Here is a 56,883-nt window from a genome sequence, read left to right on the forward strand (position 1 = left end):
CGAGGCGGCACACGCGTCGGCCTTCCTGCGGCTGGCCGAGGAAGCCGACCCGTTGCTGCGCACCGCCGACCAGCTGCGCTGGCTCGACCGGCTCGACGCGGAGTACGACAACCTCGTCGCCGCGCTGCGGTGGTCGACGGACGCGGACCTGCCCACGGCGTTGCGGCTGACGGCCGCGCTGGCCACGTACTGGTGGATGCGCGGCCGGCGCTACGAGGGCGCGATGCTGTCGCTGGAGGTCGTGAAGCGCTGCGGCCCGGTGGCTCCCGAGGGGTACGAGGAGCAGTTCCTCATGTGCGTGCTCAACGCGATGTCCGGCGCCCCGGGCCACGACGCGACGCTGCCGTATCAGTCCACAGTGGAGCGTTATGCGCTCGATGTCGCCTGGGCGCCAAGGCATCCGACACTGAGCCTGCTACTGGGCGTGGTGATCGGCCCGCCCGCCGACGAGGAGACGCTCTTCACCCGCAGCAGCATCATGGCCGGTGGCGACCCGTGGAGCAGCGCACTCGTGCCGATGGGCTCCGGCCTGCGCGCGATGCTGACCGGCGACCTCGACGAGGCCGAGACGAAGCTGCGCGAGGGCGAGTCCCGCTACCGTGCCCTCGGCGAACGCTGGGGCCTGTCGATGTCGCTCGACCACCTGTCGCAGCTGCTCACCTGGCGCGGCCGCTGGGACGAGGCCATGGCCGCCATGACCGAGTCCATGGACCTCATGCAGCAACTCGGCGCGGCCGACGACTACGCCGACCTGCTCTGCCGCCGCGCCGACAGCCGCGCCCTCCGCGGCGACGTCACCGGCGCCCGCGAGGACTACTCACGCGTGATCTCGCTGGCCCGGCGCTCGGGCATGCCGGAGACGCGCGCTTCGGGCTACGTCGGCCTGGCGGCTCTGGCCCGCCGCGACGGGGACTTGGCGGGGGCCCGTTCGCTGGCGGAGCGCGCGTTGGCCGAGTGCACCAGCGGCTCCTTCTCGGTCGCCGCCGTCCGCGGCGCGGCAACCATCGCGCTGGGCTGGGTCTCCGTCGCGTCGGGCCACGCCTCGGAAGCCCGCGCCCTCATGCGCGAAGCCGTGGAGGCGGCGCACCAGTGGCAGGACAGCACCGTGCTGGCCTCGGCCCTGGAGTGCGTCGCGGGCGCGGCGTTGCTGGACGGCCACGCCGAGGAAGCCGCCCTGCTGCTCGGCGCCGCCGTCGCCGCCCGCGGCACGGAAGTCGCGGGCCAACCGGACGTCGCCGAAGTGGCCGACCGGGCCCGCGCATTGCTGGGCACGGACTACGACCGGTACTACGCCAGCGGCCGGGAGCTTCCGGTGCAGAAAGCATTGACGGCGGCGGGGATCGCTCCTTAACCCCTTGCTGACCTGCACTGTCAGCCATGGTGCGTCGTTCGTGCGTGAGTCGTCAGTGGGGCTCGGCAGCGTGAGGGCCAGGAGCGAACCACGGAGGCCCACCATGACCATCACCGCCGCATCGACCGCGCCGGCGAGAACGCTGACGCCAATGCGCAAAGCCGCCATCATCGGTGTCTGCGTGCTCGTGCAGATACTCACGGCCGTCGACCTGACGGTGCTGCACCTGGCGATCCCGGCGTTGTCCGAGTCGCTGCGGCCGACGACCACGCAGGCGCTCTGGATCGCCGACGGGTACGGGTTCGCGTTGGCCGGGCTGCTGATCACGGCGGGCAACGTCGGGGACCGCATCGGGCGGAAGAAGCTGTTGCTCGCCGGCGCGGCCGTGTTCGGGCTGGTGTCGGTGGCCACCGCGTACGCGCCTAGTGCCGAGTTGCTGATCGGGCTGCGGATTCTGCTCGGCGCGAGCGCGGCGACGCTGATGCCGTCGACGCTGTCGATCCTTCGCAACACCTTCACCGGCAAGGAACGCACGGCGGCGATCGGTGTGTCGAGCGGGCTGACGATCCTCGGGTTCGGCCTCGGCCCGCTCATCGGCGGCGCGCTGCTGAGCCACTTCTGGTGGGGTTCGGTGTTCCTGATCAACGTGCCGGTGGTGATCGTGCTGATCGCGGTCGGGATCTTCGTGCTGCCGGAGTCGCGCAACCCCGCGCCCGGGCGGCTGGACGGCGTCAGTGTCGCGCTGTCGCTCGTCGGCATCCTCGGCGTGGTCTACACCATCAAGGAGATCGCGTACGAAGGCCTGAACCACTGGGACGTCTACGCGGCGGCGATCCTCGGCGTCGGCAGCCTGCTCGTGTTCGTGCTGCGCCAGCCGCGGCTGCCCGAGCCGCTGATGGACCTGCGGCTGTTCCGCAACCGCGCCTTCTCCGCGACGGTCGTGACCACCGTGCTCGCCATGTTCGCACAGCTGGCGGTGAGCGTGATCTCCACGCAGTACTTCCAGCTCGTCAACGGGTGGTCGCCCCTGAAGTCGGGGCTGGCGGGCCTGCCGGGCATGGGCGGCGCGCTGATCGGCGGCACGCTCGGCGCCGTGCTGATCAAGTCGCTCGGCCGGGCCGGCACGGTCACGCTCGGCTGCCTGGCCTCCGCGATCGGGTTCGCCCTCTACAGCCGCACGGACGTCGGCACGGCGTATCCGTACCTAGTGGTGACGATGGTGGTCTTCGGCATCGGTCTCGCGCTGATCCTCACCGTCGCGACGGACACCGTGCTCGGTGTCGTCCCGAAGCACCGCGCCGGCGCCGCGTCGGCCATCTCCGAGACGGCCACGGAGCTCGGCGGCGCGCTGGGCATCGCGGTGCTCGGCAGCGTGCTCGGCTCGCTGTACCGCCAGGGCCTGCCCGCGGACGTCCCGGCGCCGGCCCGCGAGACGCTGGCCGGCGCGGCGCAGATGTCCGCGCAGCTCCCGGCCGGTCCCGGGGCGCAGCTGCTGCACACAGCGCAGCACGCATTCATCGGCGGCCTGCAGGTCACGATGCTCGGCGCCGCGGGCCTGATGGTGCTGGTCGCGGGCGTGGCGTGGTTCGCGCTGCGCGGGGTGCCGAAGGTGCTGGACGAGGCCGAATAGACCACGCTCCGGTCCGCGGTGGGCGGAGGTCCACTTCGGACCGGAGTTCGTCAACGGGTCACCTGATCCGTGAAAAACCGCACTTCAGACCACTTGGGGCTACGCAAGCGACGCCCAGGTCGCGTAGCCTTTCCGTCCGTGCGTAACGTCGTGGTGATCGGTGGCGGAATCGTCGGCCTGGCCGTGGCCTGGGAGCTCTCCCGGCGGGGGCAGGACGTCACGGTGCTCGAGAAGGAGAGCCGCTGGGCGGCGCACCAGACGGGGCACAACTCCAACGTGGTGCACGCCGGCCTCTACTACAAGCCGGGCTCGTTCAAGGCGCGGATGTCCGTGGCCGGCAATCGGTCCATTGTGGACTTCGCCCGGCAGTACGGCGTGCCCGTGGAGGTGTGCGGGAAGCTCGTGGTGGCCACGAGCGAGTCGGAGCTGCCGGCCCTGAACACCCTCGCCGAGCGCGCCGAGGCCAACGGCGTGCCGGCCAAGAAGGTCACCCCCGCCGAGGCGCGCGAGTACGAGCCCGAGGTGGCGTGCGTCGGCGCGCTGCGCGTGGAGTCGACGGGCATCATCGACTTCCCGGCCGTCTGCGCCGCGCTCGTGCGCCTGCTCGACGAGGCCGACGCGGACCTGCGGCTCGACACCGAGGTCCTCGGCATCCGCCCCGGCGCCCACGGCGGGGTGGAGGTCGCCACCGCCACGGAGGTCATCCACGCCGACGCGCTCGTGAACTGCGCGGGCCTGCAGTCCGACCGCGTGGCCGAGCTGGCCGGCGTCACCCCGAGCGCGCGCATCGTGCCCTTCCGCGGCGAGTACTACGAGCTCAAGCCCGAGCGTCGCCACCTCGTGCGCGGCCTCATCTACCCCGTGCCCGACCCAACGCTGCCGTTCCTCGGCGTGCACCTCACGCGGATGCTCGACGGCAGCGTGCACGCCGGCCCCAACGCCGTGCTCGCGCTGCGCCGCGAGGGCTACCGCTGGGCCGACGTGTCGGTGAAGGACCTCGCCGACGTCGCCCGCTTCCCCGGCGCGTGGCGGCTGGCGCGCAAGTACGCGTTTCCGACGGGGCTGGAAGAGGTGCTGCGCTCGTTCTCCAAGAAGCGCTTCGCCGCCAGCCTCGCCCGGCTCGTGCCCGCCGTGACGGAGGACGACATCGTCCGCCACGGCTCCGGCGTGCGGGCCCAGGCGCTGCGTCCCGACGGCTCGCTCGTCGACGACTTCCTCATCGAGACCGCACGCGACCAGGTTCACGTGCTCAACGCCCCGAGCCCCGCGGCGACGAGCGCGCTGGAGATCGCGAAGCACATCGCCGACCAGGTAGCCGCCTGAGCTGCGCGAACAAGTTCGCGGAAAGTTTTTGGGATTTCCGTGAACCGTCCGGCCCCCTCGTTCCGTGTGTTGGCCGCACGCGGAAGATCACGCTGGAGGTCCCGGAAGCCATGAACCACAACGCCTCGCACTTCGGTGAGCCGGCCACGACGTTCCTGAAGCCGAACAGCGGCCAGGGCCCGGCGGACCTGGGCCGCGTGGTTCAGGCGGTGGCCCGCCCCGGTTCGGCCCGGCCGCTGCGGGTCGACGTGGCCGGCGGTGGCCCGGTCGGGCTGATCTTCGCGTGCACGCTGCGCTCGATGCTGGGCGACAAGGTCAAGATCCGCGTGTTCGACCGCCGCTGGATGCGGCGTGACGGCCGCATCGCCTGGCAGGGCACGGCGGAGGGCAACAACCGTCGCGAGCAGGTCGTCACGCTGCAGAGCAACGTGTGGGGCCAGCTGCCGATGCTCGTGCGGCGCCGCCTGTTCACCCCCGGCAACTACTCGGAGATGTGGCCCCTCGGCCCCGACTCCCCCACGCACCGCGGCCGCCCGCGCAACATCAAGGTCCGCTGGATCGAAGACTGCCTGCTGGAGATGGCGCAGGACTTCTACGGCATCGAGCTCATCCCCGAGCCGTACGCGCAGCCGAAGACCTGGGACGGCCTCGACGTGCTCGCCATCTGCGACGGCGCGCGCTCGAAGACTCGGGAAGACCTCAAGGACGCGTTCGGCCCTTCGAGCCGCGACCTCTACTCCGTGGGCGGGGAGCCGCTCGACGAGACCGTGCTCGGCATCCGCATCAAGGGGAAGGTGCCCGACGAGCACACCGTGCCGCTCACCGTGTGCCAGAACCGCTTCCTGTTCAACTCGCTCGGCGGCGGCTTCATCAACATGCGCCTCACCGCCGAGGAGGCCTCGGAAGTCCTGGCCTACGGCGAGAACGGCCCGGTTCCGTGCATCGGCAAGTTCGGGTGCACCATGCGCCCGGACGGCGACAAGTTCGTGTGCGACCGCCACCGCTCGGTGTTCAAGCCGTCGGTGGACAAGCTGTCGTTCCTGTGGCCGCGCATCGCCGACGGGGTGAAGTTCTTCGGCGCGACGATGGCCGACATCGTGGGCATCACGTCGTTCAAGCTGGGCATGAAGCAGAACCCGAAGTTCACCGCGCAGCTCGCACCGTCCACGTACGCGTTCCTGCTCGGCGACGCGGCCAACTCGCTGCACTTCTGGCCGGGCCGCGGCCTCAACACCGGCGTGAAGAGTGTGCAGTCGCTCGCCGCGAACCTCGCGTCGCGCTGGGCCGGGCGGGCGTTCCGCGCCGCCGACTTCGCGCCGCACGAGGGCCTGATGCAGCAGCTGCAGTACCGCGAGAAGTCGCGCGCCTGGACGACGATGCTGATCCCCGACGAGAACGGCCTGCCGCGCGGCATCGAGGACCGGATCCGCGCCGGCCTGACCAGCAAGGAAGACCGCCAGGCGCTGGCCGACACGCTGTACAAGCGGCTGCTGGCCGTGAAGTCCCGGCTGGAGGGCCGCATGGGCGCCCTGGCCGACGACGCCTGGTACCGCTCGCGCATCAACTCGCTCGACGTGAAGACGCTGGGCGTGATGGTCGAGTCCGGCGCCTGGATCACCCGCGAGATCGGCGGCGACGAAGTGGCGGTGAACATCGAGGTGGCGCCTACCGACACCAACGCCTCGGAGCCGACGCGCCGCGCCCCGTCGCCCCAGCGGCCGGCCCGCTCCGCGTCGCGCAACATCCCCGCGTCACGCAACATCCCGGTGGCGCGCACCGCCCCGGCCGGGCCGCGCCGCCCCGCCGGCGTGTCCTGACACGACAGTCCACTCAGGACGGTCAGGCCGGGAGGTTCCCCGACACCAGGGGAACTCCCGCCTTGACCGCGTCGCACGCCTTCGAGGGGTCGTCGAGGTACCCGGACACGATCTGGATCGACGACGTCGGAGTGACGGCCAGCCCGGCGCCGCAGTTGACGCCGCCGGAGTCGTTGAAGTTGGCGAAGATCGACCAGTGGTGACCGTTGGCGTCGATGGTCGAGACCGGCGGCACGTCCATGCCGGGCCACTGCGTCATCGGCAGGTCGGGGCCGAGCCACACCTCGAAGGCCTTCTGGCCGCGGTCGCCGTCGGTGTCGTCCCACAGGCAGAACACCGCGTTGGGCACGACGCTGGAGCTCTGCTTCTCGCCCTGCGGCGCCACGTGCAACGACGCGGCCTGGTCGGGCTTCAGCAGCGTGCACGGGTCCAGGCCCACCAGCGGCCCACTCGGCGGCGCCGCACTGCTCGGCGCCGTCGGCGTGATCTGCGGCGCGGGCTGCCCGCCCGGCAGGTGCGCGGCAACCTGCGGCACCGCCTGCTTCGCCGCGTCACACGCCTTGGTCTCGTCCGGGTTGGACACGCTCACGAACGCATACGACTTCGGGCCGAGCGTGGTGTAGAGGTCGCAGCTGCCAGGGATGAACGAGCCGTAGCGCGTCCACTGGAACCCACCGGACGCGAAGGGCGGCGCCTTCACGACGGCACCCTGGAGGTAGTCGTCCAGCGGCTGGTCCACCGACCAACCGACGGTGAGGATGGTCAGCGCCGCACTGTCGTCCTTGCTGTTCCACAGGCACATCGCGGGCGTGCGCAGCTTCTCGCTCGCCGCCTGCCCCTTGCCGGGCCCCCGATAGCCCAGCGCGTCGGCCTGCTGCTGGTCGACCAGCGAACACGCGTCCACAACCTGCTGCACCGGCCCCTGCCCCGGCACCGGCCCCGCGACGCCCCCGACCCGCACCGTGCACCCGGCCACCACCACGGCCACCCCGGCCACGGCCACGGCCACGGCCGCCCGGACTCCCCTGAACCCCATCGGCGTTTCCTCCTCGCGCCCGAACCCTAGCGGCCGCACCGGGCTCGCACCGGCTATCCGGAGAAACGGCAACGGCCGGGACCCCGCAGGGTCCCGGCCGCGTAAAACACGCCGATCAGCGCTTCTTCAGCGGCTCCAGCACCTCGCGCCCGCCGACGAAGGGGCGCAGGGCTTCGGGCACGCGCACCGAGCCGTCGGCCTGCTGGTGGTTCTCCATGATCGCGACGATCCAGCGCGTGGTGGCCAGCGTGCCGTTGAGGGTGGCGGCGATCTGGGGCTTGCCGTTGTCGTCGCGGTAGCGCACGGACAGGCGGCGGGCCTGGAAGGTGGTGCAGTTGGACGTGGACGTCAGCTCGCGGTAGGTCTCCTGCGTGGGCACCCAGGCCTCGCAGTCGAACTTGCGGTGGGCGGACGTGCCGAGGTCGCCCGTGGCCGTGTCGATGACGCGGTAGGGCACCTCGATCTTGGCGAGCATCTGCTCTTCCCAGCCGAGCAGGCGCTCGTGTTCGGCCTCGGCCTCGGCGGGCGTCGTGTAGACGAACATCTCGACCTTGTCGAACTGGTGCACGCGGATGATGCCGCGGGTGTCCTTGCCGTACGAGCCGGCCTCGCGGCGGTAGCACGACGACCAGCCGGCGTAGCGGCGCGCGCCGTCGCCGAGCTCGAGGATCTCGTCGGCGTGGAAGCCCGCCAGCGGGACCTCGGAGGTGCCCACCAGGTACAGGTCGTCGTCGCGCAGGCGGTAGACCTCCGACGCGTGGGCGCCGAGGAAACCGGTACCGGCCATGATCTCCGGACGCACGAGCGAGGGCGTGATCATCGGCGTGAAGCCGTTTTCCAGCGCCTGCGCGATGGCCATGTTGAGCAGCCCGAGCTGCAGCTGCGCGCCGACGCCGGACAGGAAGTAGAACCGCGAGCCCGACACCTTGGCGCCGCGCTCCATGTCGACGGCGCCGAGGCCCTCCATGAGGTCCAGGTGGTCGCGCGGCTCGAAGTCGAACTTCGTGGGTTCGCCGACGGTCTTGAGCACGGTGAAGTCGTCTTCGCCGCCGACGGGCGCGTCGGGGTGCACGAGGTTCGGCACGGTGCGGAAGAGCTGGTCGAACTCCTCCGACGCCTCCGTCTGCTCGACCTCGGCGGCCTTGACCTGCGCGGACAGCTCCTTGGCGCGCGCGAGCAACGAGGCCTTCTCCTCGGGAGCGGCCTTCGGGACGAGCTTGCTCACGGACTTCTGCTCGGCCCGCAGCTTGTCGGCGTTGGCGATCGCGGAGCGGCGGCGGGAGTCGAAGCCGAGCAGCTTGTCGACCACTCCTTCGTCCTCACCACGGGCACGCTGCGACGCGCGCACGGCTTCCGGGTCTTCGCGCAGAGTCCTGGGGTCAATCACGGAAGAAAGGGTAGTCGCAGGCCAGCAGGCCCCTCGACGCGGTTTGCCCTTCGTCGTCCACGGACAAACTGTGCGGCCCTCGTCGCAGGACGGAGCAGTCTGATCGTTGTCGCCCGTTTCCGGCGCTGCCCATACTCCGAAGAGGCCGAGACGGATGGAGAACGACATGACCGACGAGCTGCTCGCCCGGCACCGGGCGGTGTTGCCGTCCTGGATGGCGCTGTTCTACGACGAGCCGATCGAGATCGTCCACGCGCAGGACCGGCGGGTGACCGACTCCAACGGGCGCACGTACCTCGACTTCTTCGCCGGCGTGCTCACCAACTCCATGGGCTACGACGTCGCCGAGATCAGCGACGCCGTGCGCAAGCAGCTCGACACCGGCGTGCTGCACACGTCCACGCTGTACCTGATCCGTGCGCAGGTGGAGCTCGCCGAGCGGATCGCCGCGCTGTCGGGCATCCCGGACGCGAAGGTCTTCTTCACCAACTCCGGCAGCGAGGCCAACGACACCGCGCTGATGCTCGCCACGCAGTTCCGCGGCAGCAACCAGGTCCTGGCGATGCGCAACTCGTACCACGGCCGTTCCTTCGGCACGATCGCCATCACGGGCAACCGCGGCTGGTCCGCTTCGTCGCTTTCGCCGGTGAAGGTCAACTACGTGCACGGCGGCTACCGCTACCGCAGCCCGTTCCGCGACCTGTCGGACGCCGCGTACATCGACGCCTGCGTGGCCGACCTCGTCGACATCCTCGAGACGGCCACCTCCGGCGACGTCGCCTGCCTGGTCGCCGAGCCGATCCAGGGCGTCGGCGGCTTCAGCCTGCCGCCGGACGGCCTGTTCAAGGCCATGAAGGAGGTGCTGGATTCCTACGGGATCCTGTTCGTCTCCGACGAGGTCCAGACCGGCTGGGGCCGCACGGGCTCGCACTTCTGGGGCATCCAGTCCCACGACGTCGTGCCCGACCTCATGACCTTCGCGAAGGGCCTCGGCAACGGCCTGGCCATCGGCGGCGTCGTCGGCCGCGGCGACGTCGTGGACGCCATCAACGCCCAGTCCATCTCGACCTTCGGCGGCAACCCCGTCGCCATGGCCGGCGCGACGGCCGTGCTGGACTACATCAAGGACCACGACCTGCAGGCCAACTGTGCGGCCCGCGGCTCCCAGCTGCTGTCCGGCTTGCGCGCCACCTCGAACCCGCTGATCGGCGAGGTCCGCGGCAAGGGCCTGATGGTCGGCATCGAACTCGTCCAGCCCGGCACCACCACCCCACACCCGGCGGCCGCCAAGCAGATGCTGGAGGAAACCCGCGCCCGCGGCCTCCTCATCGGCAAGGGCGGCCTGCACAACAACGTCCTGCGCCTGGGCCCCCCGATGACCCTGACGGAAGCCGAGGCCCAGGAAGGCCTGGGCATCCTGGTGGACGCACTGGCGGCCACCCACGCCGCCTTGTCGTGACCCAAGCACCCCAATGTGGCGTTCGTTGCGCTCAACGCACCGAACGCCGCATTGGGTGCGCTCAACGCAACCAATGCCGCATTGGGGTGTTCCGGCTCAGCCGCGCACGAAGCGCGCGACCTGTTCCGCCAGTTCCTCACCCGCGTCTTCCTGCAGGAAGTGCCCCGCTCCCGCGATCACCGGGTGCGTGCGGCCGGCCGCGCCCGGCATCGTGCGCTGCAGGATCGGTCCCATCGCGCCCGTGATCGGGTCGCCGTCGGAGAACGCGACGAGGAACGGCAAGTCCAGCGAGGACAACGTCTTCCACGCCGCCCGGTTGGCGTCCGAAGCCGGGTTGTCCGGCCGGTACGGCACCAGGCCCGGCATGGCCCGCGGGCCGGCCTTGTACATCTCGTTCGGGAACGGCGCGTCGTAAGCCGCGCGGACCTCGGAGGACAACACAGACCGGCAACCGGACTGGATGAACCGCCCGATGTCCAGCACCTGCGCGTTCTCCACGGCCGCACGGAACTGGTGCCACACCTCAGGCATGTCCTGATCACCCGTCGGCAGCCCGGTGTTCGCCGCGACAACGCCGGCGAACCGCGAAGGGTTCTCCGCCACCAGGCGCAGCCCGATCAGCCCGCCCCAGTCCTGGCCGACCAAGGTCACGTCACGCAGGTCCAGCGCGTCGAAGGCGAAGCCCCGCATCCACGACACGTGCCGCGCATACGTGTGGTCCACGATGTCGCCCGGCTTGTCCGACCGGCCGAACCCCACAAGATCCGGCGCGATCGCGCGCAGGCCCGCGGAAGCGAGCACCGGCAGCATCTTGCGGTACAGGTACGACCAGCTCGGCTCGCCGTGCAGGAGCAGCACGGGCGGTCCGTCGGCGGGGCCGGCCTCGACGTAGCCGACTCTGATCAGGCCGCCGTCGGGGTCGGCGAGCTCCGCGTACTGCGGCTCGTAGGGGAACTCGGGCAGGTCCGCAAACCGGTCTTCCGGCGTCCTGAGCAGTCGCACGGTTCCACGCTAGTAGGAACGGGACCGCAAAGCAGCACTCAGGAAATGCCGACCGCGACCACGAGGCCCAGCGCCAGGTGCGCGGCGGCGACGACGATGCTCGCCGGCGCGAACTTCTCGCTCTCGATCGTGGAGCCGACGTCGATGCGGGTGGCCCACTCGAGCAGCCGCACGGCGATCACCTGGACGATGATGCCGAGCAGGCCGTAGACCAGCGACGTGATCAGGCCCTCGGTGAGGTCGCTCGCCGAGTTGAAGATCGCGACGACCACGATGAACGCCATCGACAGCAGCCCGGATGCGGTCACGATCACCGCGTTGGGCAGGCCGCGGTGCACGAGCTGTGAGAGCTTGCCCGGGGTCGTCCAGTCGATCGCCCAGAAGCCGGCGAACATCAAAAGCAGGCCGACGACGCCGTACAACAGGATCGCGCCGATCCCGCGCAGCAGGTCGGAGCCGAACGTGTCGGACAGCGCAAGGGTCGTGGTCACAGCGGTCTCCCAGAACGATCAGTGCTAACCGTGCAGATCAGGCGGGGAGGTTGTATCACGACTCGGGGATGCGGTGCGGGACGAACGCGGCACCGTCGTCGGTGACCAGCCCGCTCGTCTCGCGGATCCCCAGCCCGGCGGACGAGTCCCCGACGATCCACGCGCCGAGCGCCGGCCGGTAGCCGTCGAACTCGGGCAGCGGGTCGAACGCCTGGTAGACGTAGCCCTCGGCGCCGTAGACGCCGTCGGTCTGGGTCTCGTAGCCGGTGGCCACGATCTGCACGTTGGCGCCCTCGCGGCCCAGCTTCGGCTTGCGCACGTACTCCGTGAGCAGGCCCGGGTCGTCGGTGAACGCGGGCAGCAGGTTCGGGTGCCCGGGGTAGTTCTCCCACAACACGGCCAGCAGCGCCTTGTTCGACAGCAGCATCTTCCACAGCGGCTCGACCCACAGCGTGCGCGGCATCGTCTCCACGGCGAAGCGGCCGAACTCCTCGTCGACCACCCATTCCCACGGGTAGAGCTTCACGACCGTGGACATCTGCGCTTCTTCGAGGTCCACGAAGCGCTTGAGCACCGGGTCCCAGCCGATCTCCTCGATCGAGAGCCCCACGGTGTCGAGCCCGGCCTCCGCGGCCGTCTCCTGCAGGTACGCGGTGGTCACGTGGTCCTCACCGGAAGGATCGGCCGAGGACCAGGTGAAGTGCAGCTCGTTGGACGGCAGCTTGTCGCCGATCTCGCGCCAGCGCTCGACGAGCTTCTCGTGGATGGAGTTCCACTGGTCGTCGTTCTCGAAGACGGTCGTCTTCCAGTGCCACTGCAGCACCGACGCCTCGAGCAGCGTGGTGGGCGTGTCCGCGTTGTACTCCAGCAGCTTGGCCGGCGACTTGCCGTCGTAGCGCAGGTCGAAGCGGCCGTAGACGTGCGGGTCCTGTCGCTTCCACGACTCGGCGATGTGCGGCCACACCCACTCCGGGATGCCGAACCGCCGATAGCCCTCGGTGGTCACGACGTTGTCCACGGCCTCCAGGCACATGGAGTGCAGCAGCTCGACGTCGGCTTCGAGCGAGAGGACCTCGTCCATGTCGAAGACGTAGTGCACCGACTCGTCCCAGTACGGGCGGGCCTTGCCCGAGCCGTCGCGCGCCGGGGTGCCGTAGACGAGGCCCTGGTCCTCGACGATCCGCTGCCAGTCCCGCCGCGGCTCGCTCCGGTCCCGATACACCTACGAGCCCCCGCTCTTGCCGGTGCCGCCCGTGCCGCCGGACGTGCCCGTCTTGCCACTGATTCCGAAACCACCGCGTTGCACCGATTTGCCCGACTTCGTCGAGACGTTTGTGTTCCCCGACGGCGCGGTGAAGGTGCCGCCGGCAACGCGCTGGCCGATGGTGCCGGTGCCGCCGTAGTTGTAGCGGTAGCTGTTGAAGCCACCGCCCACGAGCGGGATGATCCAGAAGCCGCCGCTCTGGTAGCCGTGCTGGCTGGTGACGTAGCTCTCGTCGCAGAACTGGTCGTTCTGGATCACGCCGTTGGCGTCCGTGCACACGGCGGTCTCGTTGGTCGGCTTGGCGACCGTGTAGAACGTCGCGACCAGGCCGGCCAGGCCGACGGTGACACCGCTGCCGATGAGGATCTTGCGCTTGGTCGCGGCCTTCTGGTCGGCCTTGCGCGCGGCTTCGGCGGCCTCGGCCTCCTCGCGTTCCTGGTCCGCGATCGCCTGCCGGCGGGCGCGCTGCTCGGCGAGCGAGGGCTCCCTCGGCGTGGTGCTCTCGTTCTGGAACCGCATGGATCCGCGCGGAGTCGGCTCCGTTGGCGGCTCTTGGGGTGGCTGGGCCCCGTTGCTGTCGTCCTGCGTCATCTGCGCTCCGTAATCCCCCGGCACCGCGAAGTCTCTTCCCACACTAACGACCCGGGACGCGCACGGCTCGTGCGGCGCGGGCATCATGGGTATCGATGTCTCCCGACGCCGAGCGGTTCCACTCGCCACTGCAGACCCTGACCACCCGCGTGGTGATGGCCGGGGTGTTCCTGGGTGCCGTGATCGCACTGGGGCTGTCCGTCGCGTTCTCGTGGACGGACTCCTTCGCGGGTGGCGCCGGTGGCGGTGAAGGCAAGCTGTCGGCCGCGGCCCAGGAGGCGTTCCAGTCGCCGCCGGGCAGCTGCCTGACCTGGAGCGCACCGGACGCGTCCGACGTGCGCAAGGTCCCCTGCACCCAGTCGCACCTGTTCGAGGTGACGGGCCTGGCAGACGTCGGCGCGCAGTACAACGCCGAGGCGCCGTTCCCGAACCTCGACCAGTGGCAGCAGATCGCGCAGACGAAGTGCAACGCCGACGTGACGCCGTACCTCGGGCACCCGCTCGACCCGTACGGCAAGCTCACCACGAACCTGCTGCGCCCCAGCGCCGACCAGTGGGCCGACGGCGACCGCCAGCTCCGCTGCGGCCTGCAGTGGGCCGGCCCCGGCGGCGCCCTGCAGCCCACCACCGGCCCGGCGAAGACGCAGGACCAGTCGGCGGTCTGGGCGCCCGGCACCTGCCTCGCTCTCGTGGGCAAGGGCGTGGGCGACCCGATCGACTGCAGCCGCCCCCACTCGTACGAGATCATCGCGACGCTCGACCTGGCCACCCAGTTCAAGGACGGCTACCCGGACCAGGACAAGCAGGACAAGTGGCTCGACACCGAATGCCACAAGGCCGCCGACGACTACACCGGCAAGGCCGACCTCAGCGCCAAGAAACTCATCCTCGGCTGGGACCTGCGCGAGCAGGAAAGCTGGGACGCCGGCTCCACCAAGGTCAACTGCAAGGTCGCCGCCCCCCTCGGCGACAACAGCGGCTTCGTCGCCGTCACCGGCAGCGTCAAGGACAACGCCGGCCAGCCCGACGCCGCCGGCCCACCCTCCGACAACGGCGGCGGCCAGAGCAGCGCCCCACCCACCAGCACCGGGTCCCGCTGACATGCCGGTCGAAATGACCCGCGCGCGCTTCGAGGAGCTCGTGTCCGAGGCCCTGGACCAGGTCCCACCCCAGTTCGCCGAGGCGGTGGACAACGTGGTCGTCCTGGTCGAGGAGTTCAACGACGAGTCCCCCACCATCCTGGGCCTCTACCACGGCGTCGCCCTCACCCGCCGCACCACGAACTACGCCGGCGTCCTGCCCGACCGCATCTCCATCTACCGCCGCCCCATCCTGTGGATGTGCTCCACCGAGGCCGAGGTCGTCGACCAGGTCCTCATCACCGTCATGCACGAACTGGGCCACTACTTCGGCCTGGACGACGACCGCCTCCACGAACTCGGCTGGGGCTGACCCCCGCACCCAACGCGGCATTCGTTGCGCTCAACGCACCCAACGCCACATTGGGGCGCTCCTTGCCCCACTCACCCCCGGCCGCCTACCCAAACCGAGCGCACCACTCACCCCACGCGGCCCTTGCCCCCACTCACCCGCCACCCGGCACCCCAACCCAACCCCCCCACACACACCTCCCCGAACCCTTCCCCCACCCAGCCCCCCGATTCTTTTCCCACAACACGGTAGGGATCGGCTTGTCAAGGCACGCTTTCCCGCCTTGACAAGCCGATCCCTACCGTCGTGACAATCAAAAATCGGGGTTCCCGCCACCCCCACCCCCGGCAATGGTGCGCTCCGCGCGCCGAGCCGACACCAACCCGACAGCAACCCACCAGCACCCGCCACCCACCCCAGATGACGAATCAGCTTCAACCCCCGAACTACTCCATCGAGAGCAGTGCCCACCGACGATTTTGGTGCTGAAATAGCACATCACCCGGCCGGCGGGAGGACGTGAATGACCGCACTCGACACCCCACCCCTGCCGGACGACGACCGCCGGACTCCCCAAGTCGACAAAGCCGAGACCGCCGACCCCCAGGACACCCCGGCACCACCCGGAAACTCCCGAAGACCCCTAGTCCTGGCCGCCACCGCAGGATTCACCATCGGAATCCTGATCACCGGCCTCCTCTGGGGCCTCTCCGGCCAACGCGGCGGCGCCAACGTCGACGCAGCAGCCGCCTGCGACGCCTTCGCCCGCGCCGGCCACCTCCCCGACACGACCAGCGGCTACGACCCCGCCGCCTTCACCCGCCTGTCCGACGACTCCGCCCACCGCATCACCGCGGCCTACGAACTCGCCCAGGCCGCAGCCGCCTTCGACGGCCAGTACCAGCCCCTGGCCCAAAGCCTCGCCGGCGTCAACGGAATGGTCCTGTCCGGCCGCTTCGACAGCCGATCCGGACAGGACGACATCATCCGCATCCAGCAACTCTGCGCGAGAGGCTAGGAACTCAGGCCCGCCGCACCGTCTTCACCGCGAGCTGGTTGCCGGGCAGCTTGTCCCCGGCACACCCCGTCCCCGGGTCGGGCAGGAACTTCGACGCCGTCTCCTGCGGCAGGTACACCCGCAGGCCCTTCACCGCCGTCGGCTTGCACACCGCCGGGTCGAAGTTCGCGACCTGCGCGAACTGCACGTCCGCGGCCGCCGACTGACCAGGCTGCAGCTTGATCGCGTCACCCTTCGTTCCCTCGCGGAAAGCGGACAGGCCGACCTGGTGCCCGTCGTCGCCGGTCACGTAGGAGACGCCGGGGAAGCCCTGGATCGTGCAGGACTTGCCGCTGGAGTTCTTGATCAGGATCGGCCGGTAGACCGAGCCCGCGCCCGCGTCGCCCTGGCCGAGGGAGAGCGTGACGTCGCCGGCCTTGCACAGGCCGTTGTCCACCGGTCGGCCGGACGCCGGCGTGCTGTCCGAAGAGGACTCGGACGAGCTGGCCGTGGGCGCCGGTGACGTGTCGGACGTGCTGGCCGAGGTGTCGGAACTCGGCGTGTTGCTCGCGGTCGGCGTGGTTCCGCTACCACAAGCCGACAACAGCAGGGCGCCGGACGCGCCCAACGCAGCAAGAAAGACCAAGGGAATCCGTGGTTTTGTCGTGCTTACCATTTCACTTGCCTCCCCGTGCTGGGTAACCACCGTTCAGTGGACGTGCGACCTCCGCACCGGGTTGCGCCGGCATCGTGAACTCTTCACCAGACGGAAGGCGATCATGACGGGCTTTTCTCACCAGGCATGGCAACACACGGTGAAACTACAACACGCCATGTCGGTCCACCCGTTCAACGAAGAGCTCGCGACCGGCACTTTGTCGCGCGAGCGATTCCAGTTCTACCTGGTCCAGGACGCGCGTTACCTCGTCGGCTTCGGCCGCGCGCTGGCGGCCGCGGCGGCCAAGGCACCGGAGGTCGACGACGTCGCCTTCCTCGCCGGAGCCGCGCGTGACGCCATCGTGATCGAGCGCGAGATGCACGAGAGCTACTTCAAGTGGTTCCGGCTCTCGGAGACCGATCTGGCCGACATCGAGACGTCGCCGACGTGTGTCGCGTACTCGTCGTTCCTGCTGGCCACGGCCCACACGGGCAGCTACGGCGAGCTCCTCGCGGCGCTGCTGCCGTGCTTCTGGGTGTACCAGAGCGTGGGCGCCGGGATCCTCGCGCGACAGTCGCCCGAAACCGACAATCCGTACCGGCCGTGGATCGACACGTACGCGGGCGACGAGTTCGAAGCGACCGTCCGCACGGGCCGCGACGCCCTCGACCGCGCCGCCGACGCCGCGGGCGAGGCGACGCGCGAAAAAATGCTCGCCGCTTTCACCCGGGCGTGTGAGTACGAGTGGATGTTCTGGGACAGCGCCTACCGCCAGGAAGGCTGGCCTGTGTTTTCTGCCTAGGCTCCGCCTAGGCGCGCGAGATCGCCTCAAGCCAACCTCTTCCCTCCCAATGTGCCCGGCCCGGGGGGCCAGACACATCGTGAGGGAAGAGATCGGCGCGATCTCGCCTCGTGGTTGCTATAGGGGCGTATCGACCCACGTCAGGCAGCGCCAGCCGTCAGGCTGGGCCTCCAGCTCGACAACGCCCGTGTTCGGGATCAACGCGCTGCTCGCCAGGTCGGCGGGGACGTTCGGCGCCAGGAACTCCGCGCCGAGCCGGATCGCGCCACCGTGGCTGACCAGGACGACGATGCCGTCCGGGTCGGTCTGTTCGTGCTTCGCTCGCAGGTCGTCAGCGGCGCCGACCATGCGGGCCCGCACCTGGGCGCCCGACTCGCCGCCGGGGATGGCGGCGTCGAGGTCGCCCTCGGTCCAGCGCTTGGCCGTCTCGAGGTAGGTCCGGATCGACTCGGCGTCGGTGGCGCCTTCGAGGTCGCCCGCGTCCACCTCCTTCACGCCCTCGATCACCTGCACCTCGAGGCCGAGCACCTCGGCCAGCGGCGCGGCCGTCTGCTGCGCGCGCGTGGCCTGCGACGCGTACACGGCCACGATCGGCTCCGCGGCGAGCCGGCCCGCGAGCGCCTTCGCCTGCTCGTGCCCCAGCTCGGTGAGCGGCGGGCCGGGCAGCGCGGTGTCGAGCGCGCCCCTCACGTTGCCGTCGGTCTGGCCGTGGCGGACGAGGAACAGTCTCACGCACCTTCTCCCTTCAACACGGCGTCGACCCAGGCTTGGGCGTCGACGAAGTCCTGGTTGCCCGCGCCGGGCTCGACCGTGGCGGCGACGTCGTCGGCCCGCGGGTGCGAGCCGAGGAACCGCAGGTGGCAGCGGCGGCGCAGCGCGGCCATCGCGGAAACGATCCGCGGCTCGGCGACGTGGCCCTCGAAGTCGATGAAGAAGCGGTACTCGCCGAAGTTGTTGCGGGTCGGGCGGGCGTCGAGGCGCGTGAGGTTGATGCCGCGGCTCGCGAGCTCGGCGAGCAGCTCGGCCAGCGTCCCGGTGCGGTTCACCGCCGCCGCGACGATCGACGTGCGGTCGGCGCCCGTCGGCTCGGGCAGTTCACCGGGGCGGCGGACCAGCAGGAAGCGCGTCTGCGCGTCGGGCACGTCGGCGACGCCCGTGGCCAGCTCCTCCAGCGCGTAGTGCTCGATGGCGACCGGGGCGGACACGGCGGCGTCGTAGGTGCCCTCGACCACGCCGACGGCGGCCGACGCCGTGGACGAGGACGCCACCACGGTCGCGCCGGGCAGGTTCGCCTCGAGCCACTCCCGCACCTGCGCGAGCGCGTGCGGGTGGCTCGCGACGGTGCGGATCTCGCCGCCGCCAGGACGCGTCAGGACGCTGAAGTGGATGGGCAAGATGGTCTCCGCGACGGCGACCAGGGGGTCTCCGTCGCTGAGGCCGTCGAGCGTCGTCGGCACGACGCCCTCCACGGAGTTCTCGATCGGTACGCACGCCGCGTCGGCCGCGCCTTCGCGCACGGCCGTGAGCGCCAGCCGGACGGTCTCGTAGGGGGTCAGGTCCTCGCCCGGCGCGAGCGCACGGGCGGCCTGTTCGGTGAACGTGCCCTGAGGGCCGAAATACGCGATCCGCAACACGACCGCCAGGCTACTTACAACACACGTGTCGGTTTTCACTCGGACAGCCGGTACGCCAACCGGTTACGCCGGGTGGCTTTTTTTGCCATGCTTGAACCGTGACCGCCGAATCGGGCACACACACCGGGCGCGAGGACATCGGCCCGCCGGTTTCGTCCCGGACGCCGGAACTCGTGTTGTGCGCCGTCGATGAACCGCTCGCCGCCGCGTGGACCCACGCCCTCGGCCGCCTCGAAACCGAGGCCGCCGCGGTCCGGGTGCACCGTGGTTCGGTGCTGGACGTCGTCGCCCAGGCCGTGGTGAGCCCCGCCAACTCCTACGGCTGGATGCGCGGCGGGATCGACGCCGTCTACGCGCGCGCGTTCCCGGGTGTGGAGCAGAGCGTGCGCAGCGCGGTCTTGGCTTCGTACGGCGGAGAGCTGCCCATCGGCGAGGCCGTGATCGTGCCCACGGGCGAGGCCGAGCCGGCGTGGTTGATCAGCGCGCCGACCATGCGCGAGCCCGGCGAACGGCTGCCCGCGGACACCGTGCACCCGTACCTCGCGGCGCGCGCGGTGTTCCTGCAGTGGCAGCACGGGATGCTCGAGGAAGGGCCGGTGCGCGAGGTCGTGGACACCATCGCGATGCCCGGCTTGGGCACCGGCGTCGGCGGCGTCGACCCGGCCACGTGCGCGCGCCAGGTGACCGCGGCGTGGGAGGAAGTTTTCGGCCGCCGCCGTAACCCTCGGTGATCGCGCTGGGCAACGGTTCAGACCGCGTGCAGCACATCACAGCGCGTTCACGCGCGGTAGGCCCTACCGTTGATGGAGCGTTACTCGCAAGGTAGTGCCCAGTACGGAGCCAGCGCAGGCGACGGCCGAGGAGTGTGCGATGCCACGGGTCCGTGAACTCAGTCCCTACGTCGAGCTTCACCGGGAACAGTGGCGGGAGCTGCGCAGCTCGACCCCACTGCCCCTCACCGCCGATGAGCTGGTCCGGCTGCGGGGTCTCGGCGAGCAGATCGACCTGGCCGAGGTGGCCGACGTCTACCTGCCGCTGTCGAGGCTCATCAACCTGCAGGTCAAAGCGCGGCAACAGCTGTACGAGGCCACGACCACGTTCCTCGGCGAAGAGTGCGTGAGCACGAAGGTGCCGTACGTGATCGGCGTCGCCGGCAGCGTCGCGGTCGGCAAGTCGACCACGGCCCGCATCCTGCGCACGCTGCTCGCCCGCTGGCCCGACCACCCGCGCGTGGACCTCGTGACCACCGACGGGTTCCTGTACTCCCGCGACGAGCTCACCCGCCGCGGCATCATGCACCGCAAGGGCTTCCCGGAGAGCTACGACCGGCGCGCCCTGCTGCGCTTCGTCACCGAGGTGAAGTCCGGCGCCGAACGCGTATCCGCGCCCGTGTACTCGCACCTCGCGTACGACATCCTGCCCGGCCAGGAACAGGTCGTGGAGCGCCCGGACATCCTCATCATCGAGGGCCTGAACGTCCTGCAGCCCGGCCCCCGCCTGACCGTCTCGGACCTCTTCGACTTCTCCATCTACGTCGACGCGCACACCGACGACATCGAACGCTGGTACGTCGAGCGCTTCCTGAAGCTCCGCCACACCGCCTTCTCCGACCCGGCTTCGCACTTCCACCACTTCGCCGGCCTGGACGACGACGAAGCCCGCGAGGAAGCGCGCCACCTGTGGAGCACCATCAACGAACCGAACCTCATGGAGAACATCAAACCGACCCGCCCGCGCGCCACCCTCGTGCTGCGCAAGGACGCCGACCACTCCATCAACCGCGTGCGCCTGCGCAAGCTCTGACGGCGTCGTTCGACCGCTCTGTCACCCACATAGCCCTCTCCAGCCCCACTTCCTCACCCTCCGCCCTCCGACCTCGGCCGATCGGCCAGTTCGGAGGGCGGCTTCGTAACCAGTTGGCCGATACCGGGCGAGCGTCGTGAAAGCGACCCTGAACAGAAGGGAAATTCGCATCTGACCTGGGAAGGAGGCCCCCGGTGTTCTCAATCGTCCTCACGTGGGTCGGCGCAGTACTCGGACTGGCCCTCTTCGTCGCCATGGCCGCCAGCACCTTCCTGGTCGACCTGGACGAAGCCATGCGCGAACGCCGCCGCAAGGCCGCCACCGCAGCCGCCGCCGTCCCCGCAGTCCCAGGCCAAACCCCAACGGCATAAACGACAAAGCCCCAGCCACACCGGCCGGGGCTTTCTTTTTTGTTTTTTAGCCACCCACACAACCGCACCAGTTCACACACTCACCAGTGCACCCAGACCCACCCCTGCACCTCGATCCCCGCCTTCCACGCGGTCTGGACTATTTGTCAAGGCACGCTTTCCCGCCTTGACAAATAGTCCAGACCGTAGTGACACTAAAAAATCGGGGTGCCGCTCCGCTATTCCCAGCGCAATGATCCGCGCCAGCGGATCGAGCCGCCTGCGATCACTCCACCGCAGTCAACGCCTCCCGATACCCTTCCAAATCATAATCCAACCGATCCTCATCATCCTCAGCCTCTTCCAGCTGCCCCTCCAGCACAGCCACCAACTCCCCCAAAACCTCTTCCCTCGTCAACCCCTTCTCGATCAGCTTCTGAGCCGCCACCCAAACCTCTTCCGGCGAGTCGTCCCAAAGCTGATCCACCACCGACGTCTCCAACGCCAGCCTCAACCCATCCGCGCCATCGAACTCATCATTGGCCAGCGATTCGTGATACTCCGGATGCCCACCGATAACCAGCATCCGCCGCTGCTCCGGATCCGACGGATCCAAATCCGTCAACTCCTCATCCCCGATCACCGTGGACAACTCCGGCACCGCGAACCGTCGCCGCTCCACAACCCCCAAAACCTCTTCAGCGGACTCCGTCCCATCCAGATAATCCGAAACCTCATCCTCTTCGGATTCATCTTCATCGGACAAATACTCCGCCAGGTACTCCTTCACGTCCTCCACGAGAGCAGCCGAAGCAACCTCCGACAACCCATTCCGCGCCGCCGCCCACGAAGCCCACGCCAACACCACCGGCGGCACGAGATCCTCGTCCTCGACCTCGTAGTCCCCACCCAGCAACGACTCCAGGAACCGCGCCAGCTTCTCCGGTCCGACCCGCAACGGATCCGCTGGCTCCGTCCGGCACGCGTGGTCCACCAGCAGCCGCGCCACCGACCGCGCCGCCTCGACGTCCGCGAACGACACCTCCCCGAGGAACTCGTCCACCACCGCGTCGCGTCGCGAATCCGGCCATTCCTCCACCCCACGAGCAGCCGACGGCTCCGGCAACGCCCGTAACCACGCCATCGCCACCGCGTGGAACCGCGTGTAGTCCTCACCGACGTCGGGCTCGTCCATGCCATCCGTCGCGGCGATGCCGTCGAGCAGCAGGCGGTGCGCGTCGGCCGGGTCGACCTTCTCGAGGACCACGAGCTCACCGTCGTCCGCGATCTGCGTGCGCATCTCCGCGAGGACCTCGTGCGGCTCGTCGATCACCACGAGGTCGCGGACGCGGCCGAGCTCGGTGAAGTCGAGCAGCGCCAGCAGGCCGAGCGTCGCGTCGCCGCGGGAGAACGTGCAGAGCAGCGAGGACTCGTCGCCGTAGACGTCGCCGGTCCGCCAGATCTCACCGACCGTGACGCGGCCGACCTCACCGGCCCACTCGGGCTCGGGGATGCCGCGCGAGAGCACGACGGCGAGGGCGTCGGCGGCGGCCGTACGCTCCTCGTCTGTCTCGGCCAGCACCTTCAGCGCGGCCAGCAGCGCTGCGGCGCCGGGCGTGATCTTGCGCTGCGCGAACGCGATGAGCTCCAGGCCCAGCTGCTCGCCGCCCTCGGGCTCGCCCTCGATCGTGAGGTCCCACCACTGCCCGAGCACCTCGGAGGCGAGGAGCTCGACGTCGAACGGACCGGGCTCCACCGCGACGGTGGAGAAGTCCCGGAGGACGTCCTTGAACAGGCCGTTCACGCTCGGCGTGGCGGGCTGGGGGGTCTTCTTGCGGGCGCGGCTCACCGGACTCATGCGGAACATCGTTGCATCGCTGGTGCGCGCGTGAATCCGCGGGACGCGCGGCCGCGGTGGCCCCGGGCGCGGTATCCGCCGCCGGCCAGGGAGCCGGCTGCGAAGAGGGACCACCGCGACGTCGCGGAAAAGAGCTACGTGCGAGGTGTTTCAGCTGGTCAACGAGCCGGACGCCGGAAGGTTACGCGGTTTCGGCAACGCGATCCGCGCCGCGCGCACTTCCGCGATCAGCCGCGTCTTGCGCCGGTGAACACTCACCAGGTCGGCCAGGTACCCGATGAACTCTTCCGCCGTGCCGGCGCGTTTGTGCAGCGTGCGCAGCTTCTTCAGGTGCTTCGCCGCTTCGCGGTAGGCCTGCGGGTCCTTCTGTTCGATGAGCTGCTCGATCTGGCTGCGGTAGACCGGGATCGTCTCGGCCGGGTGCGCGACCTCGCGCGTCGCCGCCAGCTCCACGCGCAACGCCAGCGACCCACCGAACCGCACGCACGCGCGCCACGCCTCGTCGGGCCGATCCTCGGCGAGCAGCGCCCGCGCGAGCTCTTCGGCGCCTTCTTCGCTGTCGGCCGCGCGCTCCCTCAGCCGCGCAAGCGCCGCGACGCGCTGCACCGACCACACGCCCGCTTCGACGGCCGCCTCGCGCAACGCCGTGTACGTGACGTTGCCCGGCGCCTCGTCGAACTCCTTGCGCCGCAAGGCGACCGTCTCGTCTTCGGCCTCGGGCCTCGGGGCTTGGGTCTTGTGCGGCGTGAGCGCACGGGCCGCGTGCGCGATGGCCTCGCTGTGCCGCCCGGCCGCCCGCAGCACCCGCACGATCTTCAGGCTCACATCCACCCGCGGCGGCTTGGCGGACAGGATCGCGACCAGCGCGTCCACATCTCCGCGGACCTCGGCGAGCTCCTCCAGCAGCCGCTCCGCGACGTCCCGGCGATACCCCGTCGGCCCGGCCGTCAGGATCTCGTCCACAGTGGACTTGACCCGCTCAAGCCCCTTTTCCCCCAACGCCTCGGCAAAATCCGCCAGCGCGATCGTCGGCCGTCCCGGCCCGTCGAACTCCACTTCCAGCAGCCATTCCGCCAGCTGCTCCGGATCGGGCGGCCGCGCGACACACGCCCGCGCATACAGCTCGACCGCGAAGTCCAGCTTGTCCCCGAGGTCCCCGGACGGATCCCCGGACTGCTCCAGCACCTCGCCGATGTCGTCCACCGTCCGGCGCGCGAGCGGCGCCAGATCCGCCGGGCTGCCCGCATCGAGCAACCGCTCCAGCGTGTCCAGCACCGCACCCACCTTGGCCGTGTACTCGACGTTGCCATCCTGCACGGCGGTGTCCAACAACCGATGCGCCTCCGCCACCTCACCCGATTGAGTGGCGCACCGCAATTCCAGCGAATGCCGTAACTCAGGGTCACGCCGCGCCTGGGCGTACAGCAGGTCCACCAGCGTTTCCGCGTCCAACGTACGCAGGTAGGGCCGCAGATCCGGGGGAGCACTCACGCGCACCAGTCTGCCCCATGCCGTTCGCCGCGCGTGTGGGCCAACTGCGTGCTCTTTCCGTCCCACCCACACACCCGGGGTGACCTGTGGTTATGGCCGGTTGGGGTTGTGGTCACCGGTCTTTGGAGGACTCCTCGAGCTCAGCGGGTCGCCGAACCGCTGCGTGCAGTCCCGGCCCGGTGGCGCGGTGCTGAGCGTTGCCGCAGGTCCGTTCCGGACCCCTGCTCCGGCCCGGGCGACCGCGGCGATACATCCATTCGAGCCAGCCGCCGCGGGTCCGTGAGGCGGTCGGCGAGCCGGATCGCCACCGCCATCACCACGCCGGCGAAGACGACGATCGCGACGCCGCCGGCGAGGGCGCCCCCGAGGGTGCGGTGAGCGTGATCAACCGTCATCTGCACCGCGAAGTTGTTCTGCTGCGCGAAGAGCTCCCCCAGCCCACGCCCCGCGACGGCCGTAGCCGCCCGCCACGTCGGGGCGGCGACCGGCAGCGGCGCCGCGTCCGCGAAGGCGTTTTCGACCGCCGTCAGCGTGCTCCAGTCCTCGCCGCGAACGAGCGCTTCGTACCGGACCCGGCCACTCTGCGTGAGCCGGCCCGCGGCGCTCGACAGTGTCGTCCGGTATCCGCCCACCGCGTCCGTGAAGAGCCGCCGAGTGGTCCCGTCGAGGCCCGCCAGCGCGAGGGAATCCGCGCGGTACAAGCCTTCCGTCGCCACCAGCAGGTCCACGGCCGTGTTCTGCTGGTAGGCCGTCTCCGCGTCCGGCGCCGCCCGGGTGAGCTCGCGCAGGCCGGCGATGGCGTCGTCGATACGCTGCGTATAACCGGTGTACTCAGCCAGCCGGTCGCCCGCGAGCAGCGCGTGGCCCCGCCGCTCCTGCAGCCCGACCACGGTCCGCGTCACGTCGTTCGACGCCCGCGCCGTCTCGTCCGCCAGCCCGCGCACGTGATTCGCTTGCTGCACCAGGAAAATCCCGATCACCAACGCCACCAGCACCAGCGCCGCACCGGGCACGAACGCGATCAGGACCACGCGCCTGCGCAGGTACTCCACGGCCCTTCCTTCCGCTTTTCCCCGACCCGGCCAACCACGCTAGGGAAACCGCCGAGCGACGGTCAACGAAAGTCCGCCATACGGCCGTTAGCCCACCGTGACCGCCGTGGTACGCAATCTCCCGTGACTCTCGACGCGCTCACCCAACGCCTCCGCGACTTCGCCGCCGCCCGCGACTGGGAACCGTTCCACCACCCGAAGAACCTCGTCATGGCCCTCTCCGGCGAAGTCGGCGAACTCATCTCCCTCTTCCAGTGGCTCACGCCCGAAGAAGCCCGCGAATACCGCTCCGACCCCACCCTGACCACCAACGTCCGCGACGAAATCGCCGACGTCCTCCTCTACCTGATCCAACTGGCCGACTCCCTGGACATCGACCTCCTCGAAGTGGGCAACGCCAAGGTCGACCGCAACGAGACCCGCTTCCCACCCGTGCAGCGCTGATCAGCCCGCCGCAGGGGCTCGGCCGGTTTCGCTGACGTACCAGCCACCCACAAGAAGGCCAACGCCGAGCACGCCGAAGAAGAACCCGCCGCCCAGGGCGAGGCCGCCGAACAGGCTGATCACGGTGATGAGCATGAGCAGCAAGCCGACGGCCATCATTGCGCGGCCGCCGACGACGGCGGGCAGGCGTCCGGCAGACTTCGGCGCGGAGTGTGCTGGAACCGGCGCGAACTGCTGAGTCGGCTGCGGCGGTGCGGCGGCCGTGGCTTCCTCGACAGGCCAGTCCGGAACCGGCTCGTACCGCGCAGGAGGCGGCGCCGGCAGCTCGTAAGTAGGAGACGGCGACGCAGGGGGCAGGTCGAAGCCAAGGGCCACCGGAGCCGTGGCGACGTCGACGACATCGGCACCCAGGTCCGCCGCTCGGGTCAGGCGGGGTTCCGTCGGCGGGACGCTCGCGTCGTACGCGAGGTGGGTGACGGTGGCCGTGAGCTTCTTGGCGAGTTGCACGCCCTCGTCGAGGACGCGGGCGCGGAGCTGGTCGGCCTCAGCGGTAGTGCCGAGTACCAGCACGCGCGTGGCTTTGCGGTCGGTGGTGGTCGGGCGAAGGTCGGCGACGACGTTGGGAACATCGAGCGCCGCGGCGACCTGACGAAGGGCGCGGTCCTCGTCAGCGGTCACCACGCCGTCGGCCTCCGCGACGGCGCGCAGCGCAGAGACGAACTCGGCGTGGAGGTGCCGGACGTCAGGCTCCGGCAGGCCCGCTTCGGCGGCCAGCCCGGCGAGCGCCCAGACTTCTTCGCCGGACAGGTACTCGTCGGCGACGGCCTCGGCCAGCAAGTCCAGGTACGCCGCGCCGGCGGAGTCGGCAGTCGACGGCGAGGTCACGACCCGGTCGACGACGCCGGACATCCAGCCGCGCTCGGCCACCTCGACGTCAGGGCGGCGGAGGATGCGCCCGCCGGGGGCGTAGCGCGGGAGCTCGGGATACCGCGGCGGCGCGGCGAACCGCAGCCCGTGCGTGCCGACGAGCGCCGTCACCACCTGGGCGCACGCGCGAGCCGACGCCGACGCTAGGTGCGGCGGGAAGTCACGGATACCGAGCGCCCGCGCGATCGTGGCCAGCCGATAGTTCGGCAGCCGCAGCGCCTCCTGCGCCGCGATCGCCGTCGAGACGCCCGGGAGCGCAGGCAGCCGCACGCCCACGCGGGCCACCTCTTCGGCGAGAAACCCTTGGACCAGCGGCAAGTCGTGCGCCACCACCACCGCGCCACGGCACAGGTCCAGCAACGGCCCGAGGACGTCCGCGAACGACGGCGCGCCGACCAGGTCTCCGGCGGTGATCCGGTGCGGACCGCTCCAACTCGCCGGTAGCGACCGGCCGGGGTCGATCAACGTCGCCAGTTCTCCCAGCACGGCGCCGTCACCCCGCACTCGCACCGCTCCCAGCTCAACGATCCGACCCGAACGCAGGCCGGTGCTCTTCACGTCGATCGCCGTGAAGTCGACCCCGCGACCGGACAGCCGTCCACTGCGAGTGAGCGGCAGGAATTCGATCAAGTCGGCCACCGAGTCCGCACTTTCTTCTGAGAGGGTTCCGCGGAGGATCGCTCACGCGCAGTTGATCGTGACAGCCTTTTCCCGAATTCCCGAATCCGTGACGATTTCGTGATATCAACTCGGGGCTGTTCAGGTGATGATGGTCAGTTGCGCGTCATGGGCGTAACGCCGACGGGTTTCCGACGAGAACCAGTCAGCACATCGCAGCCAGGATCGAGGAATTCCCGAATGCATCCCACCCCGGCGCCCGCCGCGCGCCCCCGGAAGCGTTTTCCGAAGTGGCTGATGGTCACGCTCGGCGTTTTCGTTGTTCTGTTCGTCCTGGGTGCCATTTTCGGCAAGGCCCCCGAAACGCCGACGCAGCCCGTCGCCGCACCCGCGGCCCCCACCACGACCACGCCCGCCGCCCCCACCACCACTTCGGCACCGCCACCCGTCACGTACACCGTGGACAACGTCGTGGACGGTGCCACCGTCGAACTCGCGGGCAGCGACGGCACCCACCGGACCGTGCACGTCCTCGGCGTCACCGTGGCGACCGGGAGCAACTGCTACGCAACGGAAACGCTGGCCTGGGCGACCAGCAAGCTCGCCGGTGCCGCGGTCAAGCTCACCACGGACACGACCACCGGCGTCGCGCTCGCCCTCGCGGACGGCACCGACTACGCGACGACCGCGCTACAGAACGGCTTCGCCAAGTTCGCCGTCGACGCGACGTCAACAGCCCTGCAAGCTGCAGAAACGACGGCCCGCCAGGCGGCCAGGGGCCTGTGGGCGGCGCCGTGCAAGGGTGCAATCGACGGCCCGACGCCTCAGGCTCCCGCCCCGCCGGCGCCTCCGGTTACCAAGAAGAAGGAAGCTCCGGCGCCGCCGCAAACGCACGAAGAGCCGCCACCCGTTCAGGAGCCGGACACTTCGTCGGTCTACTACAAGAACTGCACCGCGGCCAAAGCCGCTGGCGCCGCACCGCTGCACGCCGGTGAGCCCGGTTACCGGTCCGCGCTGGATCGCGATCACGACGGCGTAGCCTGCGAAGACTAGCAACGACGAAACGCGGCCGGCGGGGAAGAATCCCGCCGGCCGCTATCGCTATCTCATCAAATCGCCGGAACGTTTTCCTCAAGATCATTGAGCAAAGCGTGCACCGGCGCCCAGCACAACATGACGCTGTCCTGATCGAACCGCGGCTGCTCCGCCAATTCCTTACGCGGGTGCACGAAGTTCCGAAAATCGCGGACGGTGTGCACAAACTTCGTCGCGTCGAGTTGAATCCAGTCCTTGCCGTGGGCAATGTCGATCATCTGCTGCAGCGTGACTCGATCCGGTTTGTTACGCCGACCCGGATCACGAGGGTTCGGGAACCCCTTCTCCCGCAGCTCCTCATCACGCTCCAACAGCAACTGCAGCAACAGCCCCTCGACGATGCTCCCGATCCCGATCACCGCCATCGTGTAAGCCCCACCGCTCTCGCAGATCCGGGTCTCCTCCAGCCGACCCATGAGCATGTCGATGGTTACCGGATCGGCCAGCAGCTTCTCCAGCCGGCTGCGGAAGTCGGCGGGCTCGGAGAACGTCGGCTGCTTCCCGTCGGAGCCCAGGCGCCCGACCACGGGACGGCCGGACACCACCGTCACGACCAGGCCCTCCGGCGCCAGCTTCTCGTTGACCATCGCGCGGAACTCGTCCGCGATCACCGCACCCTCGTCGTACTCGATCGGGTCGCACACGCGGCAGAGGAACCGCTCGACGTCCGCGCGGTTCTCCCGACGCTCCTCGAGTTGCTCGGTCAGCCACGGGATGCGCGGCGAGCCGTCGTACTCCGGCGGATCGGCCCAGCCCGCGGCAGCCAGCAGCTCGGTGAGCTGGTAACCCTTGCGTTCGTACGGGCCGCCCATGTCCACGACCACCTCGGCGAGCCGTTCGACGGTCTTGGAGTCCAGCGGGAACATCAGTTCTCCTCCTTGTCGGCGAGCTGCTGGGCGATCTCGATCGCCCGGCTCAAGCGCTCGACGATGAGGGAGCCACGTCGGCGGAAACCGAGCTCGGTCATCACCTGCTGAAGCCGGTCGTCGCGATCGAGCAGGAGCCCGTCGCTCATCAGCCAGCGGCAGATCCCGATGAGCTGCCGTTCGGTGTACTCCTGGATCTTCAACCCAGCGGGCACATCAGGCCTCGGTCCCCGCGCCACCGGAACCGCGGCGACAACCGGCGCCGCCGGGACGATCTGCTCCACAACCGCGGGCTCGGCATCAGCGTCGGCCATCGCCTTCTCCCACGCCGCCACGATCCGGTCCGTTTCCCCGACGGGGTCCGCGAACCACGCCGACGACCACAGCCGGTGAAACCGCCAGCCGAGCGTCTCGAGGTGCGTCTGCCGAAGCCGGTCGCGGTCCCGAGCGCTGTGCGAGCTGTGGTACTTGTGCCCGTCGGCCTCGACGGCGAGCACCATGCGGCCTGGATCGTCGCGATGCGCGAGCGCGAAGTCGATCCGGTAGTCGGAGAAACCCCACTGCGCGTGCACAGGCACGCCGCGGCCCTTCAGTGCGACGTCGATGGCTCGCTCGAAGCCGTTCAGCTCGCCGGCGACGTGCCGGCCGACCACGTCGATCGAGCCCCGCCGCTCGGCGAAGTCGAGGTAGCGGCGCAACAACTCCGTGCCGGTCACGCGTTCGGACGGCCGCAGATCGGCGGCGGTGAACGACGCCACCACCGTCATCCGCCGCTTCGCACGGGTGACTGCGACATTCAACCGTCGCTCGCTGCCCTGCTGGTTGAGGATGCCGAACGCCGTGTAGTTGATCTTACCCGCGGCGTCGCGGGCCACGCCCACGCTGAGGATGATCGCGTCGCGCTCGTCGCCCTGTACGTTTTCCAGGTTCTTCACGAAGAACCGCCGGCCGAGCTCGACCTCGCCGGAGAAGAATTCCTCCAGTTCAGGGTGGTCCCGCCGGGCTTCGCGCAGCGCCCGCTCGACCCGCGCCTGGTGCTTCATGCCGGGCGTGATCACGCCGAGGCTCTCGTCGGGTCGGAGCCGTGCGTGCTCCAGCACCAGCTCGACAACGCGGGCGACCTCGGCCGGCGCGGAGCCGTTCTGCCCCGGCGACGCTTCGCCGTGCACGACCTCCAGCGTCACCGGGCTTTCCTGGTGAGCACCGGGGAAAGTGACCAGGCCGTTGCGGTAGATCTCCCGGTTGGAGAACGCGATCAGCCGCTCATCGGCACTGCGGTAGTGCCAGCTCAGCATCTCGGTGTTGGGCACCACCGGCCGCAACGCCGTCAGGATGGATTCGAAGTCCGAGAGCTCGCCCGTGAAGTCCTCATCCTCTTCATCGTCGGTCACGGCGCGGTCGAAGAACGCAGACGGCGGTAGCTGCTTCTCGTCGCCGGCGACCACCAGGCGGTGGCCGCGCATGATCGACGTGATGGCGTCGTGCGGGCGGATCTGGCTCGCCTCGTCGAACACGACCAGGTCGAACAGCCTCGCGGCCGGCAACATCCGGCTCACCACCAGCGGCGACATCGCCCAGCACGGCCGCAGCGCGAGCAACACGTCCGACGCCTGCTCCACCAGCTTGCGGGTCGGCATGTGCCGGGTCTTCAGGCTCGCCTGCTTCTTCAGCACACTCGCCTGCTCCGGGTGCTGCTCCTTCGCCTCCTTGACCTGGCGGGCCACCGCCCGGCGCACCCGCGCGGCGGAGGTCACGCGGTGTTCGACGTCCTGGGTGCGGAACTCCTCGGCCGCGCGCGTCTGCCGCTCGACGACGAACTGCGCGAGCTCCGGCACGGTCAGCTTGAGCTCGTCTTCGATGGAAGCCAACCAGATGCGGGTGAATGCGGCCCAAGCGCCGTCGGCGTCCAGCTTCCGGGCCGCGATCTCCTCCACGAGGGGACCCAGCCCGAGCTGTCGGAACCGGTCCTGCAGGGCGATCAACGTCGGCATCCTGAACAACGTGTCCTGGTCGGCGCGCAGCTCACCCAGGCGCTGCTCGATCTGCGGCGCCGGCCCGTTCTCCAAGTCCGGTCGCCGGGCCGAGAGCGCCACCGCGGCGAGCTGACGACGCAGCTCGGCGTAGTCCTTCATCATCTGGTCCAGGCCCGTGACATGCGCGGGCTGCGTGTGCCGGCCGCCGAGAGCCTGCCACTGGTCGCGTTGCCCGGCGATGCGCATGAGCTGCGCGTGCAGCTCGGGCTTCTTCGTGACGTGCTGCGTGGACATGGCGCGGATCTGCTTGACGAGCGCACGCCGCTGCTTCCACGGCAGCTGCTGCGGGTAGCGGGCACGGGTGGCGCGATCGGCCGTCGCGTAGCAGAACGCGTCGAGGTGGGTGCCGAAGATGTCCGGACCGAAGGCGTGCACGCTTGACGAAACCTGGTCCAGCAGCTCCAGCACGTCCTGCCAGCCCGCGATGTCACGTGGCGGCATGAGCCCGGTCTGGCTCAGCAGCGCGTGCATGCCGTCCTGGCCGCGCTTGAGCGTCTTGTCAGCCAGCTGGTCGAGCTCGGCCAGCACCCGCCGAGCGTCGTCCGTCGTCCGGACTTCGGCGTTGCACCACGGGGTTTCCCTGCGCACCAGGCGCGGGCCACCCAGCTCGACGAAGTCGCGCAGCTCCTGTTCGAGCTTCCGGACCACGGTGGCGTTCAGGGCCTGCAGCTGAGCGCCGCGAAACGCGCCGGGCAGCCGGTCTCCGGGTGGAAGCGACAGCAGCCGGTCGCGGACCTCGTACGCGCTCAGCCCCCACGGCTCGCGCACCGCGTGGAGTTCGCGCGACTGGTCCAGCAACCGCTGTCGCGCGCCGGAAAGGCGGCCGTGCAGTGGCTCGGCGTCGACCGGCGGCTGCTTCGTGACGGCTTCGAGGCTGTCCGAAAGCTGCTTGGCGACGTCGCGCTTGCTGATCTTCTGCTGGTGCAGGTCGAGGACGAGGCCGCCGAGCTGCACGTCGGCCAGGCGGTTGAGCACCGCCTCGATCGCCGCGCGCTTCTCGGCGACGAACAGCACCTTCTTCCCGATCGCTGCCGCCCCGGCGATGATGTTGGCGATCGTCTGGCTCTTGCCGGTGCCAGGCGGGCCTTCGATGAACAGGTGCTGCCCGGCCAGCGCGGTCATGATCGCCCGGTGCTGCGACGAGTCCGCGTCCTGCACCAGGAACTCGTCGGCGGGCTGGAGCTGGTCCACGGACTGTGGCGCGAACCCGGACGCCTCGCCGGCGAGCTCGGCCGCCGCCGGCTGGTAACCGGCGATCGCGGCGACGAGGTCGTGGCTCGCCAGCAGCTCGGTGGCGTTCGCGAGATCCTCGACCATGGGGAGCTTGACGTAGTTGAACGTGCCGAGCACGACGTCGTTCTGCAGCGTGAGCTTCACGTTCTGCGCGGCGGCCACGGCGGCGAGCTCGCCGAACACGGCTTCGACCTGCTCCGCGTGCCCGGCACCCGAGGTGAGCACGTTCTCCACGTGCGCCGCGAAGTTCTCCGGGATGGTGATGCCGTAGTGCTCGTCGAGGACGTACAGCAGCACCGGATTGATCTCGACGTCCTCACCCGGCTCCACGGTGAAGTCGCTCTCCGCCGAGGTGCGTGGCTTCAGCGTCATCGGCCGCAACAACAGCGGCGCGCGCAGCGTCGGCACGGGCTTGGCCCCCTTGTGCTGCTGGGGATCCGTGACCACGAAGCCCATCGCGATCCGGCCGACCTCCACGCCCTGCTCTTCCTCGAACAGCAGGATCCGGCGGGCCAGGCTCTGGGCGCTGGTGCAGGCGGCCCGGTGGCGCTCGGGTTCGGGGAACAGCGCCCGCAACGTGAGCTTGCTGCCGCCGGTCACAGTGGCGAGGGCGTCCGGCTCGGCGTTCGTCAGGTCAAGGCTGCCCGTCTTCGTGTTCTTGAAGACGACCATCGTGTTGTTGTGGCTGACGTCGATCAGGCGGTTTCGCCACTTGTCGGCCTGCGCCGCGACCAGCTCAAGCCGTTGCGGGTCGATCTGCGCGGTCATACCGCTTCGTCTCCTCGGCAGAACGGTTCTTCGGACCTGTTGTGGCACAGGGCCCGCCGTTCTGCGACGAGCCGTACAGAATGGCAGAAGATCGGGCCCGGCGGAAGAGGCCCGTAGGCGCGCCATCGTCCGTCACCGGAGAGGAAGATCGCGACAGCTCGGGGTTTCGTGTCGGGTGCCGGCGCTGAACCACCCGTTCGGCCGCTTTTCGTCTCGATCGGGCAACTTTGCCTGCGGGACAACGAGTTATGTGGACCCACTGCTCGTCGACGGCTTGCTCGTCGTCACCACCTGTTGGGGCGGCATCGGGGCCGGTGGGCGCAGGAACGCGACCAGCAGCAGAGCCGCGACGGCCACCGCCAGGGCTGCGACCACGGCGATGCGCATCAGGCCGGCCGGCGGCGCAGGTGGAGGACCATGCCGGCGGACGCGGCGGCCGCGAGCAAAGCGCCCGACGCGACCAGGAACGGATCACCGAATGGGGATATCGACGTTTCCGGAATTGCGCCGGCCGGATTTTCCGGTTCCGCCTGTGCTGCGGCTGACCAGACCACGATAATCCCTGCGACCAGGGCGAACGTACCGAAGACACGGCGAAAGAGAGTCAACAGGAAAACCTTCCAAAGAGTCCGGCGAAGCGTTGTCGGGCATATCGCCGGGCCGACGGAACCGTTACGGATCAATTCCGCGCGATTTCCCGCGGCAACCTGATCGGGTGCATCCGGTGATTTTTCGCCACACCTTCACAGAGCCCACGCCACGCCACCGACGTGTCCTCCGGCACCAGCACCAGCGACAGACCGCGCGACGCCGTAACCTCGGGGTATGCCGATCCAGGTGCTGCTCGTCGACGACCACGAACTGGTCCGCCGCGGCCTGCGCGACCTGCTGGGCGACGAGGCGGACATCGAGGTGGTCGCCGAGGCCGGGGGCGTCGAGGAGGCGCTGGCCGTCGCGATGCACGTGGAGCCGGACGTCGCGGTGGTCGACGTCCGCCTCGGCGACGGCGACGGCATCACCCTGTGCCGCGAGCTGCGGTCCAAGCCCAACCCGCCGGCCTGCCTCATGCTGACCGCGTTCGACGACGAGGAGGCCATGGTCGGCGCGATCATGGCGGGCGCGTCGGGCTACCTGCTCAAGCAGGTGCGCGGCCAGGACGTGGTCAACGCCGTGCGCGAGGTCGCCGCCGGCCACTCCCTGCTCGACCCCGTCTCCACGGCCCGCGTGCTCGACAAACTGCGCCACCCGCCCACGGACGACCTCGCCGCCCTCACCGACCGCGAGCGCGACGTCCTGGAGCTCATCGGCCAGGGCATGTCCAACCGCGAGATCGCCGAGCGCCTGTTCCTGGCCGAAAAGACGGTCAAGAACTACGTAACCTCGGTCCTCGCCAAGCTCGGCATGCAACGCCGCACCCAAGCCGCCGCCTGGATCGCCCGCCGCGGCAAGTGATGCCCGAAAACGCATACCCCCCCCCGTCGTTTTGGCCCAAGGTCCCGGTCGATCCGGCGTATGACCGCTGGCTGACCACGGCGTTCGACCGCAAGGTGCTCGTGGTCGTCCGCACCCTGACCACGCTCACGCGCCTGCTCGACGTCGTCTCGTTGTTCGGCGGCGACCGGCGGATCCAGCTCGTCTTCACCCACGACGAGCGCCGGCCGGGAATCCTCGCCGCCGGCGTGCCGGAAGCGCTGAGCCGTCTCGGGCCGCCCGTCATCGGCTGGGACCAGGCGAAGGCGACCCGGTTCGACCTCGCGATCGCGGCCAGCGAGAACGACGTGCTGGCGGAGCTCGACGCCCCGATTTTGCTGGTGCCCCACGGAATCGGCTACCAGAAGTACTACCCCGGCAGTCGCGTCACGTCCGGCCTCAACCCGGAAAAGCTGATCCACGACGGTGAAGTGGTGCCGGCGGCCATCGCGCTGTCGCACGAAAGCCAGCGCGCGCAGCTGACCCGGTCGTGCCCGCCCGCCGCCGAACGGGCCGTGGTCATCGGCGACCCCTGCCTCGACCGCATGCTGGTGAGCCGGCACCGCGCTCCCCGCTACCGCAAGGCGCTCGACGCGGGCGGCCGCACGGTCGTGACGCTCGCGTCGACCTGGGGCAAGCACTCCCTGTTCGGCCGCCGTCCCGAGTTGCCCGTGGAGCTGCTGGGGTGCCTGCCTTTCGACGACTACCGCGTCGCGCTGACGCTGCACCCGGGCGTGTGGGCGGCGCACGGGCCGTGGCAGGTGCGGGCGTGGCTGCGGCCGGCCATCGCGGCGGGGCTTGCGCTCGTCCCGCCCGACCACGGCTGGCAGGCGGCCGTGCTCGCCGCGGATTGTGTGTTGTCGGACGAAGGATCCGCCGCGCTGTACGCGGCCGCCGTCGACAAACCGGTGCTGCTCACGACACCGGGATCACCGACGACAGTCGCGGATTCGCCACTCGCCGCCCTCGCGCGGAGCGTGCCGAAGCTCGTGACGGGGCTCGGCCTGCGCGATCAGATCGACGGCGCGATCACTCGCCATCGGCCCGGCTCGCACGCGCCGATCATCGAGGAAGCCGTCGAAGACTCCCGCGCGCCGCTGCTCGCCGGCCTGCTCTATTCACTGCTCGACCTGAACCCGCCCGACGACCCGGTTTTCCCGCCCGTCGCCGATCCCGAGCCGCTGACCTCGCCCGCTGCCGCGTTCGTGGCCGGCGTCGACGGATCGGGTGAACTCGCGCGGTTCCCGCTGGTCACGGAGAAGTCGCCGGACCTCGAGTACCGGCACGTGCTCGCCCACGCCGACAACGCCGAGCTGCGGGAACTCGACGCCGCCACTGTCGTCTACGCGGACGAGCCCGGACGACTCGCCGGCCTGCTCACCCACTGGCCGGCCGCTCAGCTGGCGGCCGCGCCGATCGACGGCGGCTGCGTCGTGCGCGACTCGACCGGCGCGACGCACGAGCTGACGGCTGATGCGGATCCCGTGCTGCTGGCCGCTTTCGCCTACGTGCAGCTGACGACGGGCCAGCCGTTCACCGGTCACCTCAACGGCGCCCCCGTATCCGCTCTTCGACAGCACTGAACTTGGCCGCGAACTCCGCCTGCCGCGGATGCCCGGCGGCGAAGTAGACCTGCCACGCCCGTCGCCACGCGTCGAGCGCGGCCGGCAGGTCGCCGCGAGCCTCGGCGAGGGTGGCGAACGCGGCGTCGAACTCGGCCGCGTATTGCGTCGCGCCCGAGGTGTTCGCGAGCTGCCACGCCTGGCCCAGGGTGTCGGCGGCGGCGTCGAAAGAGCCGAGTCCGGTCTCGGCCTTTGCCTTGACCAGCAGGATCCGCGAGCGGTTGCGGTCGTCGGCGGTGTGCTGCTCGGATTCGCCGAGCAGCGCGAAGACCTGGTCCCATCGCCCGAGCCCGACGAGGACGTTGGCGAGCATCCGGGTGTGGATGCCGAGACTTCGCGCGGCTTCCGGTCCCGCGGCGCGGTCGATGCGGATCGCTTCGTCCAGCAGCGTCACCGCCTCGGCCATCAGTCCCGGCGTTTGCTGCGGGTGCTGCCGGGCTTCTTCCTCGCGGAACCGGCCGCAGAACTCCAGCACCGACGACAGCAGGCCCGGCAGCGCCAGCTCGCGCGCCAATGTCAGCGCCTCGTCCAGAAACGGCTTAGCCGTCGTGAACTCGTGCATCAGCAGGTGGGTGCGGCCCTGCTGGCTCAGCACGCGCGTGAGCAACGGCCGGTCGCCGAGGCGGCGCGCGCCGCGGATTCCCCAGTTGTTGATGTCGGCGAAGAGCCGGTGGTACCCGCGGTTGAGCATGAGCACTTCGAGCGACCCGCAGATCTGGCCCAGCTCGACATCGCGCTCACGCAGGTAGGCCTCCCGGGCGAGAGCGCCATAAGTCTCGCGGGCGGCTTCGACCCAGTCGAGCGGCTTGAGGCCTTCGAAGTTCGCCCTCGACTCGGCACCGGGCCGCGGTGTGTACAGGCGGAGGCGATCCGTGCCGTTGTGGAGATCCGCGGCCACGGCTTGGTCGCAGTGGAACTCGAGCGCTCGTTCGACCGCCACCTCGGCCGAGCCGCGGCGGCGGGCACCTTCGCGGATCAGGTTGTACAGCCGTTGCCGCGAAGTGTCTGTGTGCGCGACGAAGCCGGCGTCGACCAGCTCGTCGAGGGCGTCATCCGGTGAGCGGCCGAAGACCGCGGCCGCGCCGGCCGCCGTGAAGTCAGGTCCGGGGTGCGCGGCGAGGAGGCGGCACAGCTCCGCCGCGTCGGGAGTCAGCTCCGCGAAGGACTCCTCGAAGGCCGCCGCGATCACGTCTTCGCCGCCGAGCTTGCCCGTGGCCCGGAAACCCTCCAGCACCGACGCGACGGCGCCGGGACCGCGCTGCATGCGCCGCGCGACGCGGACCGCGGCGAGCCGGACCGCGAAGGGCATGTGGTCGCACAGGTCCACGAGTTCTTGGGCCGCAACGGGTTCGGCCGCTACCACGTTCGGGTGGGAGAGGTGGCTCAGCAGGGCGAGCGCGTCCTGTGGAGCGAGCCGGCCGACCTCGATCGGCGGCGCCGGGAACTCCATGCGGAGATCGTCGCCGGCCTTGATCGCGGTCACGAGAACGACGCTGTGCGGCGACGGCGGGATGAGGCCGTGCAGGTCGGTGGCCGCTTCCGCGTTGTCGAGTGCCAGCAGGAAACGGTGGCGCGCGGTGACCGAGCGGTATTGCTCCCAGAGCTGTGGCGTTCCGGTGGCGGTCAGATCGTTGCCGACGTCGAGCGCTCGCACCACTCGCGCGGCCACCTCGGTGCGGCGCACCAGCGAACCGGACCGGTAGTCGGCGAGGTCGACGTAGATCTGTTTCGGGAGGTGCGGGCGCAGATCGGTGGCAAGACGGCTCAGCAGCGCCGTTTTGCCCGCGCCGCGCGGCCCGGTGACGAGGCGGGCACCGGGGCCGGCGACGAGCGCGCGTTCGGTTTCGCGGTCGACAAACGGTGCGGCCGACGCGGGAAAGTCGCTGCTGCTCCCGGTTCCCGTCGACTGGGGCAACAGTGATTCGATCTGGTCGGCGAACTCTCGGTCGGTCGCGAGCAGCTCGGCGATCGCCGTCACGGCGCGCGCCTTGTCGCCCAGGATCGCCACCACGTCGGTGGCGGTCCGGCGTTGTTCGAGTTTGTGTGACACCAGCTGTTTCACCCCGCCGAGCGCGGCCACAGCCATCGCTTTGACGACTTCCGCCGCCACGGCTTCCCACATGAAGCGACCCCCTCGTAACTGATCATGGCGACCCTAACAGCCATCTCCGACAGAACTGGTGACGTCGATTTTCGAGTGATCGGCCGGTACCGCCGCTCGGAAAGCGGCTAGGCCGTTAGGAGGTTTCTCGCGCGCGTGAGCTCACGGTCGGCCACGGGTGATTCGGCAAGGACCTTTCGGATTCACCCCATCGTGAGTCGAATGGGTGTTCGATTTCCCGGTAGACTCGCCACCAGGTGAAAGCGAGCCGCGACTCGCGGTGCTGGGGTGTTGGTCGATGTCGTACGGGAAGTCGCACGCTGCGCGTACACGCGTTGCGTGCCCGTCGGAGAGGAAGGAGCGGCTCACATGACGCGTGAAGGCTGAAGCCGGATCAGCGCGCTGTGGGTGATGGTCGCGAACGTGCGACTAGTCCAGAGGGAGATCGAAGGCGACGAGTGTGCCGAGGCTCGGTGAGGAGTTGATGAAGAACTTCCCGCCGGCGGCGTCGGCGCGTTCGGCGAGGTGACGCAGGCCCCGGGTGGCGACGCCTTGGGGTACACCGGATCCGTTGTCGCGCACGCGGAGTTTCACGCCGTCGCGGTCGCGGGTCAGGGACACGCGTGTCTCGCTCGCGCCGGAGTGGCGGACCACATTGGACAGTGCTTCGCGCAGTGCCGCGCGGATGTGGTCGGCGCGTTCGGCGGGGATGTCGGCGAACTCGCCGGAGAGCTCGAGGGTCGGCGGGTAGCCGAGGAGCTCGCCGGCGATGCGGACTTCGCCGCGGGCTGACTCGGCGAGGTCGGTCGGCGTGCCGGTGTCGTGGCGTGGTTCCGGCGAGCGCAGGGCTCGCACGGTGCCGCGGATTTCCTCGATGGTCTGGTCGAGCTGGTCGATGGCGTCGGACAACCGCGCGCCGTCGGCTTGGGCGAAGCGCTTGCGCATGTTGCGGCGCACGCGGTCGAGCTGCATGCCGGCGCCGTAGAGGCGCTGCACGATCACGTCGTGCAGTTCGCGGGCGATGCGTTCGCGCTCTTGGTAGAGCGTCACGCGGTGGCGGGCGTTGGCGCCCTCGGCGAGCGCGAGCACGACGCCCGCCTGCGCGGCGAACGCCACGAGCATCTCGACGGTCCCCGCGGAGAACGGCTCGCGGCCCTGCAGGCGGTAGACCGTGAGCGCGCCGAGGACCCGGCCGCCGGAGCCGAACGGCGCGGCGGCGAAGGGGCCGAAGCCGCGGAGCTCGTCGGGCACGAAGGGGGCGGTGCGCGGGTCGACGACGAAGTTGTCGCTGACCACCGGCTCGCCACCGCGCGCGACGCGGCCGGCAGCGGAGTGGGCGGGCAAGGTCAGGCCCTGCAGCGCGCGGTCGGCACCACTGAGGTCGACGGCGGCCTCGACCACGACGTGCCCGTCGTCGGCGCTGACCATGGCCAGCCCGAGGTCGGCGTCGGCCAGCTCGGCGGCGCGGATCACGACGGTGTCCAGCACGGCCTCCGGGTCGTCGCCGGACAACGCGGTGCTGGTGATCTCGGTGGCAGCGGACAACGCCCGCGCGGCAAGTGTCGGGTCCATGAGCAACACCGACCCTAGCGCGTGCTTGCGGCCCGGACCCGGAATCGTGACCGTCACCAATCACCCCTCGCGGCCGGTACCGCTTGCCGTTCGAGTACCTGGCCGCCGCGGACCTCCAGCACGACGTCGGCGTCGAGCTGCTCGTCGAGGCTGTGGGTGACGTGCACGACCGTGCGGCCGGCGAGCTCGGTACGCAGCGTGGCGCGCAGGGCCCGAGCGGTCCGTTCGTCGAGGTGCGCGGTGGGCTCGTCGAGCAGCACGAGGCCGGCCGTCGGCGCGGCCAGCAACGCCCGTGCCAGTGCGACGCGCTGGGCCTGACCACCGGAAAGCCCGCTGCCGGCGCTGTCGAGAACGGTCGCCGCGTCGAGCTCCGGCAGCTGCGCGAGGTCGAGCACCCGGCGGACGTCGTCGTCGGTCGCCCGGGGATCCGCGAGGCGCAGGTTCTCCGCCACGCTCGTCGACACCAGCATCGCCTCCTGCGGTGCCCACGCCACCCGCTCGGGCACCGCGACCTCCCCCGCGCGCGGCTCCAGGAACCCCAGCAACGCCGCCACCAGCGTCGACTTCCCCGCTCCGCTCGGGCCCACGACGGCGACGTAGGTTCCGGGCTCGATGTCGAGCGTGACGTCGGTGAGCACGGTTTCGCCGCCGGGCCAGCCGAGGTCGGCGCCCCGAAGCCGCACGGCGCTCGGTGCCGGTTCGGCCGGATCGTTGAGGTCCGCCCTCGGCGTCGACGTAGGCTCCGCGGCGTCGAGGTCACCCAGGCGAACCCGGGCCGCGCGCAGCGTGTCCCAGTGCATAGCCGCTGGTGGCAGCAACGAGAGAACCTCGGCAAGAGCCAACGGAACCAGCGCCAGCAACGGCGCCATGACCCCTGCCAACTGGCCGGACGCGACAGCCGGTGCAGCGAGAAGCGTGCTCCCCACGGCGGCGGCCCCGGTGGCCAGGACGATCAGGGCATCCGCCGCACCGGCACCGAACGCTTGACGACGGGTGGCGGCGGTCAGCTGAGCATCGGTCGCGAGCAGCGACCGACGACGCGACGCCGCAGTTCCGTAAGCAATCAACTCCGCCGCCGACGCGAAGAGCACGAGAACCCGCGCAGCGACGTCACGGCGCCCGGCGGCAAGGGCAGCCGTCGCGTGCCGCTCGGTCAGAAGGGCAAGCCGGGGCGCCGCGAGACTGACCACCACGGCGGCGGCAAGAAGCAGGCCGGCCGACGGAAGCACAACCGTCTGCACCGCAATCGCGCCCGCCGCAACAAGCCCGACGACAACCGGCGGCGAGACCACCCGCGGCAGCAGGTCGCGGACGGTGTCGACATCGGTGACCAGCCGACGCTGCCCCTCGCCGGCCGCAAACGCCCGCGCCGGACCGAGGCGGACCAGCGAATCCCACAGCCGAACCCGCAGCCGCCCAGCGATGCGGAACGCGGCGTCGTGCGTGACGAGACGTTCGGCGTAACGCAGCCCCGCACGCCCGAGCCCGAACGCGCGCACACCCACCACCGCGACGGTCAACGTCAGGATCGGCGGCTGCAACGACGCCTTCGCGATCAGCCACCCCGACGTCGCCGTCAGCGCAACGCCCGCCAACAACGCCACCGCACCCAGCACGGCTCCGGAAAACAGCCGCCGGTCAAGCAAAAACCGCCACGGCAATGCCCGCCCGGCCCCCACGGTGTCGGCAGAAGCATTGCCGGACAACGGCTTCTCGTCGGCCACCACCACCGCCGCCGACCGCTCGTGCGCCGCGATGACCGCCGCCGCCCCACCCGCCACGGCCCGCTCGACGGCACCCATCACCCGCCGGGCGTTGACCTCGTCGAGGTGGGCCGTCGGCTCGTCGAGCAACAGCAGCCACGCCCCCGCCCGCACCCTCACCAACGCCCGCGCGACCGCCACCCGCTGCCGCTGCCCCAGCGACAACTGCCCGACGGGCCGCTCCCCCAACCCCGACAACCCCAGCTCCGCCAGCACCTCCTCGACCACATCACCCTCGCCGGCATCGCCCCCGCCAACGGCGCCAGAGCCAACCGCGGCCGCTCCGAAACCACCCGCCACACGCAGCGCCGAGCCAACCGCCCCCGAGCCGACAACGCAGCCACCCGCCGGCGAATCCGCGACGACCGAGCCCGAGCCGAGCGCGGAGCCGTCGCCAGCCGAGCCGACGCCCTCGGCGTCCGACGAGACGCCCGCGGACGAGTCGGAGACGTCGAAAGCCAGGATCGGGCGAAGCACCGCGCCGACTGCTCCCGAGCCCAAAACGGAGTCACCCGCAGGCAGGTCGAAGACAGCCGAGTCGGGCCCGATCACGTCGGTCGCATCGACACCATCGGAGCCGGCCGAGGCCAGGTCGGAAACACCGGCCGCAGAGCCAGCCGCGTCCGAGCCACCAGCGCCGACTGCGGCCGACCCACTCTCGGGCGAGTCGGAATGAATCGAGTGAGGACCGACCACGTCGCCCACGTCGGCGCCTTCGGCGGCGACCGGCGCCGAGCCGAGAGCCGAGCCCGCGACGGAGCCGGCGGCAACCGTGCCCGTCACCTCCTCGCGGACGGTCCCGCCGCTGAACACCGGTGACTGCGGCACCCACGCCACGTCCGCGCGCCAGAGGTTGATGTCCACCGAGGCCAGGGGGACGTCGCCGAGGGTGATGGTGCCGTCGGGGGTGGGGAGGAAGCCGAGGAGGGCGGAGAGGGTGGTGGATTTGCCGCCGCCGCTGGGGGCGCGCAGCCAGGTCGTTTGGCCGCGGCGGGCGGAGAACGAGGCGCCGTCGGGGGCGAAGCCGCCGCGGCGGGCGATGCTTAGGTTGGACACAGTGAGTTGTCCACGGGGCGGGACGCGGGTGCCGAAGTGCGGGGCCGGTTCGGCGAGGACGTCGGTGACGCGGCGGACCGCCTCGACGCCGTCTTCGCTGGCGTGGAAGGCCGCGCCCACCGCGCGCAGCGGTTGGTAGCACTCGGGGACCAGGATCAGCACGCCGAGCCCGATGGCCAGGGGCAGCGAGCCCGACACCAGCCGCACGCCGATCACGACGGCGACCAGGGCCACGGACAAAGTGGCGACCAGTTCGAGCACGAAAGCCGAAGAGAACGCGACCCGCAAAGTCTTCAACGTCGCGCGGCGGTGGCGGTCCGAGACGCGCGCCACGGTGGTCCCCTGCGCGTCCGCGCGGCGGAACGCCGTGAGCACCGGTAGAGCGCGCACCAGTTCCAGCAACAACCCCGACATGCGGTGCACGGCGTCCGTCGCGCCGGCCACGCGGTCGGCCGTGAACTTGCCGACCAGCACCGCGAAAAGCGGCAGCAACGGCACCGTCACCAGCACGATCACCGCCGACGGCCAATCCATCCACAGGATCGCCGCGCCCGCCGCAAGGGGGACCACCGCGGCCGTCACCAGGGCGGGCAGGTATTCGCGGAAGTACGCGTCGAGCGCGTCCAAGCCGCGGGTGACCAGCTCCGTCAACGAGCCGTCGCCGCGGCGGGCCAGCCACTCCGGGCCGAGCCGCAGGCTGTGGGAGACGACGCGAGCGCGCAGGTCCCCCTGCGCCGTCGCAGCGGCGCGCGCGGAGACCACCCGCACCGCCCAGCCGGTGAGCGCCCGGCCCGCGACGAGCGCGAACAGAGCGGCCAGCTGGGCGTTGCGGCCCCCGATCCCAGTGGAGACGATGGAAGCCAGCACGTCGGCCAGAAGAAACGCCTGCACCACAAGGAAAACCGCGTTGACGAACGAGAGCGCCGCCACGAGGAGCAGCGCCCGGCGCGCGGCCGGCCCGAGAGCCGAGAGCGCGCCGAGCGGCCCCTTGCCCGGCCGCACCTGGTCCACTGTGGACCTCGGGGCGGAAAGGGTGGTGCGGCCGGGAAGCGTGATCACGGTGCGTGCACCGCCGGGATGTGCTGAACGCCGATGCGCTTGCGGAAAACCCAGTAGGTCCAACCTTGGTAGATGAGCACGGCCGGCGCACCGAACGCGGCGACCCAGGTGATCACCTTCAACGCGTAGGGGCTCGCGGCGGCCTGCGCGATCGTCAGCGAATTGGCCGGATCACCCGTCGATGGCAGCACGTTCGGGTACAGCGCCCCGAACATCGTCACCGCGGCGGCCGCGATCACCACGCCCAGCGCGGCGAACGCCTGCCCGTCGCGGTCCGCGCGCAGCCGCAGCCACGCGACGATTGCGGCAACCACGCTGACCACAAGCGCGACCAACGTCCACGCCTGCCCCGCGCGCACCTGCACGACGATGAGGAACGCGACCATCGGCAGCAACGCCACCGGCAGCAGCCGCAACGCCAGCACCCGCGCCCGCTCGCGCAGCGAGCCCGACGTCTTCAGCGCCAGGAACGCCGCCCCGTGCACCAGCGAGAACCCGACCACGGCGAGCGCGCCCAGCAGCGTGTCCCACCGCACCACCTCGAACGGCGAGCCGACGCGGTTGCCGGCGGCGTCGAGCGGCAGGCCGAGCACGGTCGTCGCGAGCAGCAGCCCGACGCCCAGCGGCGGGATCCACGAGCCGACCATGATCGCGCGGTCCCACGTGCGCCGCCAGCGCTCGGAGTCGACCTTGCCGCGGTACTCGAACGCGACCCCGCGCCCGATCAGCGCCAGGAGCACGAGCAGCAACGGCAGGTAGGCGCCCGAGAACAGCGTCGCGTACCAGTCGGGGAACGCCGCGAACGTGGCGCCGGCCGCGACGATCAGCCACACCTCGTTGCCGTCCCACACCGGCCCGATGGTGTTGACCATGACGCGCCGCTCGGTGTTGTCGCGCCCGAGCACGGGCAGCAGCATCCCGACGCCGAAGTCGAAGCCCTCGAGGAACAGGTACCCGAGCCAGAACAGCGCGATGATCCCGAACCACACCAGCTGCAGTGTCGTCATGACTCATCCCCAAGATCGCCCTGAGTTATCCACAACCCATCGAGTTGTCCACAGATCAGCTGTGGGTAACTCTCGTGGGTGACCGGCCCACCACGCTGGGTCGAACCCACCGAAGAACCCGACGAAGCACCCACCGGAGGCTCAGTAAGCGAACGACAACGTGTCATCCGAACCCGCCTCCCCACCGTGCGCCGGCGGCGGCAGAACCCCTTCGATCCCACCCCGCACGTACTTGCGCATCAGGAACAGCTCCACCACGCCCAGCCCCAGGTAGAGCACCGTGAGCGAGATCAGCGACGTCCACACCTCACCGACCGTCAGCTGCGACACCGCCTGCGCCGTGAACATCCACATGCCCTCGACGCCCGTCGGGTTCGGCGCGACCACGAACGGCTGACGCCCCATCTCCGTGAAGATCCAGCCGGCGCTGTTGCCGATGAACGGCGTCGCGATGCCCGCGACCAGCAGCAACGGGAACCAGCGCCCGCCCGGGATCCGGCCGCGGCGCGTGAGCCACAGGGCCAGCAGGCCGATCCCCGCCCCGATCGCGCCGAAGCCGATCATGGCCCGGAATCCCCAGTAGGTCACCGGCAGGTTGGGCACGTAGTCGATCGGCTTGCCCGCCAGCGGCCCCAGGTCGGGGTCGTTCGGGTAGTTGGTGCCGTACTTCGCCTGGTACTGGCCGATCAGGTTTTCCACACCCGGCACCTCGGTGGAAAAGTCGTTGTGCGCGAGGAACGACAGCAGCGCCGGCACGGTGAACGTCTTCACGTCCTCGCAGTTGGCCCCCGCGACGTCGCCGATCGCCAGGATCGAGAAGCTCGCCGGCTTCTCCGTGTGGCACAACGCTTCCGCCGACGCCATCTTCATCGGCTGCTGCTGGAACATCAGCTTGCCCTGCGTGTCACCCGTGATGGCCAGCACCGCGAACGCGGCGATCCCGACCCAGGCACCGAGCCGCAGCGACGCGCGCCAGACGTCGCGGTGCACGCCGGCGTCCGAGTCCGAAGTCGAACGCCGCCGCCAAAGGTGCCAGCCCGCCACCCCGACGAGGAAGGCCGCCGCCACCGAGAACGACCCGGCCAGCGTGTGCGGGATGGCCGCCAGCGCCGTGTTGTTGGCCAGCACCGCGAAGATCGAGTTCATCGTCGGCTTGCCGTTCACGAACTCCACACCCACCGGGTGCTGCATCCACGAGTTCGCGGCCAGGATGAAGTAGGCCGAGGCCATCGTCGCCAGCGCGAACGCCCACGCGCACGCCAGGTGCACGCGTTTCGGCAGCCGGTCCCAGCCGAAGATCCACAGGCCGAGGAAGGTCGACTCCACGAAGAACGCGACGAGCCCCTCCATCGCCAGCGGCGCGCCGAACACGTCGCCGACGAAGCGGGAGTAGGCGCTCCAGGACATCCCGAACTGGAACTCCTGCACGATCCCGGTCACCACGCCCATGGCGAAGTTGACCAAGAGGAGCTTCCCCCAGAACTTGGTCATCTTGAAGTAGCGCTCGTTGCCCGTACGCACCCAGGCGGTCTGCATCCCCGCGACGAGCACCGAAAGTCCGATGGTCAGCGGGACCATCAAGAAGTGGTACACGGTGGTGATGCCGAACTGCCACCGCGCGAGCTCAAGGACATCCACGTACCCGAGCTAACTCCGCCGACGCGGCGCCAACCAGTTCAACACGTCCCGAAAAACGAGGGACCAACGTCCTGAACCCGGGAAACGCCCACGTCAGGCGTCCCGAGCCCATCCGTCCATTGTGTACCCGAAAGGGATCTACCGGGTCTGCTCCACCACCCACGACAGGTACCGCGGGCTCCCGCCGACGATCGGCGTCGCCACGATCTCGGGCAGGGCGTACGTGTGGCGCACGTTCAGGAACTCCTCCAGCGCACCCGCGCGGTCGGCCGCCGTCTTGCACTCCACGCGCCACTCGGAGTCGGTGCGCACCTTGCCCTCCCAGCGGTACACGCTCGTGATCGGCCCCACAATCTGGGCGCAGGCGGCGAGCCGCGCCTCGACGGCGCTCGTGGCGATGTTCCGAGCGGTCGCTTCTTGGTCGACAGTGGTGGACACAACCACGTGGTCAGCAGGCATGACCCGCACCGTACCGCATCCGCAAAACAGAATTCGGCGCACCGAAAACTATATTCAGGGGACCCGGCGAAAGCTATTCAACAAACCTCATGGGGCAATTCGCAAACCCGATCAACTTGCCGCGTTCTGAACACCTCCTTTATCGTTGAAGTGAAAGGGGTGTCCACCAGCTCATGTCTCCCGCACTCATCGCTCTCATCAGCGCGTTCGGCCTGGTCCTGGCAGTGGAACTGCCCGACAAGACCCTGGTCGCAACACTGGTGCTGACCACGCGTTTCCGCGCGTGGCCGGTATTCGCCGGGGTGTGCGTGGCATTCGCTATCCAGTGTGTTATAGCCGTCGCGTTCGGCAGCGTACTCACCCTTCTTCCGGAAACCGCGGTTTCCCTGGTCGTGGCCGCGATGTTCGGTATCGGCGCCTTCATGCTCCTGCGCGAAGGATTCAGCGAAGCCGACGAAGCGGCCGACGACGCCGCACGCCTCGGCGCGGCGCCGAAGTCCTTCCTGCGCTCCGCGCTGACGTCGTTCGGCGTGCTCTTCGCCGCCGAGTGGGGCGACGCGTCGCAGCTGGCGACGGCAGGGCTCGTCGCGCGGCTCGGCAACCCGTTCGCGGTCGGGCTCGGCGCGTTCGTGGCGCTGGTCTCCGTCGCGGGGCTCGCGGTGTTCATCGGCGCGAAGATCCGCAGCCGCATCCGGCCGAAGCTCATCCAGCGCACGGCGGGGTTCCTGTTCGCCGGATTCGCCGCGTTCGCGCTGGTCCAGCTCGCCTTCTGAGCGAGTTGACCACAGAGACTTCACAGGAACACCGGGTAGCCTCTTCGAATCCAGTGGATGAGGGCAAGGTGAACCCGCGATGACGCGGGAAGCCTTGCCCTTCGCCATGACCACCGAGGAGTGCCCCCATGCCGAAGGCCGCGCCCGCCGCCGTGTCCCCCGTGCACGGCCGGCTCGCGCTGGCCGGCATGGCGCTCGCGGTGGCCATCGCGGCTGACCTGCACCTGCGGCTGTCGGCGCAGGTCAGCCCGGTGTGGCAGACGCTGTCGGAGTACGTCTACGGCCACCTCGGCAGCCGCTCGGCCGCGCCGCTGTTCAGCGCGATGTGCCTGGCGCTGGCGCTCGGTTCCGTCGCGCTGCTGGCCGGGCTGGTGAAGGCCCGCCGCTCGCCCGCGGTCGTCGTGCTGCTCGGCGTGTGGTGCGCGGGCCTCACGATCTGCGCGACCGTCCCCGTCGACCCCGACGGCCAGGCCCGCACGTTCGACGGCCAGCTCCACAACGCCGCCGCCATCACCGCGTTCCTCGCCCTGCCGGCCGCCGCTTGGCTGCTCACACGCCGCGGCACGCCGAAGTGCCCGTGGGAACCGCGCCGTACCACCATCCGCGGCCTGGCCGTCGCGAGCCTGGCGAGCGTGCTGATCGTGCTCGGCGGGTTCGTCTTCGAGCTGATCACCGGCCCCGCGCAGCAGGAAGTGACGCTGGGGTTGTTCGAGCGGCTGCTGTTCTGCGTCGACCTGGCGCTGCTGCTCACGATGGTGCGACCGCTGCTGGCGGCCGCGCGCCGCTAGGCGTCCGGGCCCACCAGGATCGGCTCGACGCCGTGGCCGGTGAGCCACCATGACTCGTACTGCCGGTCCGGCCCCACGCGCAGCTCGGCGCCGCCGTCGAAGACCACCGTCAGCGTGCCCTCCTCGGGCACCGCCACCTCGGTGACGCGTTGCCCGAACAGCGCCAGCACCGGTGCCAGGGCCGCGCCGCTGCCGGGCTCCAGCTCGTGGCTCACGCCCTCGACGTCACGCAGCACGAACGACGTCTCGAGCACCAGCTCGGCGTCCACCCGCGGCTCGTCGGCCGGGTCCGGCTGATCGACCAGCGCGAGGCGCACCTGGTAGTCGAACGACGTCCGGCGCACCTCGCAACCGACGAGCTCACTCGGAACGTTCACCTGGGCACCTCCGCGACGGCTCCTCGGCAAGCCGTCCCCTTTGTTCCACGAGACCATATTCCAGCACGCCACGCCGCACTACGCGTCGGTTCTGAGCACCTCGGTCAGCTTTCCGGCCGCCGCGATGACCTGGGGCCCGACCGCGGCCGCGGCCAACGGCTCCAGCGACACCACGCCGACGCTCGCCCGCAGCCCCGGCACCCCGCGCACCGGCGCGGCCACACCGGACGCACCGGCCTCCAGCTCGCCCGTGGAAGCGACCCAGCCGTCTCCTCCGGGCCGCAGCGCCATCGCCCGGCCCGCCGCGCCCGCGCTCAGCGGATGACGGCTGCCCACGCGGTACGCGACGTGGTAGCTCGTCCACGACGGCTCCACCACCGCCACGGCCTGCGCCTGATCGCCCTGGGCCACGGTGAGGTGGGCCGTGGCGCCGACCTTCTCCGCCAGCTCCCGCAGCACCGGCCGCGCCGCTTCGCGCAGCTGCGGCAGCACCTGCCCGGCCAGCCGGAGCAGGCCGACGCCGAGGCGCACCTTCGTGCCGTCGCGCCAGATCAGGCCGCGCTCCGACAACGGCACCAGCAGCCGGTAGACGGCCGCGCGGCTCGCGCCGATCGTCACGGCCAGCTCGGAGATGGTCGCCGCCTCCTCGCCCGCGTCGGCCACCGCCTGCAGCAGCGCCAGGCCGCGGTCGAGGGTCAGCGACCCCTCCCTGCTCACAGCAGCTCGAGCTCACCCAGGTCGGCCACCGGCTCGGCGAACGACGCCGCCGCGTACGACGCGAAGAGCTCTCGCACGGCCTTCGCGGCCGGCTCCGACAACGCGCGGGCCTCGTCGGCCAGCGCCTTGCCGTCGGTGGACTCCAGCGCCTCGCGGACGTCGCCGCCCGAGAGGCAGCGGGCCGACGCGACGATCAGGTTCAGGAAACCGTGGTGCGTGAAGCCCGTCTCCGCATCGGTGTGGCGGACGGCGCGGTGAAGGCTGTTGGTGGCCTTGAACGACGCGCCGGGCGCGCCGCTGACCACCGACATGAAGTCGGCGACCTCGTCGACGCTGGGGAAGTTCTCCCCCGCCGGGCCGCCGCAGCGGATCTTCGGCCAGCTGCCGTGCTCGATCACCTTGCGCACGCCGTCGAGCCAGCCGACTCCGCGGCGCGGCTCGACCACGCGGATCACGTCCTCGGGCACGAACTCCGAGACGCGCTCCAGCCACACCTCGTCGACGTCCGACGGCGCCGGCATCTCGACCATCCGCAGCGACAGCAGCTCGCTGCGCGACTCGACGATCGAGATGGCCTTGGGCACGCCGCCGAGCCCGGTGTCGATGATCAGTGACAGCGGCAGCGGCTCCTTCGGCTTGATCTTGATCAACTCGGTGATCAGCTCCGGCAGCCGCGAGGCCTGGCAGAGAAAAACACCCAGTACACCGGCGTGTTCACCCGCCCGCGACTCGTAGTGCGCTCGCAGCGCTTCGGGCATGGCCGCGTCCGCGGGCGGAAAGAGCGCCGAGTCGTCGACGAGCCGCGCGAACAGGGGAGGAATTCCACGGGGGCCGGGGGGCGTGAGTTCCACAGCGCTTGACACGAATGACACGCTAGTAGCGTACGACAACAGGACAAAATCGTTCGTTCTGCGGACACCTCCGGAGGAGTCAGCCATGCCCTTCTACCGGCGAGTAGGCGAGGTCCCCCACAAGCGGCACACCGCCTTCCGCAAGCCCGACGGCGGCCTCTACGCCGAGGAGCTGATGGGCGTCGAGGGCTTCTCCGCCGACTCGGCACTGCTGTACCACCGCGGCCTGCCGACGGCGATCGTCGACGCCGTGGCCGTGCCCGACGACCGCGGCGCCCTCGTGCCCAACCACCCGCTGAAGCCGCGGCACTTCAAGACGCCGGAGCTGAAGTTCGGCGCCTCCGCCGACGCCGTGACCGACCGGCGCCGCCTGTTCGGCAACGCCGACGTGACCATCGGCTTCGTCGTCGCCACCGCTCCGTCGCCCCTGTACCGCAACGCGGCTGGCGACGAGCTGTTCTACGTCCAGGGCGGTTCGGCTGTCTTCGAGACGATCTACGGCACGCTGGAGGCCTCGGACGGCGACTACGTGGTGATCCCGACGTCGTGCACCTACCGCGTGGTGCCGCAGGGCGAGGTGCGCCTGTACGTGCTGGAGGCGCGCGGGCACATCGGCCCGCCGAAGCGGTACCTGTCGGCGAAGGGGCAGTTCCTGGAGCACTCGCCGTACTGCGAGCGTGACCTCCGGGGACCGGTCGAGCCGCTGCTGGTGGACGGTTCCGATGTCGACGTGCTGGTGCGCCACCGCGCCGGCCTGACCCGCTACACCTACGCGACCCACCCGTTCGACGTCGTCGGCTGGGACGGCTGCCTGTACCCCTGGGCGTTCAACATCGACGACTTCGAGCCCATCACCGGCCGCGTGCACCAGCCTCCGCCCGTGCACCAGACGTTCGAGGGGCCGAACTTCGTCGTGTGCTCGTTCTGCCCCCGCAAGGTCGACTACCACGAGGACTCGATCCCCGTGCCGTACAACCACGCGAACGTCGACTCCGACGAGCTCATGTTCTACGTCCGCGGCAACTACGAAGCCCGCCGCGGCTCGGGCATCGCCATCGGCTCCCTGTCCCTGCACCCGTCGGGCTTCACCCACGGCCCCCAGCCGGGCGCCGCGGAGGCGTCCATCGGCGCGGAGTTCTTCGACGAGACAGCGGTGATGGTGGACACCTTCGCGCCCCTGGAACTCGGGGAGGCGGCTTCGGCGTCGGAGGATCCGGGCTACGCGTGGTCGTGGTCGGGGAGGGGTCCGACGGGGTCCTGAAACCGGACGGTGCCGATCCAGGCGTGGCCGGGCAGGCCGGCTCGTGAGCCGCTGATCCAGAGCTTCCTGGAGGCAGCGATGTCGAGGGCCGCGGCGAGGGAAACTCCGCGGAGCCGGAAGGCGGCCGTGGTGCCGTCCGGCCGGACAGCACGGCTCTCGACGGTCAGCCGGTCGTGGGTGACCGCGATCGCCGGTTCGGCCACGAGCTCCAGCTCGGTCCACTCCGCGGCTCGGGAGGGCCGTAGGCACAGGACCACGGCGAGTGCGGTCGACAGGACCGTGAGCGCCCCCAGAACGACCATCAACGGGGAGAACAACCGTTCTCCCTGCTGAAAAATCAGCCACGCTGCCACGTAGAGCGCCGAGAGGAGCGCCACCGCGGCGACTTCGCCCCACTCCCGGCGCTTGCGCAGCGCTCGGAGGGGCTCGGCGTCAGGTGTCGTCGTGGGCTGGGCCGGAGCCACTTCGCGGCTACCGCCGGGCGACTCGTCGCGAATCCGCGCCGGGACGAGGCCGGCTTCGGCGGTCAGCACCGCGGCGCGGTCGCCGTCACGGAGCAGCCACAGCCGTCGGCGCCGTGCGAGCACCTCCGCCGCGTACCGCGAGGCCCTGAACCGCACCCAGCGCCCGTCGGCCAGCTGCGCACCGATCACCCGTCCGGCCACGACGGCGCGGACTTCGGCCTGTTCGAAGGCCTTGCCCAGCAACGGCTTCACCCGCTGCTGTCGAACCATGGTCAGCCCGCGCACCACCGCGCTCCCGACGAAGACGTAGCCGAGCAGCACCGCCTCGGCGACCGTCATCGTCGCGCCGGCCACGAACCCCGCCGCGACCATCACGAGCACGATGGCCAACACCAGCTGTCGCCCTTCCGCTCGCCTGGCTGCTTTGGTCAGCTCGCCGAACAACGGCAAACGTTCCGCGGGGAGGGTGGGATCGGGCTCCCAGAAGTGCATCCGTGCTCCTCAGGCTTCGTCGAGGCGCTGAACGTGGATCCGGCGGCCGCCGATCTGAGCCCGGACGAGTTTGCCGCTGAACCAGAGCTGTCCCGCCGACGCGAACTCGAGAGCGAGGAAGAGGTCGGCACCGGGGACGACGAACGAGACACGCGTGCCGTCAGCAAGCACGCCGCGACCCTCGACCCGCAGCAGGCGCAGCTGCCGCTGCCGCATCCGCACGGAGGAGATGGCCGGGCCTGGGTCGACGGCGAACTCGGACCACCGTCGGGAGCCACCCCCGGCGATCGCGCCGATGACGTACTGCAGCGTCAGTCCCGCCGTGACCACCGGGCCGATCGTCAGCACGATGGCGAAGAAGGAGCGGTCGTCCTGCGGATAACCCAGCCGCGCCCAGACCAGGAGTGCCGTCGTCACCCCGAACACCACCATCCTGTGCCGGATCAGGCGGAGGTTCCCCGACTTCCGGGCGGCTTCCCAGGCGTCGGCGGGCGGTGGGGGCGGCTGGGCGCCGTTGCGGAGCGGTTCGGTGCGGATCCGGGCCTTGAGCAGTCCGGCGCCAGGCAACAGGACCCGTGCCCGGTCGCCGTGCCGCAGCACCCAGAGCCTCCGTTGCGCGATCAGCGGGGGCTGCGTGGTCCTGGAGGTGATCGTGAGCCAGTGGCCGTCCGGCAGGCGCACCGCGACCCGGCGGCGGCTCACCTCGATCCCGCCGGGGTCGACGTCCACCAGCACGAAGGCCTCCGCGAGCAGTGGTTTGAGCTGCCAGTGGGCGAGAACCGACCGCGCGTGCAGCAGCAGGTAACCGCCGAGCAGGTACGCCAGCAGCACGACGTCCGCGACGGAGAGGTGGTAGTCGACCAAGACGACCGCGACGACGAACGCCACCAGCACAACGGCGGCGATCGAGCGACCGGTCGCCTGGCGCGGTGACGCGGCAAAGATCTTGTCGAACAACGGCAGCTGCCCGGCCGGGACGGTCGGATCGGGCTCCCACGTGGGCATCGTCGTCACTCCGCTCGGTGGCGTTCGTGGCTCACTGGCCGGCCGGCTGGGCGGCGGGTTCCGCCGGCGCCCGGTCCAGGGCCGGTCGGAACCGCGCCACGCCGATCACGGGATAGCCGGGCACGCCGATGGTCACGACGCCGAGCCGAGCGGCACCGAGCGTCCACAGGCGATCGGAGGCGGCGACGTCAAGCGCGAGGGAGGCGAAGACCTTCGACGTGCGGAAGCCGGCCACGCTGCCGTCGGGAAGCCGGACATGCCCCTTCAGCACCGCGCGGAAGCTGCCGCTGAACGTGATCTGCCGGTCCAGCACGGGCAATTCGGTCCACGAGCTCTCCGAGCGCGGCCTGAGCAGCTTCCACAGAGTGACGGCGCCGACCAGCGTGTGCAAGGCGGTCAGCAAACCCAGGACGGCGATCACGGCGGCGGTCGCCGCGGCGAAGTCCACGGAGACCGTCCGGGCGACCACGTCCGCCTTGAGGCCCACCACGGCCCACATCGCCAAGCCGACGGAGATCACGTTCAGCAGGACCACGATCAGCATCGTCGGGACCTTGGCGCGACGGTCCGTGTTGAGCACCCGGTCCTCGCGCGGTGGGACCACGTCACGCGGTATCACCGGCAGCTGCTTTGCGCCTCTCACCGGCGCGGCGGCCAGCCGGCCCTTCCAGACCAGGACGATCCCGGGCACCACCACGGAAACGCGGTCGCCGCGCCTGAGCAGCCACAACCGACGTTGCCCGGCGAGCTGGAGGCGGACGCCGGCGGGCAGCCTGGTGTTCAGCCAGCGGCCGTCGGGCAACCGCACACCGACGCGGCCGCGCCGTGCGACCAGACCGTCGGGATCCACCAGCACCAGCTCGAACATGGCGGCGGGGCCCGGCTTCGTCCTGATCCCCGAGACGACGGCCGGCACCCAGCTGAGCAGGATCCGGCAGCCGAGGAAGGCGACGAAGATCGACGCAGGTGCGTTGGCGCCGGCGAACAGCAGGGCAAGGCCGGCCGCCGTGATCACGGACCCGATCGCCACCTGGGTCGCCGCAGTGCGGCGGGCCTTCGCGTAGACGACGCCGAATGGCGGTAGTGCAGCAGCCGGCACCCCCGGTTGCGGTTCCCAGACGGGGATTGTGGTCGTTTTGTCGGTCATGTTCTCCCCAGGTGGCGGTATGGATCACCGGCTATTCGCCACTCGTGCGGGGTGCGTTACGGATCGGGTCTTCCTTTCTTGGCCAGACTCAGGTTAGGCTCACCTAAGTAGGAGGTGACCCGTGACCGAGGCCCCGACATCCGTCCGACGCCCGCCCGCGCCGAACCCCGCCGAGCGGGCCAAGACGATCGCGACGCGCAACGGACCGGCGACGATCATGCCGACCGTCGAGCGCGCCGATTGCGAGGCCGAGCGCGTGGTGCCCGTGCTGCACCACGTGCACCACAGCGGCAGCGTCAGCATCCTTCTGCCCGACGAGCACCCGATGGTGCGCACGTCGCGGCAGAATCAGCGCGGCGAGCTCGCCGTCATGGTCGAGCTCGCCGACCACGCCCCGGTGGAGCTGCGGGAACCCATCCGCGGCCTGCTGTGGATAACCGGGTGGCTCCGGCCGCTCTCGGCGGTCTCGGCGCGCGCCCGCGCCGTGTCGATCGCCGAGCAGCGGCCGGACGAGCGGCTCCTGGACGTCGGCCACGGCCTGACGCTCCTGCGCCTCACCCCCGCGTCCCTGGTCCTGGCCGACGCGGAGGGCACCCACTCGCTGCGTCCGCACATGTTCAGCGCGGCACCGCCGGACCCGTTCCACAGCTACGAGGCCGAGTGGCTGCGGCACCTGGAGAGTGACCATTCCGACGTCGTCGAGCAGCTCGCGCAGCACCTGCCGCCGGGCCTGCAGCACGGGCGCATCCGCCCGCTCGGCCTCGACCGCTACGGCCTGCGCCTGCGCGTCGAATCCGACACCGGCGACCACGACGTGCGGCTGGCGTTCTCCCAGTCGATCGACAGCCCGCCCAAGCTGGCCGCCGAGCTTCGCCGGCTGGTCGGCTGCCCGTTCCTTCGCCGGCAGCACCGGTCCGACTGACGTGCTTTCCCGGCTGGGGATGATTCGTCGGCCATCCACAGGCGGGGGCATGTCGAGTGATCCACCTGTGGACAACTCGCGGTCATCCCCATGGGGACAGCCCGGCACCTGTCCCCATGGGGATGAGTTGTCCCTGGGGACAACGCGGGCACCTTTGCTAGGTCCGACCTAGCTGGCCATTCACAGCATGCCGAGCTGACCGGCTAAAGGTGGTCGGACCCAATCAGCCGCGCATTGAGCGCCGCCCGGCACAGACAGGCCCGACCGAAGTCCGCGCCAGGTCCGAGCCGGCCCAAGCCGGCCCAAGCCAGGTCCGAGCCGGTCCGAGTCAGGTACGACCGAGACGCCGGGACCGGGGGTGTGACCCGCCGAACCTCGTTGGGTTCAACCCAACTGCACGGCGAAGCACACTCAGTGCAGGCCACCGCTAGGAAGTTAGGTCCGACCCAACAAACCGTTGCCCAGGCTCAGCGCCGCCCGGGCCTGAGTCGTTAGGCCAAACCTAACGACTCAGGCCCGGGCACGGCGTCGAGCGCTCGAAGTTGGGTCGCGCCCACCGAACCATCCACAGCCCCCACAGATCCCAGCCGTCGAGCGCTCTGAGCCGGCCCCGTACACGACAAAGGCCGGCCCCACCTCAGTGGAGCCGGCCCGTTCGCCAGAGGGGCAGACGCTCAGTCGTCCGCCAGTTCCGGCGGGAAGCCGCCCGTGGCGATGGGGCCCCAGCGGTCGATGGTGATGCGGATGAGGCTCTTGCCCTGCTTGCGCATGGCTTCGCGGTACTCGTCCCAGTCGGGGTGTTCGCCGGAGATGCTACGGAAGTAGTCGACGAGCGGCTCGACGGAGTCGGGCAGGTCGATGACCTCGGCGGTGCCGTCGACCTGGACCCAGGGGCCGTTCCACTCGTCGGACAGGACGCAAACCGAAA

At 70.2% G+C, this 56,883-nt stretch carries 50 protein-coding genes (2 of these 50 cut by a window edge); 20 read left to right on the plus strand and 30 right to left on the minus strand.

What is annotated here, in order from left to right:
* The 4 genes from ACFY1H_RS00565 to ACFY1H_RS00580 all read left to right on the plus strand — a co-directional run.
* A protein-coding gene (locus ACFY1H_RS00565; RefSeq protein WP_386943628.1) for a BTAD domain-containing putative transcriptional regulator crosses the window boundary here: on the plus strand, window positions 1-1,351 show its end. Its footprint begins 1,763 nt before the window's first position; 1,351 of the gene's 3,114 nt are visible here — the last part of the coding sequence; its start codon lies off the left edge, out of view; its stop codon occupies window positions 1,349-1,351.
* A gap of 103 nt (window positions 1,352-1,454) precedes the next feature.
* Window positions 1,455-2,981: an MFS transporter gene (locus ACFY1H_RS00570; RefSeq protein WP_386943629.1), complete on the plus strand. Its 1,527-nt coding sequence runs from the start codon at window positions 1,455-1,457 to the stop codon at window positions 2,979-2,981.
* Between the two features lie 93 nt (window positions 2,982-3,074).
* Complete coding sequence (lhgO, locus tag ACFY1H_RS00575) at window positions 3,075-4,304, plus strand: L-2-hydroxyglutarate oxidase (RefSeq protein ID WP_386943631.1); 1,230 nt, start codon at window positions 3,075-3,077, stop codon at window positions 4,302-4,304.
* 110 nt (window positions 4,305-4,414) lie between these two features.
* Window positions 4,415-6,121 (plus strand): hypothetical protein, encoded by a 1,707-nt coding sequence (locus ACFY1H_RS00580; protein ID WP_386943633.1) that lies wholly within the window; start codon window positions 4,415-4,417, stop codon window positions 6,119-6,121.
* Window positions 6,122-6,143: 22 nt separating this feature from the next.
* Here the strand turns inward: ACFY1H_RS00580 and ACFY1H_RS00585 are convergent, their stop codons facing one another.
* On the minus strand, window positions 6,144-7,157 hold the full coding sequence (locus ACFY1H_RS00585) for a DUF3558 family protein (RefSeq protein ID WP_386943635.1): 1,014 nt from the start codon (window positions 7,155-7,157) through the stop codon (window positions 6,144-6,146).
* A gap of 115 nt (window positions 7,158-7,272) precedes the next feature.
* Window positions 7,273-8,544, minus strand: coding sequence for a serine--tRNA ligase (gene serS, locus ACFY1H_RS00590; protein ID WP_366577151.1), 1,272 nt, complete (start codon window positions 8,542-8,544; stop codon window positions 7,273-7,275).
* A 166-nt stretch (window positions 8,545-8,710) separates the two neighbouring features.
* Here serS and ACFY1H_RS00595 point away from each other — a divergent pair, with 166 nt between their 5' ends.
* Window positions 8,711-10,003, plus strand: coding sequence for an aspartate aminotransferase family protein (locus tag ACFY1H_RS00595; protein ID WP_386943637.1), 1,293 nt, complete (start codon window positions 8,711-8,713; stop codon window positions 10,001-10,003).
* A 96-nt stretch (window positions 10,004-10,099) separates the two neighbouring features.
* Here the strand turns inward: ACFY1H_RS00595 and ACFY1H_RS00600 are convergent, their stop codons facing one another.
* The 4 genes from ACFY1H_RS00600 to ACFY1H_RS00615 are packed head-to-tail and all read right to left on the minus strand — an operon-like array spanning window position 10,100 to window position 13,279.
* A complete protein-coding gene (locus ACFY1H_RS00600; RefSeq protein WP_366577148.1) occupies window positions 10,100-11,005 on the minus strand; it encodes a haloalkane dehalogenase in 906 nt (301 codons plus the stop codon).
* A 38-nt stretch (window positions 11,006-11,043) separates the two neighbouring features.
* Window positions 11,044-11,496 (minus strand): DUF350 domain-containing protein, encoded by a 453-nt coding sequence (locus tag ACFY1H_RS00605; RefSeq protein WP_364043855.1) that lies wholly within the window; start codon window positions 11,494-11,496, stop codon window positions 11,044-11,046.
* Window positions 11,497-11,551: 55 nt separating this feature from the next.
* Window positions 11,552-12,718 carry a glutathionylspermidine synthase family protein gene (locus ACFY1H_RS00610; RefSeq protein ID WP_386943639.1) on the minus strand — a complete coding sequence of 389 codons (1,167 nt, stop codon included), beginning with the start codon at window positions 12,716-12,718 and terminating at the stop codon, window positions 11,552-11,554.
* On the minus strand, window positions 12,719-13,279 hold the full coding sequence (locus ACFY1H_RS00615; RefSeq protein WP_386943641.1) for a hypothetical protein: 561 nt from the start codon (window positions 13,277-13,279) through the stop codon (window positions 12,719-12,721).
* 167 nt (window positions 13,280-13,446) lie between these two features.
* On the opposite strand from ACFY1H_RS00615, the gene ACFY1H_RS00620 reads away from it, so the two are divergent.
* The 3 genes from ACFY1H_RS00620 to ACFY1H_RS00630 all read left to right on the plus strand — a co-directional run bounded on the left by ACFY1H_RS00620 (window position 13,447) and on the right by ACFY1H_RS00630 (window position 15,800).
* Complete coding sequence (locus ACFY1H_RS00620; RefSeq protein ID WP_366577143.1) at window positions 13,447-14,451, plus strand: septum formation family protein; 1,005 nt, start codon at window positions 13,447-13,449, stop codon at window positions 14,449-14,451.
* Window position 14,452: 1 nt separating this feature from the next.
* Entirely contained in the window at window positions 14,453-14,803 is a 351-nt protein-coding gene (locus ACFY1H_RS00625; protein WP_366577141.1) for a metallopeptidase family protein, read from the plus strand.
* Window positions 14,804-15,305: 502 nt separating this feature from the next.
* Window positions 15,306-15,800 (plus strand): hypothetical protein, encoded by a 495-nt coding sequence (locus tag ACFY1H_RS00630; protein ID WP_366577139.1) that lies wholly within the window; start codon window positions 15,306-15,308, stop codon window positions 15,798-15,800.
* Between the two features lie 4 nt (window positions 15,801-15,804).
* Here ACFY1H_RS00630 and ACFY1H_RS00635 read toward each other — a convergent pair whose 3' ends face one another.
* Window positions 15,805-16,455 carry a DUF4232 domain-containing protein gene (locus tag ACFY1H_RS00635; RefSeq protein ID WP_386943644.1) on the minus strand — a complete coding sequence of 217 codons (651 nt, stop codon included), beginning with the start codon at window positions 16,453-16,455 and terminating at the stop codon, window positions 15,805-15,807.
* A gap of 157 nt (window positions 16,456-16,612) precedes the next feature.
* On the opposite strand from ACFY1H_RS00635, the gene tenA reads away from it, so the two are divergent.
* Entirely contained in the window at window positions 16,613-17,239 is a 627-nt protein-coding gene (gene tenA / locus ACFY1H_RS00640) for a thiaminase II (protein ID WP_386943645.1), read from the plus strand.
* Between the two features lie 117 nt (window positions 17,240-17,356).
* Here tenA and ACFY1H_RS00645 read toward each other — a convergent pair whose 3' ends face one another.
* Both ACFY1H_RS00645 and pheA read right to left on the minus strand, forming a co-directional pair.
* The gene (locus tag ACFY1H_RS00645; protein WP_386943647.1) at window positions 17,357-17,971 is read right to left on the minus strand and encodes a histidine phosphatase family protein; all 615 of its coding nucleotides are present in this window, start codon (window positions 17,969-17,971) and stop codon (window positions 17,357-17,359) included.
* Entirely contained in the window at window positions 17,968-18,873 is a 906-nt protein-coding gene (gene pheA, locus ACFY1H_RS00650) for a prephenate dehydratase (protein WP_366577131.1), read from the minus strand. Before pheA ends, ACFY1H_RS00645 begins: the two co-directional genes overlap by 4 nt.
* Window positions 18,874-18,971: 98 nt before the next feature.
* Here pheA and ACFY1H_RS00655 point away from each other — a divergent pair, with 98 nt between their 5' ends.
* From ACFY1H_RS00655 to ACFY1H_RS00665, 3 genes are all read left to right on the plus strand, one after another.
* Window positions 18,972-19,604 (plus strand): macro domain-containing protein, encoded by a 633-nt coding sequence (locus tag ACFY1H_RS00655; protein ID WP_366577130.1) that lies wholly within the window; start codon window positions 18,972-18,974, stop codon window positions 19,602-19,604.
* Between the two features lie 139 nt (window positions 19,605-19,743).
* A complete protein-coding gene (coaA, locus tag ACFY1H_RS00660; protein ID WP_366577128.1) occupies window positions 19,744-20,676 on the plus strand; it encodes a type I pantothenate kinase in 933 nt (310 codons plus the stop codon).
* Between the two features lie 194 nt (window positions 20,677-20,870).
* The gene (locus ACFY1H_RS00665; RefSeq protein ID WP_386943651.1) at window positions 20,871-21,047 is read left to right on the plus strand and encodes a hypothetical protein; all 177 of its coding nucleotides are present in this window, start codon (window positions 20,871-20,873) and stop codon (window positions 21,045-21,047) included.
* 265 nt (window positions 21,048-21,312) lie between these two features.
* On the opposite strand, the gene ACFY1H_RS00670 is transcribed toward ACFY1H_RS00665, so the two are convergent.
* From ACFY1H_RS00670 to ACFY1H_RS00680, 3 genes are all read right to left on the minus strand, one after another.
* Window positions 21,313-22,884 (minus strand): hypothetical protein, encoded by a 1,572-nt coding sequence (locus ACFY1H_RS00670; protein ID WP_386943652.1) that lies wholly within the window; start codon window positions 22,882-22,884, stop codon window positions 21,313-21,315.
* Between the two features lie 150 nt (window positions 22,885-23,034).
* Window positions 23,035-24,375, minus strand: a complete 1,341-nt coding sequence (locus tag ACFY1H_RS00675) for a hypothetical protein (RefSeq protein WP_386943654.1) — start codon at window positions 24,373-24,375, stop codon at window positions 23,035-23,037.
* Between the two features lie 140 nt (window positions 24,376-24,515).
* Window positions 24,516-25,427 carry a nitrate- and nitrite sensing domain-containing protein gene (locus ACFY1H_RS00680; RefSeq protein ID WP_386943656.1) on the minus strand — a complete coding sequence of 304 codons (912 nt, stop codon included), beginning with the start codon at window positions 25,425-25,427 and terminating at the stop codon, window positions 24,516-24,518.
* 123 nt (window positions 25,428-25,550) lie between these two features.
* Here ACFY1H_RS00680 and ACFY1H_RS00685 point away from each other — a divergent pair, with 123 nt between their 5' ends.
* Window positions 25,551-25,871: a nucleotide pyrophosphohydrolase gene (locus tag ACFY1H_RS00685; protein ID WP_386943658.1), complete on the plus strand. Its 321-nt coding sequence runs from the start codon at window positions 25,551-25,553 to the stop codon at window positions 25,869-25,871.
* Here ACFY1H_RS00685 and ACFY1H_RS00690 read toward each other — a convergent pair whose 3' ends face one another.
* Window positions 25,872-27,437, minus strand: coding sequence for an exonuclease domain-containing protein (locus tag ACFY1H_RS00690; protein ID WP_386943660.1), 1,566 nt, complete (start codon window positions 27,435-27,437; stop codon window positions 25,872-25,874).
* Window positions 27,438-27,656: 219 nt separating this feature from the next.
* Here ACFY1H_RS00690 and ACFY1H_RS00695 point away from each other — a divergent pair, with 219 nt between their 5' ends.
* Entirely contained in the window at window positions 27,657-28,469 is an 813-nt protein-coding gene (locus ACFY1H_RS00695; protein ID WP_386943662.1) for a thermonuclease family protein, read from the plus strand.
* A gap of 56 nt (window positions 28,470-28,525) precedes the next feature.
* Here ACFY1H_RS00695 and ACFY1H_RS00700 read toward each other — a convergent pair whose 3' ends face one another.
* From ACFY1H_RS00700 to ACFY1H_RS00715, 4 genes are all read right to left on the minus strand, one after another.
* The gene (locus tag ACFY1H_RS00700; RefSeq protein ID WP_386943663.1) at window positions 28,526-29,377 is read right to left on the minus strand and encodes a hypothetical protein; all 852 of its coding nucleotides are present in this window, start codon (window positions 29,375-29,377) and stop codon (window positions 28,526-28,528) included.
* Window positions 29,377-33,411 carry an AAA domain-containing protein gene (locus ACFY1H_RS00705; RefSeq protein WP_386943665.1) on the minus strand — a complete coding sequence of 1,345 codons (4,035 nt, stop codon included), beginning with the start codon at window positions 33,409-33,411 and terminating at the stop codon, window positions 29,377-29,379. Before ACFY1H_RS00705 ends, ACFY1H_RS00700 begins: the two co-directional genes overlap by 1 nt.
* Before the next feature lie 246 nt (window positions 33,412-33,657).
* Window positions 33,658-33,798 carry a hypothetical protein gene (locus ACFY1H_RS00710; protein WP_386943666.1) on the minus strand — a complete coding sequence of 47 codons (141 nt, stop codon included), beginning with the start codon at window positions 33,796-33,798 and terminating at the stop codon, window positions 33,658-33,660.
* Window positions 33,798-34,019: a hypothetical protein gene (locus ACFY1H_RS00715; protein ID WP_366577108.1), complete on the minus strand. Its 222-nt coding sequence runs from the start codon at window positions 34,017-34,019 to the stop codon at window positions 33,798-33,800. Before ACFY1H_RS00715 ends, ACFY1H_RS00710 begins: the two co-directional genes overlap by 1 nt.
* A 217-nt stretch (window positions 34,020-34,236) precedes the next feature.
* Here ACFY1H_RS00715 and ACFY1H_RS00720 point away from each other — a divergent pair, with 217 nt between their 5' ends.
* Complete coding sequence (locus ACFY1H_RS00720) at window positions 34,237-34,863, plus strand: response regulator transcription factor (RefSeq protein ID WP_285971182.1); 627 nt, start codon at window positions 34,237-34,239, stop codon at window positions 34,861-34,863.
* Between the two features lie 101 nt (window positions 34,864-34,964).
* Complete coding sequence (locus ACFY1H_RS00725) at window positions 34,965-36,464, plus strand: hypothetical protein (protein ID WP_386943667.1); 1,500 nt, start codon at window positions 34,965-34,967, stop codon at window positions 36,462-36,464.
* Here ACFY1H_RS00725 and ACFY1H_RS00730 read toward each other — a convergent pair.
* From ACFY1H_RS00730 to cutA, 6 genes are all read right to left on the minus strand, one after another.
* On the minus strand, window positions 36,427-38,625 hold the full coding sequence (locus tag ACFY1H_RS00730) for a hypothetical protein (RefSeq protein ID WP_386943669.1): 2,199 nt from the start codon (window positions 38,623-38,625) through the stop codon (window positions 36,427-36,429). The genes ACFY1H_RS00725 and ACFY1H_RS00730 overlap by 38 nt on opposite strands.
* 408 nt (window positions 38,626-39,033) lie before the next feature.
* Entirely contained in the window at window positions 39,034-40,176 is a 1,143-nt protein-coding gene (locus ACFY1H_RS00735; RefSeq protein WP_366577102.1) for a GAF domain-containing protein, read from the minus strand.
* Between the two features lie 53 nt (window positions 40,177-40,229).
* Entirely contained in the window at window positions 40,230-44,006 is a 3,777-nt protein-coding gene (cydC, locus tag ACFY1H_RS00740) for a thiol reductant ABC exporter subunit CydC (RefSeq protein WP_386944815.1), read from the minus strand.
* A 44-nt stretch (window positions 44,007-44,050) separates the two neighbouring features.
* A complete protein-coding gene (gene cydB, locus ACFY1H_RS00745; protein WP_386943671.1) occupies window positions 44,051-45,061 on the minus strand; it encodes a cytochrome d ubiquinol oxidase subunit II in 1,011 nt (336 codons plus the stop codon).
* Window positions 45,062-45,202: 141 nt separating this feature from the next.
* Entirely contained in the window at window positions 45,203-46,699 is a 1,497-nt protein-coding gene (locus tag ACFY1H_RS00750) for a cytochrome ubiquinol oxidase subunit I (protein ID WP_366577098.1), read from the minus strand.
* Between the two features lie 138 nt (window positions 46,700-46,837).
* Window positions 46,838-47,158, minus strand: a complete 321-nt coding sequence (gene cutA / locus ACFY1H_RS00755; RefSeq protein ID WP_366577097.1) for a divalent-cation tolerance protein CutA — start codon at window positions 47,156-47,158, stop codon at window positions 46,838-46,840.
* Between the two features lie 173 nt (window positions 47,159-47,331).
* Here cutA and ACFY1H_RS00760 point away from each other — a divergent pair, with 173 nt between their 5' ends.
* Together ACFY1H_RS00760 and ACFY1H_RS00765 are read left to right on the plus strand one after the other, a co-directional pair.
* Window positions 47,332-47,931, plus strand: coding sequence for a TMEM165/GDT1 family protein (locus ACFY1H_RS00760; protein ID WP_366577095.1), 600 nt, complete (start codon window positions 47,332-47,334; stop codon window positions 47,929-47,931).
* Between the two features lie 128 nt (window positions 47,932-48,059).
* Window positions 48,060-48,719, plus strand: coding sequence for a DUF998 domain-containing protein (locus ACFY1H_RS00765; protein WP_366577093.1), 660 nt, complete (start codon window positions 48,060-48,062; stop codon window positions 48,717-48,719).
* Here the strand turns inward: ACFY1H_RS00765 and ACFY1H_RS00770 are convergent.
* From ACFY1H_RS00770 to ACFY1H_RS00780, 3 genes are all read right to left on the minus strand, one after another.
* A complete protein-coding gene (locus ACFY1H_RS00770; RefSeq protein WP_386943674.1) occupies window positions 48,716-49,096 on the minus strand; it encodes a DUF6188 family protein in 381 nt (126 codons plus the stop codon). The two genes, ACFY1H_RS00765 and ACFY1H_RS00770, sit on opposite strands and share 4 nt — an antisense overlap.
* A 78-nt stretch (window positions 49,097-49,174) precedes the next feature.
* Window positions 49,175-49,813, minus strand: a complete 639-nt coding sequence (locus ACFY1H_RS00775; RefSeq protein WP_386943676.1) for an IclR family transcriptional regulator — start codon at window positions 49,811-49,813, stop codon at window positions 49,175-49,177.
* Entirely contained in the window at window positions 49,810-50,664 is an 855-nt protein-coding gene (locus ACFY1H_RS00780) for a hypothetical protein (protein WP_366577885.1), read from the minus strand. Before ACFY1H_RS00780 ends, ACFY1H_RS00775 begins: the two co-directional genes overlap by 4 nt.
* Before the next feature lie 85 nt (window positions 50,665-50,749).
* Here ACFY1H_RS00780 and ACFY1H_RS00785 point away from each other — a divergent pair, with 85 nt between their 5' ends.
* Entirely contained in the window at window positions 50,750-51,925 is a 1,176-nt protein-coding gene (locus tag ACFY1H_RS00785; RefSeq protein WP_366577089.1) for a homogentisate 1,2-dioxygenase, read from the plus strand.
* Here ACFY1H_RS00785 and ACFY1H_RS00790 read toward each other — a convergent pair.
* The 3 genes from ACFY1H_RS00790 to ACFY1H_RS00800 are packed head-to-tail and all read right to left on the minus strand — an operon-like array spanning window position 51,883 to window position 55,033.
* A complete protein-coding gene (locus ACFY1H_RS00790; RefSeq protein ID WP_386943678.1) occupies window positions 51,883-52,881 on the minus strand; it encodes a hypothetical protein in 999 nt (332 codons plus the stop codon). The two genes, ACFY1H_RS00785 and ACFY1H_RS00790, sit on opposite strands and share 43 nt — an antisense overlap.
* Window positions 52,882-52,890: 9 nt before the next feature.
* The gene (locus ACFY1H_RS00795) at window positions 52,891-53,886 is read right to left on the minus strand and encodes a hypothetical protein (RefSeq protein ID WP_386943680.1); all 996 of its coding nucleotides are present in this window, start codon (window positions 53,884-53,886) and stop codon (window positions 52,891-52,893) included.
* 31 nt (window positions 53,887-53,917) lie between these two features.
* Complete coding sequence (locus ACFY1H_RS00800; RefSeq protein ID WP_386943682.1) at window positions 53,918-55,033, minus strand: hypothetical protein; 1,116 nt, start codon at window positions 55,031-55,033, stop codon at window positions 53,918-53,920.
* A 121-nt stretch (window positions 55,034-55,154) separates the two neighbouring features.
* Between ACFY1H_RS00800 and ACFY1H_RS00805 the strand changes: the two genes are divergently transcribed.
* Complete coding sequence (locus ACFY1H_RS00805) at window positions 55,155-55,955, plus strand: DUF2470 domain-containing protein (RefSeq protein ID WP_386943683.1); 801 nt, start codon at window positions 55,155-55,157, stop codon at window positions 55,953-55,955.
* Between the two features lie 674 nt (window positions 55,956-56,629).
* Here the strand turns inward: ACFY1H_RS00805 and ACFY1H_RS00810 are convergent.
* Window positions 56,630-56,883, minus strand: partial view of a PPOX class F420-dependent oxidoreductase gene (locus tag ACFY1H_RS00810; protein ID WP_366577081.1) — the 3' portion only. Its footprint extends 214 nt past the window's final position; only the last 254 of its 468 coding nucleotides appear in the window; its start codon lies off the right edge, out of view — the gene reads right to left on this strand; it ends in the stop codon at window positions 56,630-56,632.

Source organism: Amycolatopsis sp. NPDC001319 (assembly GCF_042896185.1).
In the GTDB taxonomy this organism is placed as follows: domain Bacteria; phylum Actinomycetota; class Actinomycetes; order Mycobacteriales; family Pseudonocardiaceae; genus Amycolatopsis.

What these genes read in the sequence shown, in the direction of transcription:
- ACFY1H_RS00760 (WP_366577095.1), top strand. Translation starts at nt 47,332, where the DNA reads ATGTCTCCCGCACTCATCGCTCTCATCAGCGCGTTCGGCCTGGTCCTG.
- ACFY1H_RS00795 (WP_386943680.1), bottom strand. Translation starts at nt 53,886, where the DNA reads ATGCCCACGTGGGAGCCCGATCCGACCGTCCCGGCCGGGCAGCTGCCG.
- ACFY1H_RS00710 (WP_386943666.1), bottom strand. Translation starts at nt 33,798, where the DNA reads ATGCGCATCGCCGTGGTCGCAGCCCTGGCGGTGGCCGTCGCGGCTCTG.
- ACFY1H_RS00735 (WP_366577102.1), bottom strand. Translation starts at nt 40,176, where the DNA reads ATGGACCCGACACTTGCCGCGCGGGCGTTGTCCGCTGCCACCGAGATC.
- ACFY1H_RS00580 (WP_386943633.1), top strand. Translation starts at nt 4,415, where the DNA reads ATGAACCACAACGCCTCGCACTTCGGTGAGCCGGCCACGACGTTCCTG.
- ACFY1H_RS00720 (WP_285971182.1), top strand. Translation starts at nt 34,237, where the DNA reads ATGCCGATCCAGGTGCTGCTCGTCGACGACCACGAACTGGTCCGCCGC.
- ACFY1H_RS00700 (WP_386943663.1), bottom strand. Translation starts at nt 29,377, where the DNA reads ATGTTCCCGCTGGACTCCAAGACCGTCGAACGGCTCGCCGAGGTGGTC.
- ACFY1H_RS00630 (WP_366577139.1), top strand. Translation starts at nt 15,306, where the DNA reads ATGACCGCACTCGACACCCCACCCCTGCCGGACGACGACCGCCGGACT.
- ACFY1H_RS00730 (WP_386943669.1), bottom strand. Translation starts at nt 38,625, where the DNA reads ATGTGGGAAGCCGTGGCGGCGGAAGTCGTCAAAGCGATGGCTGTGGCC.
- ACFY1H_RS00595 (WP_386943637.1), top strand. Translation starts at nt 8,711, where the DNA reads ATGACCGACGAGCTGCTCGCCCGGCACCGGGCGGTGTTGCCGTCCTGG.
- ACFY1H_RS00705 (WP_386943665.1), bottom strand. Translation starts at nt 33,411, where the DNA reads ATGACCGCGCAGATCGACCCGCAACGGCTTGAGCTGGTCGCGGCGCAG.
- ACFY1H_RS00785 (WP_366577089.1), top strand. Translation starts at nt 50,750, where the DNA reads ATGCCCTTCTACCGGCGAGTAGGCGAGGTCCCCCACAAGCGGCACACC.
- coaA (WP_366577128.1), top strand. Translation starts at nt 19,744, where the DNA reads ATGCCACGGGTCCGTGAACTCAGTCCCTACGTCGAGCTTCACCGGGAA.
- ACFY1H_RS00695 (WP_386943662.1), top strand. Translation starts at nt 27,657, where the DNA reads ATGCATCCCACCCCGGCGCCCGCCGCGCGCCCCCGGAAGCGTTTTCCG.
- ACFY1H_RS00790 (WP_386943678.1), bottom strand. Translation starts at nt 52,881, where the DNA reads ATGCACTTCTGGGAGCCCGATCCCACCCTCCCCGCGGAACGTTTGCCG.
- ACFY1H_RS00620 (WP_366577143.1), top strand. Translation starts at nt 13,447, where the DNA reads ATGTCTCCCGACGCCGAGCGGTTCCACTCGCCACTGCAGACCCTGACC.
- cutA (WP_366577097.1), bottom strand. Translation starts at nt 47,158, where the DNA reads ATGCCTGCTGACCACGTGGTTGTGTCCACCACTGTCGACCAAGAAGCG.
- tenA (WP_386943645.1), top strand. Translation starts at nt 16,613, where the DNA reads ATGTCGGTCCACCCGTTCAACGAAGAGCTCGCGACCGGCACTTTGTCG.
- ACFY1H_RS00585 (WP_386943635.1), bottom strand. Translation starts at nt 7,157, where the DNA reads ATGGGGTTCAGGGGAGTCCGGGCGGCCGTGGCCGTGGCCGTGGCCGGG.
- ACFY1H_RS00765 (WP_366577093.1), top strand. Translation starts at nt 48,060, where the DNA reads ATGCCGAAGGCCGCGCCCGCCGCCGTGTCCCCCGTGCACGGCCGGCTC.
- ACFY1H_RS00570 (WP_386943629.1), top strand. Translation starts at nt 1,455, where the DNA reads ATGACCATCACCGCCGCATCGACCGCGCCGGCGAGAACGCTGACGCCA.
- ACFY1H_RS00635 (WP_386943644.1), bottom strand. Translation starts at nt 16,455, where the DNA reads ATGGTAAGCACGACAAAACCACGGATTCCCTTGGTCTTTCTTGCTGCG.
- cydB (WP_386943671.1), bottom strand. Translation starts at nt 45,061, where the DNA reads ATGACGACACTGCAGCTGGTGTGGTTCGGGATCATCGCGCTGTTCTGG.
- ACFY1H_RS00800 (WP_386943682.1), bottom strand. Translation starts at nt 55,033, where the DNA reads ATGACCGACAAAACGACCACAATCCCCGTCTGGGAACCGCAACCGGGG.
- ACFY1H_RS00625 (WP_366577141.1), top strand. Translation starts at nt 14,453, where the DNA reads ATGCCGGTCGAAATGACCCGCGCGCGCTTCGAGGAGCTCGTGTCCGAG.
- ACFY1H_RS00615 (WP_386943641.1), bottom strand. Translation starts at nt 13,279, where the DNA reads ATGCGGTTCCAGAACGAGAGCACCACGCCGAGGGAGCCCTCGCTCGCC.
- ACFY1H_RS00670 (WP_386943652.1), bottom strand. Translation starts at nt 22,884, where the DNA reads ATGAGTCCGGTGAGCCGCGCCCGCAAGAAGACCCCCCAGCCCGCCACG.